Genomic DNA, 56736 nt, shown 5'->3' on the forward strand with positions numbered 1-56736 from the left:
TGACGCCGGTCACGTAGCGCTTGTCGAACAGGTTGTTGACGAAGAATGCCACACCGAAGCGCGAATTGTCGGAGGTCCAGCCGATGCGCGCATCGGTACGCTGCTGCGCGCTGCCGACGCTGAAGTTCGGACTGACCTCGCAGGTACCCTGCAGCACGGAATCGGCGTTGCAACGCGACTTGCCGCGCCACGCGTGCGAGAGGTCGAACTCGACGTTGCCGCCCAGGACCGCGCGCCAGGTGTAGGCGAAGCCCGCCGACATCGACCAGCGCGGCTCGCCGGTCGGTTCGCCGCCGAGATCCACCCCGGACGGCGCGATCGCGTGGCCGTAGGTCGAGTCGATGTACGCACTCGTGAACGTGAGGCGGAGGTCGTCGGTCGGCGCCCACTGTGCCTCGACCTCGAGGCCGTCCGCCTTCTGGTTGCTGCTGCTGACGAGGTAGCGCGGCACGCCTGAGCCGGCCGTGTTCGGATCGAGCGTGAGCGACTGGCGGTTGTCGTAATCGTAATGGTAGATCGACGCGTTGAGCAGCAGGCCGTACTCGGGGAACGTGCTCTTCACGCCCGCTTCGTAGTTCCACACCTTTTCGGGTTCGAAGCGCGAAGCGACCTGCACGCTGTTGTACCCGCCCGCCTTGTAGCCCTTGGTCGCGGACGCGTAGGCCATCACGTCCGGCGTGAAGCGGTAGTCGAGGACGACGCGCGGGCTGGTGTCGTTCCAGCTGTCCTTGAACGTCACCGGCACGCCGACCGCGTCGGTGAAGACGAGGTTCTGCTGGAACGTCTCGATCGGGATGCCGATGAGGTCGAGCACGCCGGCCGCCTGCAACTGCGCGAGCGTCGCGTCCAGGCCGGGCGCCTGGCGCGGCGCGTTGAACCACGAAAACGTCTTCTCGTCGCGCGTGAAGCGCACGCCGGTGGTGAGGTTCCAGTTCGAGCCGAGATGCCAGATCACGTCGCCGTAGGCGGCGAAGGCCTTGAAGCGGCCGTTGTTGGAGATCTGTTCGCGCCACGGTTCGCCGAGCAGCGTGTTCGGGAAACCGTTCAACGCGAGCACCTGGCTCAGGTAGGCGTAGAGGGTGCCGTCCGGCGTCGGCGCCGGCGACAGGTTCAGCGCGAGCGTGTCGATGCCATCGGTGAAGATGTCGGTCCGGCTCGTCTGATGCGCATGCTCGTTGTAGTAGCTCGCGCCGGCGACCCAGTCCATCAGCGACGTGTTGCCGGCGAACTTGAACTCCTGGTACCAGCTGCTGTTCGACTCGATGTTCGACGTCGAGAGATAGCTCACGATGTGGTTGGTGCCGTCGTAGTCGCCGCGGTTGAGCGTGTCGAAGTCGCGCCAGGCGGTGGTCGAGGTGAAGCTCGCCCATCCGAACTCGTGGTCGATCGACAACGTCGCGCCGTCGAAGCGGCGCGACTCGCGCGGATCGACCGTGTCGTTGTAGAGGGGCGCATGCAGCGGATCGAGGAACGTCGACGGGTCGGCGGGGAAGGGCGGGCGCTGGTAGGTGTCGTCGGCGAGCGGGACCAGGCCGATCGCGGGCTTCGGCAACTGGTTCAACTTCTCATGGTCCCACGACAGCAGCACGCGCGTGTCGTCGGTCGCGTTCCAGCGCCAGGCCGCGCGCGTGCCCCAGTCGTCGTCGCCGCCATAGCGCGTCGCATTCGCCGCGTCGCGGATCCAGCCTTCACTCTGGTTGTCGACGACGCTGAAGCGCAGCGCCATGTCGTCGCGCAGCGGCAGGTTGAGCAGGCCGTCGATGTACTGGCGGCCGTAGTTGCCCACGCGCACGCGGGCGCGGTCCTCGAACGTGTTCGACGGCTCGTTCGTGACGATCGAGATCGCGCCGGCGGCGGCGTTGCGTCCGAACAGCGTGCCCTGCGGTCCCTTGAGCACTTCGATGCGCTTGACGTCGTTGAACGCGAGCAGGGCGCCGCCGGAGCGCGCTGCGTAGACGCCGTCGATGTAGACGCCCACCGCCGATTCGGTGCCGACGCCGAAGTCGTCGGTGGCGATGCCGCGGATCTGGTAGTTCGGCTGGGTCGGCTGTTCGCCGTTGACGACGAGGCCTGGTACGAACAGGCTCATGCGGCTGAGGTCGGTCGCCGCGAGCGTGTCGATCTGCTTCGCGGTGACGATCTGCAGCGGGATCGGCACTTCCTGCATTTCCTGCACGCGACTCTGCGCCGTGACCGTGATCACGTCGAGGCGCCGGGTCTCGTCGGACGGCGCGCCGTCCGTCGGGCCCGGCTCCTGCGCGTCGTCGGCGGCGAAGGCCGTTGGCACGGCGACCGCGGCGAGGCCCGACAGCGCACGGGCGAGGCACAGCGCGAGCGCGCGTTTGCGGATGATCATGGATGGGTTCCCCTTGCTGGTTGCGGGCGTGCGCCCGTCGCGTCATTCGTATCAGCCCGTGCCGCTGCACGACCCCTGTCGTGCGGCGATCCACGTACGGATCAGCTCCAGCCCTTCGCGATGGACGGTGCTGCGGCCGAGTTCGGGCATCATCACGCCGGGCTCGACCGACTCCATGCGGAACGGCAGGATCGAGTCGCCCGGCTTGCCGGGCACGATGTCGAAGAAGTGGTCGCCGGTGCCGCGACCGGCCGCGACCGGCGGCTTGCAGATGCCGAGATGGCGATCATCCGGCGTGGCGATGTCGAGGCTCAACGCGGTCGTGTTCGCGGCGCCCCTCGCGTTGTGGCAGTGGCCGCAATTGATGTCGAGGTAGGCGCGTGCACGGGCGTCGAGCGGCTGCGCGGCGTCGCTCCAGACCGCGTTGCGCGGCGCCGCCGCGGGCGCGGGCGCGCCGGCGAGATAGCCGACGCGGGCGAGTTCGGCGAGCTGGTTGCGTACGCCGTCGGCGTAACGGAAATCGCGGTTGAGGTGGCGCGCCTTCGGCCCGATAGGGCCGATCTCGCGCGTGATCCAGTCGCGCGCGTGGCAGCTCGCGCACTGACCCTCGTCGGGTACGACGTAGTTGAACGCCTCGCGCGCGCCGCCGGCGTCGACGAGTTCGAGCGGGATGACGTCGCCCGTGCGCGCGAGGTTCGCGTCGGTCTGCGCCGCGTTCCACACGTAGGGGAATGCGACCCAGCCGTCCTCGCGACGCACGAGCAGGCGCGTCTCGACGAGTCGCACGTGATCGAGGTCGACGCCGGAGGGGCCGTAGTCGTGTGCCGCGTCGTAGGTGCGCGCGACGGCGACCGCCGACCTCGCGGCGCCGTCGGGCAGCGGGTAGTAGAACGTCTTGCTGATGATCGTGCCGACCGGAAAGTCGAATGCGTCGGTGGCCGAGTAGTTCGCCGACGTACCCTTGGGCATCCAGATCGTGCGCAGCTTGTGCGCGTAGTCGGTGAATAGTGGCGTGTTGAGATCGTACGGCACGACGCCGTCGTTCGGTACGAGGCGCTTCCCGGCGACGTCGAGCACATGCCAGTCGCTGAGCCGTTGCGGTCGGCCGTCGGCATGGAAGGCGACCGGTGGCGGCGCGCGGTGGCATGCGCCGAGGGCGAGCAGCGCCGCCGCGACGACGATCGCGCGCGCGAGCGACGAAGCCTTCGCGAAGCCGCGGCCGATCATGCCTTGCCCGGGAGGGCGACCGGCGGCAGCTTCTCGAGCGTGCACCGGTACGGCTTCGTGTCGGTGCTCGGGTTCTTGTAGCTGCCGGGGCCGTCCGCATTGAGCACGCCGACGTCGCCGTTCTGCACGCAGATGCGGTCGGCCGGGGGCGGCAGGCCGTCGACGAGCGCCTTGGTGTCGACGTAGCCGTCCCAGACGATGTCGGGGAAATGACCGGTCACGCCATAGACCGCGCTCTTGAGGATCTTGAGGTCCATGCCGTCGGGCGAGTCGCCACCGCCCTTGAAGCGGTTGTCGTAGATGAAGATGCCCTTCGGGTACGGGTTGTAGTTCGGGTCGACGCCCGTCTTGTTGTAATAGTTGGTCGAGAAGTAGCTCGACACGATCACGTTCGCGGTCCGGTGGTCGGCGATGTCGTTGTCGAAGATCTCGACGCGATCGTTCGAGTTGACGATCACGCCGGACCCGGCGGGCACGCTCGCGACCGCGGCGCCCTTCGCGGCGAAGTTGCCCGTGTTGTTGTCGAACACCCTGTTCTTGAACACGCGCGCGTTGCGCCCGGCCTGCGACAGGTTCGGCATGTTGAACACGAGGATGCCGCCGGTGTTCTGCGTCGCGGTGTTCTCGTAGACGTCCGCGTCGACCGAGTTCTCGATCTCGATGCCGGCGACGTTGCGCTCGGCGCGGTTGCGCCGCACCACGATCGTCTTCGACTGGCCGACGTAGATGCCCGCGTCGGATGCGCCGATGACCACCGAGTCCTCGATGAGCACGTTGCTGGTCTTGACCGGGTAGAGGCCGTAGGCGCCATTGGTCGTCTTCGGGCCGCCGGTCCATTCGACGCGCACCCCGCGGATCGTGATGTTCGAGCCTTCGTTGATCTTCAGCGCATCGCCCTTGGTGTCTTCGAGTGCGAGGTTCTCGATCGTGAAGTCGCTCGCATTGACGAGCAGTCCCTCGGGACCGACCACCTGGCCCCTGAACGAGAGCACGGTCCTGTCCATGCCGGCGCCGCGGATCGTCACGCCGTTGCTGCGCAGGCTTAGACCGCGGGTCATCGCGTAGTGGCCGGCGGGGATCTCGATCACGCTGCCCGGCCTGGCGTCGAGGAGCCTCTGTTGCAGGTCGCTCTGGAAGGCGGCATCAGCGCCGCTCTGCGCGGGCGGCGGCGCGGTTTCGCTGCAGCCGCAGAGGGCGGCCGCGACCATGATCGTGGCAAGGCTGAGGCGCATGACGTCGGCTCCCTTGGAATCCCCGGGGTGCGGCGGCTGGAACGTCCATGCCGCGGCGTATTGCCGCACTCTCGGTGAACTCGTCGCGATCCGCGAGGGGGGGATTTTCCGCCAATGGGGGGTGAATCGGCCAACCCGTGCGTGGCTAGGCGATCGCCTGGCGCGCCGCTTGCGGTGGCATGCCGGTCCAGCGCTTGAACGCGCGACGGAACTCGCGCGGATCGCTGAAGCCGAGCTCGTTGCCGATCTCCGCGACGCTGAGGGGGCCGCGTTGCAGCAGGTCGAGCGCGCGCTCGGCCCGCACGCGGTCGTGGATCTCGCGGAAGACGCAGCCACGGTCGGCGAGGCGTCGGCGTAACGAGCGTTCGCTGAGGTTCAGGGTGCGGGCGACGTCCGGCAGTCGTGGATGCTCGCGCAGGCGGTTGCGCAGCAGGTGCTCGACCGAGGTGACGAGCTCGTCGCCGTGCGTGCCCGCATTGGCGAGCTGCTGGCGGCACAGCAGCAGCGCCTGCGTCGCCGTGAGGGGGTTGTGGCTCGCGAGCGGATGCGAGAGCCAGCGCGTGTCGATGATGGCCCGGTTGCCGTTCGCGCCGAAGCGCAGTTCGCAGCCGAAGAACGACGCATAGTCGCCGCGGTACGCGGGCGCCGGATACGCCAGCTCGAGTCGCTGCACGGCGAACGACGGACCGACCAGGCCGCGCGCGACCGCGAACGAACTCGCGAACAGCTCCTCGCAGAGGAACGGCAGCAGGTCGGGATCGCGGAAGCGCGGCCAGGCCGCGAGCGCGACTTCGCGCTCGTCGATCGCTTCGAACGTGACGTCGAGCAGGCTGCCGCACACGCGATGATGTTCGATGCCCACGCGCATCGCGTCGCCGAACGTCCGTGCGGTCATCATCGCGAGGCCGAGCAGGCCGAAGCTGCCGACGGTTTCGTTGCAGCCGACGCGCAATCCGAGCGCGGGCTCGTCGAGTGCCTTGAGCGCGCGCCGGATGACGATGCTCGCCTGGCGGTACGACACGCGCAGCGCGGGATCGGTCAATTGTGCGACGCCGAGACCGAGACCGGCGAACCAGCGATCGCAGGCGATCCCACGCGCCTTGGCGAGCTCCGTGAGGTGCACGAGCACGTTCGGCGGGATGTCCGCGAGCGTGTAGCGTGCATCCGCGTTGCGTACGGCGTCCGCATTCGCGTCCGCATCGGCGTGCTGCATCATCGGTGGAACCCGCGCCTCGTGGCCAAGCCGCTATCTAGCACGCGCGTCGTCGCCGTGCTTCACGCAGCGCAGCATCCGCTCACGGCAACAGGTCCACCGCCGCGACCACGGCACGCTCGAAGCGCGCATCGAGGCTGGCGTCGCCCGGTGCGCCGCCATCGCTCCAGCGCTGCAGCAGCCGCGCGAGTTCTTCCGCGGGCCCGATCGTGGGGCCCCCGCCCATGCGCGCGGACAGGCGGCCGATCTGCACGGCGCGGCGGCGCTCGAGGTCGTGGGCCGGCGATTCGAGGCCGGCGAGCAGCTCGAGTTCGACCAGCGTGTCGCGAAGCTGTTCATCGAGATCGGCGTCGCCTCGCGGCGGCGCGCCGGACTGCGCCGCATCGAAGCGCGCTTGCAGCGCCTGCGCCGCGACGTCGGCGGGCGGGACGGGCTGCCAGCGATCGCGGGCGGTGTCGGCGGAGATCGTCGCCGTCTCGAGCGCACGGCAGGCGCGATAATTGTCGAGCCATGCACGGAAGCGAGCGTGACGCCGGGCGCGATCCTCGCGCTGCGCCAGCTCGCGTAGCCGCTCGCGTGCCTGGGCATGCCGTTGCGCCAGCGCCTCGTCGCGCGGGCGCAACGCGTCCCATGCCGCCTGCAGGCGACCGATCGCGCCGCGATCGGGTGGCGCGCCGGCGGCAGCGAGCGCTTCCAGCTCGACGCAGATGTCTTCCGCCTGCCGCCGCGCATCGAGGTCGCGGGCGTCGCGCTCGCTGCGCTCGGCGTCGAGCTTGCCGAACACGCGATCGATCGCCGCGCGGAACGCGGTCCACTGGGCCTGGTCGCGTGCGCGACGACCCTGGCCGGCGCGTTGCCAGCGTTGCTGCAGTTCGCGCGCGGCGGCGACCGCGCCGCGCGGCAATGCGTCCGCGAGCGCCTCGGCTTCCGCGACGAGCGCCGCCTTCGTGCGCTCGACGTCGGCATCGCGACGCTCGATGCGAGCGTCGAGTGCGGCCAGCGCCGACTTGAGCGCCTGTGCGAGCGCCTTGCGTTCGCGCGGCTCGACGCGATCGAGCGCACGCAGCGCATCGATCGTCTCGCGCCGCAGAGTCGCGACCGTGGCCGGAGCGTCGCCGTCGTCCGCCAGCGCGGCGACGCGATCGAGCACGCCACGAATGGCGACGGCCTGCGACTCGCGCAATTCGTGGCGCTTCTTGAAGTAGCCTTGCGCGGGCGCGAGCGCGGCGCGACAGCCCGCATGGAAACGGCGTGCGAGGTCGCCTGCGCGCGCGCTGCCGCCTTCGAGCGCATCGAGTCGGCTCCATGCGGCTTGCGCCTCGCGCACCTTGCTGGCGACTGCGTCCGGATGCAGTCCGCTGCCGGGCAACGCCTCGATCGCTTCGCACAGTTGCTGGCGGTGCTGGTTGTCGGCCCACCGCTGCCAGCGGCTCAGTTCGCCGTAGCGCGCCTCGATCGCGGCGAACTGCGTCGCGAGCGCCTTCGGGAGCGGCGCCTCGATGCGCCGGCGGACCTCGTCGGTGCGAGCCTTCGCCGCATGCGCCGACGCGCTTTGGCCGGCGTCGAGCGCCGCCGAGCAGTCGCGCAAGGCTGCTTCGAGTTCGCCGAGCAGCGCGCGCTGCTGTTCGGCCTGCTGCCGGCGCGCGGCTTGCGCTTCATCGAGCGAAGCCGCGAAGCGCGCCTGGGCGATCAGTGGTGCGACCACCGCATCGGCGTCGGTCGCCTCGGCCGCTCCGGCTCCGACCGGCGCCTCCGTCGGCGCGGTCGTCGTCGCGTCCGTCGTTGCCGCGTGCGTCGCTGTGGTGGCCGGTGCGCTTGCCTCGTTCACGGTCGCGGTCGCGCGCTCGCGCGACGTCGCCGGTTCGCGACTCGCCGCGAGCAGCGCACGCGCGGCCTGGAAGCGCTGCCGCAACAGCGGCGTCGCGGCCGGTTCGATCGTAGCCCACTGCTCGACCAGCTCGCGCTCGGCGTCGGCGTGGTCGGGCACGCGCAGCAGCTGTTCGGCGCGCTCGCACAGCTGGCGCACGCGCCGCTCGAGCATGGCTTCGTCGCCGCGCTCCATGCGCAGCGCCTCGATGCGCTCGCGCGCGCGACGGCTCACCTGTTTGTCGGACTTGCGCGCGCGTTCGGCGAGCCGCTCGAGCATGGCTTCGTCGGAGAGGCGATCGACGAGGGAAAGGCGGATCGCGGCATCGCGGTCGGCGAGCGCGCGTTCGAGCAGCAGCGCCGGTCGCGTGACCTGATCGAGGGCCGCGCGCCGCAGTTCGGGTTCGCGCGCGTGCGAGGCGATCCGCTCCGCGAGCTCGGGGTCCTCCTGTGCCTTGAGCAGGCGCAGGCGCTCCGCCAGTGGCGGAGCGGCTGCGTGGCTGCCCGTGAGCAGGTCCAGCCAGAGCGTGCGCGCCTCGCTGCGCACGCCGGCGTCGGCATCGTCGCGCGAGAGCCCCTGCGCGATCCCGGGATCGGCCAGGCGCTTCGCGGCGGCAATGCGCACGCCGGCATCGGCATCCTCGCGCGCGAGGCGACCGAGGCTTGCGACGAGGTCGGCGTCATGGTCGTGCGCGACCGCGCTGCGCCGCTGCGCGGGATCCTTGGACTGCCAGCGCGGCTTGCTGAGGAATGCGGGCAATTTCATCGGGCGTGGATCACAGGAGGTTCGTGATGATGTGGAAGCCGGCGACATACTCGCCGACGATGGTGCCGAGCGTGACGAACATGAAGTTCAGCAGCGTGCGCGCGATGCGATTCTTCCACCAGCCGGTCCAGTGCGCGACATCGTCGCGCAGGCTGTCGAAGTCGGCGACGCGCGGTTTGCGCAGCCACGCCTCGACGCCGGCGCTGAAGGCCGACGCGGGCACGCCGGGCCGGAACGGCTTGAGCGGCGCGGCGATGAATGCCGCGATCACGCTGAGCGGGTGGGCCGCGGCGACGATCGCGCCGAGCGCGGCGGCGCCGCCCGTGAACAGCGTCCAGGCGAGCAGCGCGTCGGTACCCGCGCGCGCGCCGCGCGTGAATGCGAAGCCGATCGCGCCGGCGATCACCACGAACACGCCGAACGCGAGCCACTTAGGCCAGCGCGAGGGCGGCGGCACCTGCGACAGCTTCTCGACCAGCGGGCGCGGCATCTCGGTCTGGTTCGACAGCTCGCGCTGGATGCCGGCGAGGTGGCCGGCGCCGATCACGACGAGCACGCGACGCGCCTCGCCCGAAGCGGCCTGCTCGCGCAAACGTGCGGTCATGTAACGGTCGCGCTCGCCGATCAATGCGTCGTAGAGCGGCGGCGACTCGCGCGCGAACTCGCTGAACATGCTGCCGAGCAGGTCGCCGCGCTTGAGCTTCTCGATCTCGTCCTCGCTGACGTCCTCGCGCGTGAGCACGCTCGCGCCGAGCCCTCCGACGATCGACAGGCGGTCGAGGAAGCCGACGCTGTGGTAGGCGCGCTTGAGCGTGACGCCGATTTCGCGATCGACGAGCCAGATCGGCAGCCCGCGTTCGTCGGCGCCGTCGATCGCGGCCTTCATTTCGGCGCCGGGCTCGATGCCGAACTGCTCGGCAAGCCGGCGCTGGAACGCCGACAAGGCGAGGTTCGCCGCGACGAGCCCGACCTTGCCCTGGCGAATCACCTGGAACAGGTCGAGGCGGCGGAACGCCTCGGGGTCGCGTATCGACTGGTAGCGCGGCTCGCACAGTTCGACCGCGACGGCGTCGAAGGCTTCGCGCTGCAGGATCTCGCGCACCGCGTCGGCGCTCACGCGCGACACGTGCGCGGTGCCGAGCAGCACGTACTCGACGTCGCCACGGCGCACGCGGGCCACGGGTTGCCCGGCGAGGGCGTCGGTGGGGTGGGTGTTCATCGGCTCATGGCCCGCGGCGTCGGCGTTCAATCGCGATACCGTCGCGTCAGATCGGCATAGGCGTCGATGCGGCGGTCGCGCAGGAACGGCCAGATGCGCCGCACGTGCTCGCTGCGCGCGAGATCGATGTCGGCGAACAGCAGCTCGCGACCTTCGCTGCGCGCCCGCGCGAGGAACTCGCCCTGCGGTCCGGCGACGAAGCTCGAACCCCAGAAGTCGATCCCGCGCGCGCCATCCGGCGCGGGCTCGAAGCCCGTGCGATTGCAGGCGAGCAGGGGAAGGCCGTTGGCGACCGCATGGCCGCGCTGCACGGTGATCCACGCATCGCGCTGGCGGTCCTTCTCGTCCTGCGCGTCGGCCGGGTCCCAGCCGATCGCGGTCGGGTAGAGCAGGAGATCGGCGCCCGCGAGCGCCATCAGGCGCGCGCCCTCCGGATACCACTGGTCCCAGCAGACGAGCACGCCGAGCCGCCCGACCGAGGTCGATATCGGCTCGAAGCCGAGGTCGCCCGGCGTGAAGTAGAACTTCTCGTAGAATGCCGGATCGTCCGGAATGTGCATCTTGCGGTACCGGCCGGCGATCGCGCGGGCGCAATCGAACACCACGGCCGTATTGTGGTAGAGGCCGGCGGCACGGCGTTCGAATAGCGACGCGACGACGACGAGACCGAGCTCCTCGGCGAGTCCGCCGATGCGCTCGGTGCTCGGGCCCGGGATCGCTTCGGCGCGATCGAATTCGCCGACGTGCTCGTGCTGGCAGAAGTAGGGCCCGTTGTGCAGCTCCTGCAGCAGGACCAGGCGCGCACCGCCCGCGGCGGCCTCGCGCAGGCCGGCCTCGATCGCGTCGAGGTTCGCCTCGCGGCTGCCGCGATCGGTCTCCTGCAGCAGGGCGACCTTGAGGATTTTCGTGGGCATGATCTCGGGACGGTGATCCAAACCGGGGATGTTAGCGCGGATCGCGGACGGGGGAACGAGCATGGGGGCGGTGCGCCAGTTGTGGAAGAGGTCGCGGCAGTGTAGGAAGGCGGCATGAACGCACAACGCGGGGCGGATGCCGCACTCGAGGTCCTCGTCGTCGTCGGCAGCGCCGACGAAGCGGGCCTGCGCGCGCTGCTCGCCGATGCCGGCGTCGCGATCACGAGCTGCCCCGGGACGCACGAGGCGGTCGCACGCCTCGTGCACAAGTCGTTCGACGCCATCGTTCTCTACGTTGCCGGCGCGCGCCAGCTCGAATCGGTGGCCAAGTTGCGCGCGCGCGCGCCCGATGTCGCGATGGTCGCGCTGGTCGGGCGGCAGGACCGCACGCTGTGCGAGCTCGCGACCGCGCGCGGCGCGAACGACGCGCTCGAGTTGCCCGGGCTGCAGCCGCTCGTGCTGCAGTATGCGCTGCGCCTCGCCGTGCAAGGGGTGCTGCGCGAGCGCGAGCAGCGCACGCAGAGCCTCGGCCTCAGGACCGTGTTCGACCTCGACGCGCATCCGGTCTGGATCTGCGACCCGAACACGCTGCGATTCATCGGCGCGAACCGGGCGGCGGTGGAAACCTACGGCTATTCGGAGGCGGAGTTCGGCGATCTCAGCGTGCCCGATCTGCGTCCTCGCGACGGCAGTACCGGCCCCGACCTGCCGCCCGCGGGGCGCACCGCGTTAGGCCGGCACCGCACGCGCGACGGCCGCGAGCTCGAAGTGGAGTGCTTCGCCGAGCGCACCGTCCTCTCCGGGCGCGAGGTGCTGCTGCTGCGCGCGCGCGATGTGACCGCCGAGCGGCGCGCGATGCGCGCGCTCGAGGCGAGCGAGCGGCGCTTCCGCGACTTCTTCCAGCACAGCACGGGCTTCATCTGGATCCACGAGCTCGACGGCACCCTGTTGTCGGTGAATCCGGCCGCGGCGAGCGCGCTCGGCCGCAGCGTCGCCGAGCTGCTCGGCACGCCGCTGCGCGACCTCGCGCCGCCGCACCTGCGGTTCCTCATCGACCAGTACCAGCAGCGCATCGCCCGCGCAGGCGAGGACGCGGGCTTGCTGCGCGTGCAGAACCGCGACGGCGCCGAACTCGTCTGGCAGTACCGCAACCGCCTTTACACCGACGCCGACGGTTCTGCGTACGTGATGGGCTACGCGCAGGACATCACCGCGATGCGCGCGGTCGAGCAGGCGCTGCAGCTCAGCGAGCAGCGCCTGCGCACGGTCGCCGACACCTTGCCGGTGAAGATCGCCTACGTGGACGCGCAGCTGCGCTTCGTGTTCGCGAACCAGGCGTTCCGTCGCGCGTATGCGGCCGACGCCGACACGATCGTCGGCGAAGACGTGCGCAGCGTGCTCGGGGAGGCGCGTTTCGCGCGACGGGAACCCTATCTCGGCCGCGCGCTCGCCGGCGAGCGCGTCACGTTCGAGGACGAGGAGGGCGACGGCGACGACTACCAGTGCGTCGAGATCACGTTCATCCCGGAGACGGCCGAGAAGGACGGCAGCGTGATCGGCGTGCACGCGATGGTGCAGGACATCACCTCGAAGAAGCGCGAGGAGCGGCGCCTGATCCACCTCGCGCGGATCGATCCGCTGACCGGCCTCATGAACCGCGCCGGGTTCCACGAACGGCTCGAAGCGGCGATCGCGCGCTCGCGCGAGAAGGAATGGCTGTTGTCGGTGTTCTACCTCGACGTCGATCGCTTCAAGCAGGTCAACGACACGCACGGCCACGCGGTCGGCGACGCGCTGATCCGTGCGTTCGCGACCCGGCTCGGCGAGAACGTGCGTGCCTCGGACGCGGTGGCGCGCCTCGGCGGCGACGAGTTCATCGTCGTGATGGAAGGCATCCCCGACGTCAAGCGCGTGCGCACGATCGCGACCAAGCTCGTGATGGCAATGTCGCGTCCGTTCGAACTGCGCAGCGAGGGCCTGACCCTCGCGATCGGCACGAGCATCGGCGTGGCCGCGTGCCAGGCGTGCCCGCTGCCGCCTTCGCAGCTCGTCGCGCGCGCCGATGCGATGCTCTACGAGGCCAAACAGGCCGGTCGAGGCACTTACCGGCTCGAACTCGTCGCGCCGATCTCGCCGGACCAGGCCAACGCCTGAGGCGCCCTCAGGCCACGAGCACGCCTGCGGGCAGTTGCATCGTGAGGCAATGCACGCTGCCGTTCTGCCAGATCAGCTCGCGCGCGTCGATCGCGACGACGTCGCGACCGGGGTGGGCGGCGGCGATCACGCGCGCAGCCGCCGCATCGGACGGATCGCCGTACGCGGGCACGACGACGCCGCCGTCGACGACGAGGTAATTCGCGTACGACGCCGCGAGGCGCCGGCCTTCGTCGACGATCGCGCGCGCCCACGGCAGCGCGTGCAGGCGATACGGCGCGCCGTCGGGCGTTCGCAGCGCGGCGATCTCCTCGTGCATGCGCGCGAGTTCGGCATGATGCGGATCGGCCGGGTCGTCGCAGGCCTGCAGCACGATCGCGTCGCCGGGCGCGAAGCGCGCGAGCGTGTCGACGTGCGCGTCGGTGTCGTCTCCCTCGAGGTAGCCGTGTTCGAGCCATAGCACGCGCTCGACCGCGAATGCGTCGCGCAGGCGCGCGTCCATCTCGTCGCGGCTCATGTGCGGGTGACGCTGGTGCAGGCAGCGCCAGGTCGTCAGCAGGCTGCCCTTGCCGTCGACTTCGATCGCGCCGCCTTCGAGCGCCCAGTCGATGCGTCGATGGCGGGCCGCACCGAACAGCCCGCGTTCGCGCAAGGTTTCGACGAGGCGGTCGTCGCGACCACCTTCGTACTTGCCGCCCCAGCCCGTGAAGCGGAAGTCGAGCAGCTGGAAGCCGTCGGCGCCCGCCAGCGTGAGCGGGCCCGAGTCGCGCAGCCAGGTATCGTCGTACTCGACGTCGACGAACCGCAGCCGGTCGCGCGCGACGCCGGCTTCGACGAGCAACGCGCGCGCGCGCTCGCGCACCTTCGCGTCGGCGACGCAGACGACGAGCGGCTCGAAACGTGCGATCGCTGCGGCGAGACCGACGTAGGCGCGTTCAACACGCGCGAGGCGCGGGCCCCAGTCGGTGTCCGCGTGCGGCCACGCGATGATCACGCCGGCCTGCGGTTCCCACTCGGCAGGCAGGCGCCAACGCGAATCCATCGATCAGGACTTCGGCGCCGGCGGCGCCTCGTCGACGACGCTGTGGAGCACGCGGTTACGCTCGAAGTAGACGGTGTAGCCGTCGTAGCGCCAGCGGTTGATCGTCGGGTGGCGCGGCGTATCGCCGCCCGCCGGGGCGAGCTTCTCCACCGGTGCCCCGAAACGCTTCTCGACCTGGCCCATCGTCATCCCGCGCGCGGGAACGTTGCCGCCCGCGTGGGTCATCGCACGGTCGTGGCGCTTCGCGGCCTTGGTGTCGAGGGTGTCGGCGTGCGCGGCCGGGGTGACCAGGGCTGCCGCTGCCAGGCCGGTCGCCGTTGCGAGAACAAGCTTTACAAACATGGCTCAAATCCTTGTCGGAAAAGGAGGAACTGCCTCAGGTCCACACCCGCAGCCGCCTTTTTAGCAGAACCCTGCCGGCGGTTCCATGACCGCCCCGGCAGATGCGTGCGCGGCACGTGTCGCGCAATGAAAAAGGGCCGCAGAGCGGCCCTTTTCCTCGAATCCGGGAGCGACGCTCCGCTCAGCGCTGACGCGCCTTGAAACGCGGGTTGCTCTTGCAGATCACGAACACCTTGCCACGACGACGCACGACCTTGCAGTCGCGATGGCGCGCCTTGGCGGACTTGAGGGACGACAGCACTTTCATGGGAACGCCTCGCAACGGTTTCTGAACGCGGAAAGCGCGGAATTGTAAAGGGATTTTCGCGGGATTGGAAGCGGGTCCGCGGCGCGGACGGCGCAGGCCACGAAACCGCGCGTGATCGCCCTCCCTCGTGCGCCCGATCGCGCCCGCCGCTCGCGTCGCGGCGCCCCGCTCAGTCGATCGAGAACGACTGCAGGTCGACCGGGTTCGTGACGCTGATCGAGCCGACCATGCCCGACGCTTCGTGGGCTTCGCAATGGAACCCGATCGAGCCGTGCGCGGCGGCAGCGGTAATCGTGATCGTCGCATTCCACGAGGCGTTGCTGACATTGCCGTTGCCGCCGCTGCCGTCGCATCCGTTCGCGCAGCGGAACGAAAGCGGCGAGCCCGCGTCGGACGCGACGTTGTGGAAGCCACCGTCGTTGACGAACGTGACCGTATCGCCGACCAGCGCTTCGATGTTCGACGGCGTGAACACGAGGCCGGCGCCACCGACGTGGATCGTATGGTCCATCGCGCATGCCGGACCTGCGGCGGTGGCGAGGACGGCCAGGACGAGCGACGAGAATGCGGTGCGCATGGGGGCAACTCCTTCAGTGAGTGGACGATGGACGGGTGTCGCGGTGCTGCGCGCGGGACCGCCGTGGCGCCGGCCCGCGGTCGCGCTCACGGCGCGCCGGCTTCGAGCCAGCGGCCGATCGCGTCGGCGGACGCGGCATCGAGGGTGCGCGCGATCGGAGCCATCACGTGCTGCGTGCTCGTGCGTGGCGCGGCGTCGCGGGCGAGGTCGGCCAGTCGGTTCGCGACGTACGGCGCGTGCTGGCCACGCAGCGCGGGATAGAGGCGCGCGTGCCCGTTGCGATCGACGTCGGTGCGGCCGCGCGCATCGGAGCCGTGACAACCCTGGCACGGAGGTATGCCACGCGCGGGATCGCCGTCGCGGTAGATCGTCGCGCCCGCCATCGTGGCGTCGTCCGTCGCATGCCCGGCCGCGGGCGGCAGGCTCGCGAAATAGGCCGCGAGGTCGCGCATCGCGACGTCGTCGAGGCTCGCCGCCTGCGCGGTCATCGGCGAATCGGGATCGACCCCGCGCTTGAACGCGACCAGGCGCCAATAGACGTACTGGGCGTTCTGGCCGGCGAGGTTCGGGAACGTCGGCACGAGCGCGACGCCCGCCGGGCCGTGGCAGGCGCTGCAGACGGTCGCCTTCGCCTTGCCCGCGGTCGCATCGCCGTGCACGCGCCCGACCGAACGCAGGTCGATGACGTCTCCGCTCGCGCAGGCGAGCGGGCAGCCGGCCAGCATGGCCGCGAACAGGATCCGGCGCAGGGTTTCGATCGCGGTCATGTCCGTCTCCGTCACAGGCGGATGTCGAGCAGGATGCCGACGAGATGGGCGTCGTAGCCCTCGGGTCCGCCGTCGGTGTACACGCGGTGATCGAATGTGCGGGTCGCGCCGAAACCCAGGTAATGCCAGTCGCTGATGCGGCCGCGCTCGTACCTGTCGAATACGCGCAGCGCGATCCGCTCATGCAGCGGTACGCGCACGCCGATGCCGAGCGAATGGACCCGCCAGGTCATCGGCGGGAACGCCCCCGAGCCTGGGCCGTCGCCGCTCACGGTGTCTGCCCAGGCGAGCGCGAGCGGCGATGCGAAGCGGTAGGCGGTCATGCCGCGCGCGTACAGGTAGTTCCAGCTCGCGTCGACTCGCACGCGGCCGAACGCATGCCCGATCATGGCGCCCGCGGTGTGGTTGCGTTGCGTGTCGTCGGCCCACCAGCGGCCGATGTCGGGGTAGGTGCCGCCGCCGAGGCGCGGGTCCGAGCCGCTGTCGAGGATCTCATTGATGTTGGCCAGGCGGAGCCGGGAGCGGTCGTAGGCGTAGTAGATGCTCGCATTGCTGCCGGGCGCGGGCTGCCATTCCCATTGCACGGTCGCCCCGAGCGTGTCGTAGCCGCGACGGCCGAGCACGGCGTCGTAGTCGTTGTCGTCGCCACGGAGCGAAGCCGTGATCGTCATGTCCTCGCGAGGCATGAAGGTCGCCATGAGGTCGAGCTTGTTCTCGCTGCGGCTCGCGACGTCGTACTTGCGCAGCGCATCGACGGTGTGGGCAGGCACGCCGTTCGGCGGAGCGATGAAGCCGGGCAGGTCGATCGAGTAGGTGAAATCGTACGGATCGTAGTCGTAGCGGTCGCCATCCTGGCGCAGCCAGGTGTAGTTCGCGCGCAAGGTCAGCCAGTCGAGCGCGCGGTTCGTCCAGGTCAGTTTCACGCTGCGGTCGTCGACGCTGCGGCGTTCGCGGTGCGTCGGTTCGTAGCGGCTGAACGCGAGCGTGGCGCCGAGCGTGTCGTGCGCGCCGGCCCTCCAGTCGGCACCGACGTTCGCCTCGGTCGTCTGCATGTCGAGCGGCAGGCTGCGCACGCGCGTGATCGCGGACGGGTCGGACGCGTCCCAGATGCCCGACTCGCCGGGCACGACGCTGCCTTGCGCACCGTTCTCGCTGACGTAGCCGTACTGGCCGGTGAGCGGGTTGTAGGCGAGATAGACGCTGCGATAGTCCTCGCGCTCGTGGCGCACGCCGCCACGCACGGTGAGATCGGCGCCCGGCTGCAGCACCATGCGCGCGTCGAGCAGGCTCGTGTCGATGCGCATGTCGGCGGTGCGCCGCGACAGCGCCGCCGGCGTGTTCCAGTTCGCACAGTCGTACAGGAACGGGTTCTGCGGACCGGTCTGCAGGCTGCCGCCGAGGCCGATGCCGAACACGCCCTCGCATGCGATCGGGGCGATCAGCGTGTCGTCCTGCGTCATGCGGCCGCCGGAGGCGGTGAGCGAGAGTTCGCCGTTGAGCGGCAGCTTGCGCGTGAACGCGGCCTTGAGGTTGTGGTAGTCGTTGTCGGGCTCGGTCGCGAACTGGCCGGTCGTCAGCGGCGCCGATACCGCACCGGCGACGAGCGGACTCAGCGCGAACGGCATCGCGTAGGTGTAATGCGTGTAGCGGTCGCGGTAGAACGAGCCGCTGTAGCCGAAATCCATGCGCCAGACGTTGCCCGCATAACGGAAGCCGCCGTCGAGGTTGATCGTCGAATCGTCGATCGGCTTGACCGTCTCGAGCACGCCGCCGTCGTCGGGGAACGGGAAGTTGAAGAAGAACGGGCCGCCGAACGGCCGGGCGCCGTGGCGCCGTTCGTCGGTCGCGTTCGCGTAGGCGGTCCATTGCGGCGTGAGGAAGACGCTGAAGCCGAGTCCCTGCTTCTCGCGCGTGACCCCGAGCGTGCGCGCGGGGGTCGCGGCCGACAGCGCCGAGATCGCGGCGGGCGAACTCGCGCCGGCGACGTAACCCGCGGGCAGCGTCAGGCGATCGGTACCGACGCCGTTCCAGATCGGCTTCGCCGTATTCGTGACGAGGTTCGGCATGGTGCGCAGGAATGCCTGCACCTTGTAGCTGCCGGCGCGCCCGAACACGGCCTGGTAGTACTCGTCGTCGTCGCTGACGCGGCTCGCGCGCACGCTCGCGTAGCTGCCGTCGACGGGGCGTTCGGCATCGAACGCGAGCAGCGCGAGGACGATGCCGCTGTCCCAGTCGGCGTAGCGGTTCCACAGCGCGTTGTCGTCGTCGCCGCCCGTCGCGACGGCGCCGATGCTGAGCACGCCGGACGTTTGCCAGTTCCCGTGCGGGGTGACTGCAGGCGACGGCGGCGGGCACGCGTAAAGGTGGCCGGTCGGGCTGCGGTGTACGCCGGCTTCCAGCCAGCTCGTGCCGCGATCGTCGCACCCGCCGATGGTCGCCCCCGCATTCGGGTCGAGTTCGTTCGCGCGCCAGGTATCGACGCCGACGCCGCTGTCGGCGTGTGCGTTGGCCGCGACGGCCGCGATCGCGACGGCGAGCGGCAGCCGGCGGAACAGGCGAGACGTGGACATCGTTCCTCCGGCCTATTCGTGGAACTTCGGACCCGACGGCGCGTTCGAGCCGTGGATGTTCGCGTGGCATGTCACGCATGCGCGCCCCATCGCGCGTTCGTCCGGATGCGCACCGTTGCCGAGCGAACCGGGCGTGTGCAGGTCGTTCGGATGGCGCAGGCCCGAATGGCATTGCTGGCACAGGAACGGCAGCGGCGTCACCAGCAACGTCTGCTGGTTGGACCCGTGCGGCGTATGGCAGTTGAGGCAGCTTTCGCGAACGGGCGCGTGCTCGAACAGGAACGGGCCGCGCTTGTCGGCGTGGCACTGGTAGCACGTCTCGTTGACGGTGTTCGTCTTGAGCAGCGGAGAGGTGATCGAGCCGTGCGGGTTGTGGCAGTCGTCGCAGCTCATCTGGCCTTCGGGCAACGGCATGTGCGAGCGCCGGTCGAACTGCAGTCGCACGTCGCGATGGCATTGGGCGCAGGTATCGTTGATCGACGCCTTCGCCATCAGGCCTTCGGCCGAGAACTTCGCCATCGGGTTGTGGCAGTCGCTGCAGGAGAGCCCGTTGCGCTGATGGACGGACCCGAGCCAGTGGTCGCGTGCGCCGCCCTCGTGGCAGGCGAGGCACGTCTTCGCCTGCGTCTCGATCGACGTGCCCGAATCCTTCGTGTAGCCGATGATGAGGCCCTTCGCGCCCGGATCCTTCGCGTGCGCCGATCCCGGGCCATGGCAGGTCTCGCAGACGGGGATCGACGCATCGGCCTTGTTCGCGGCGTGCAGGCCGAGTGCGTGGAAGGTGTGCGTGAAGTGCTCGCTCTCGAGCTGATGGCAGGCGATGCAGGTACGTTCGCCGACCGCAGTCGCCTCGTGGGCAGCGGGATTGTCCGCGACGCGTGCCTTCGCGAACCCCGGTGCGACGCCCGTCATGGCCGTGCCGGGCTGCACGTCGCTGCCGGCCAGGCCCGTCGACGGCAGCGATCTGGACAGTTCCTCGCGGGTCTGCTGCGCCAGCACCGGTGCGAGCATCGCGCACCCGAGCAGGAACGCGAGCACGGGTCGAAGCGCGTCAGTGCCTCGCATGGGCAGGCCTCGTCGCCACGATGGTGGGGTCGCAGACTTCGTTCGTGCGCGCGAGCGTGCGTGCCGCCGCGCACGCGTCGATCGACGCGTCCGGACGGTGGCTCGTGCGGTCGAGCAAGGCGAACAGCGCCTTCGCGTCGAGTCGCGGGTCCAGTTCGAGCAGCAACGCGATCGCGCCGGTCACGTGCGCGGTCGCGAGCGAGCTGCCGGATGCGTAGTCGTAGTGCCCGCCGGGCTCGAGCGTGAGGATGTCGCGCCCGGGCGCGGCGAGCGTCGGCCGCGTCGTCGCGGGCGCATCACTGCTGCGCACGCCGATCACCCCCGCGACGTCGACCGGGAAGCCGTCCGTGTTCCCGTCCGGAGGGACCGCGCCCACGACGATGACGCCGCGCTCCACCGCATTCGCGAGCAGCTGTTCGAGCAGCGGGTCGGACGGGCCGCCGAGGCTGAGGTTGATCACGCGGGCGCCGGAGGCGATCGCGTCGGCGAGTGCCTGCGCGAGCGTGAACGTATCGCAGCGCGCGGCGCCGCCGTCCGCTTGCACGGGCCAGCATGCGCGCAGCGCGCGGATACGCGTGGCCGGCGCGACCCCGACGATGCCGACCCCGTTGTTCGCGACCGCGGCGATCACGCCGGCGACTTCGGTGCCATGGCGGTCGCGCGCGGCGGGCGCGGTCGCTGCGGTCGTGAAGTCGCGCTGCGCGACGATGCGGCCGGCGAGGTCCGGGTGCGACGCGTCGATGCCGGCGTCGACGACCGCGACCTCGACCCGCGCGCCGCTCGCCCAACGCTGTGCGGCGGCGGCGCCGATACGGGAGAATCCCTGCTGCAAGCCGACATACGGATCGTTGTAACCGGACGCGTCGTGGCCCTCGGGGGCTGTGGCCGGCCCCATCGGGGCCGCTGCGTCGCCCGACTGCGCGTAGGTGCGGAATTCCTGCAGCGGCTGCGCCAGGCTCACGCGCCGGTCGCGGTGCAGGCGCGCGAGCGTGTCGTCGCGATCGATGCCTGCCGGGAGTTCGTAGAGCATGCAGCGCAGGCGAAGCGCCTGGATCGTCCACGCGGACACTTCGCGCAGCGAGTAGTCGCTCGCGATGCGACGCGCGAGCGCGCGCGTCCGTTCGCTGCCGCCCGCGTAATCGGGCAGGCCCGCGTAACCGCGCGGGGTCCCGGCGGCCTGTGCCGCGGGGTCGGCCCTGTCGGCGATCGCGACGACGATCATGCGCGGCGCGGCGGCGACGTCCGCGTCCGGCTGTTCGATCGCGCGCACCGGCGCCGGCGCGAGCGCACTCCCGCACGCGAACGCGACGACCGCGCATCGCAGCGCATGGATCGAACCGCGGGTGCGCGCGCGCATCGTGCGGTCACCTGTCCGAGGCATTCGCGATCGGTTCGACGAGCAGCACTCCCGGCGCCGCGCGCAACCGTGCGACGACGTCCGGATCGGCGCGCCCCGGCGCGACCGGCGCGAGCGTGTAGATGGTGCCGCCGTCGTTCGTGCCGACGATGCGCAGGCCCCGCTCACCGAGCAGACGCTGCAGTTGGCCGACGCTGAGTTCGGGCGACGGAACGAAGCGAAGGCTCGCGCGCGCGGGCAGCGTTTCGGGAGCGCTCAGCGTACGGTAGGCGGGTGCATCGTCGGCGCGATGGCGCTCGATCGCCCACGTCGCGAGCGCGACGAGTCCGATCGCCTGGATCGCGACCGTGGCGGCGAGTGCGCGCAGCAGGTGCCGCGGTCGCGCGGGGCCGGCGTCGATCGCCTGTTCGGCGTCGATGCGTGCGAGAAGCCGATCGAACGCGGGCCGCACCTCGCCGACGACGCGGGTGTCGACGTCGAGTCCCGCATGCACGCGCGACTGGAACGCGTATTCGTCGCGGCAGTCCGTGCACGCGGCAAGGTGTGCTTCCGCGAGCGAGCGGTCGGCAGCGGAGGCGGTGCCGTTGATGAGCCACGGGATGAGGTCCCAGGTCCGGCGATGCTGTGGAGACGGCATGGTCAAGCCCGTGCGATATGGGAGGGGAGTGGAGCGTCGCCGCCGAGTGCGGGCAGGGTGTTGCGCAGGCGCAGGCGCGCATGGAACATGCGCGCCTTCACCGTGCCGACCGCGCAGTTCATGATCGCGGCGATTTCCTCGCACGACTGGCCGAGGAAGTACGCGAGCTCGATCGTCATGCGTTGCTCGTCGGGGAGCAGCGCGAGGCCGTGCCGCAACCAGTCGCGCAATTCGGCCTGGCGCGCGTCGGACTCGTCGGGCGCCGGATCGTGCAGCGCCTCCTGGTCGCGCTCGCCGGCGCCGTACGTCGGCTCGAGCGGGTGATCGCGCAGATGCTTCATGAGACAGCGGTAGGCGATGCCGATGATCCACGTCCGCACCTTCGACTCGCCGCGGAAGCTGCCCGCGGTGCGCCAGACGACCCAGAGCGTCTCGTTGACCATCTCCTCGATGACGTCGCGGCGGGCGGTGAAGCGCGAGAGGAAACGCGAAAGCAGGCCGTGGTAGCGCCGATACAGCTGCTCGAACGCGGCGCGATCCTGGCGCGCGATCGCGCGCAGCCAATCGAGCTCCGTCGCGGAACCCGAGGCAGGGTCGTCGTCTGTCCTTGTCTGTTCCACGCGATCCAGGCTCCGCCGGTGGCCGTACTCGATCGTGGGTACCCGCTGCGTGCCAAAAGGTTGCGCCACGAGCCGTCCAGGTGCAATGGTGGCGGCCGCCGATGGACCACGGACGCGATCGGAGGGTTGGATCGCAGGCCGCCACTGCCCGGGAGTGACAGCGCTTGCGGCACTTTCGCCGAAAATCGAATGCGTTCGTGGCCCGCGCGTGCCTGGTCGCGGTGGGCGCGGTCCTGCTCGACGCGCATGCCGGCGCGCACGCGTCACCTGCGTGCGGCGGCGCCGTGGGCTTCTCCTCCGACAACGTCTATCGCGGCATCAGCCTGACCGATGGTCGCCCGTCCGCGCTCGCGGACGCCCACTGCTCCTTCGGCGACGGCTGGGTCGCCGGCGCCGGGTTCGCCTCGGTCCATCTTGCAGGCCGTTCGCGCAATGCGCAGCTCGGCGCCTACCTCGATCGACGCTGGCAGATCGACGACGACTGGAGCGCGAAGCTCGGCATCGTCCACTACGACGCCTTCCGCCACGGCCGCGAGGACGGGCTGCGCTACGACGAGGTCAACGCCGTGCTCGGCTACCGCGGCTCGTGGCGCGCGACGATCGCCTGGTCGCCCAACGCGACCGACATGTACTTCGGCGGCTCCGGGAAGACGCATCGAACCGCGTGGGCCGAGACCACGTTCCACCGCGCGCTCGTCGACCGGCTGTCGCTCGACGTCGGCCTCGGCATCGCACGGCCGGGAGGCCGCGGCGAGCGCAGCTATCGCTACGGCAGCATCGGCGCAAGTTACGGCATCGGCGATGTCTATCTCTACGCGAGTCGCATCTGGACCGACTCGGTGGCCTGGTCGTACGCCTACCTCGGCCAGGAGTTCATCGCGACGTTGCCGTCGCAGGCGCGTTGGGTCGGCTCCGTCGTCTGGACCTTCTGATCCGCCGGCGGCGTGCCCGCCGGCGGAAGTCGATCGCATCGACGCGGCGCAACCGCCGGGCGGGGCCAGCGGTCCACGGCGCCGACGCGGGAGCGACGCTTGCGGCCGGCGACGGTCAAGCATCCGGGCCCACGGGCCCGGCATCCACCAGGGTGGATGCTCCGGAACACGGGAACGCGCCGCGCGGTCGCCGGGAGGGCGGCCGCGCGGCGGACCGGCATGGTCTTCAGGACGTCGCGAAGGCGAGCAGGTCCGGGTTGACCACCTGTGGATGCGTCGTGCACATGCCGTGCGGCAGGCCCTTGTACGTTTTCAGCGTGCCGGCCCGGAGCAGCTTGGCCGAGAGCAGGGCGGAGTCCGCGATCGGCACGATCTGGTCGTCCTCGCCGTGCATGACGAGCGTCGGTACGGCGATCTTCTTGAGGTCCTCGGTGAAGTCGGTTTCGCTGAAGGCCTTGATGCAGTCGTAATGGGCCTTCGCACCGCCCATCATCCCCTGGCGCCACCAGTTCCAGATCACGCCCTGGTCGGCCTTCGCGCCAGCGCGGTTGTAGCCGTAGAAGGGGCCGCTCGGCACGTCGAGGTAGAACTGCGCGCGATTGGCGACGAGCGCATTGCGGAATCCGTCGAAGACCTCGAGCGGCAAGCCGCCCGGATTGGCGGCCGTCTTCAGCATGATCGGCGGCACCGCACCGATCAGGACCGCCTTGGCGACGCGACCCGGCTTCGCGCGCGCGACGTAGCGCGCGACTTCGCCACCACCGGTCGAATGGCCGACATGGATCGCACGCTTGAGATCGAGATGATCGGCGAGCTCCTGCACGTCGGCCGCGTAGGTGTCCATTTCATTGCCGTCGTCCGTCTGCGTCGAACGGCCGTGCCCGCGACGGTCGTGCGCGATGACGCGGAAACCCTTCGACAGGAAGAACAGCATCTGGTTGTCCCAGTCGTCTGCGCTCAGCGGCCAGCCGTGGTGGAACACGATCGGCGTGGCGTCCTTCGGGCCCCAGTCCTTGTAGAAGATCTGCACGCCGCCCTTGGTCGTGATGGTCGAGTTCATCGGGAATGCTCCTGCGGGAGGGGAAGGTGAGTGCGTTCGCGGCGACGCGCTGCCGAGCAGAGGCGTCAGCGCGATGCCTGCGCCGATCGCGGCGCCGGCCGCGAGCATGCGTCGCCGCGAGGCGTCGGGCGTGCCAACATCATCGACGGGATCTTTCATGCGAGGGCCTCCTCTCGACCCAGGGTGGCGGGGAATGGCGACATCGTCTTCGCACGACAGGGTGACGCGACCGATCGACACCTCGGATCTTGCCGCACGTCCCCGATGCCTGCCGTGAGCCGCGATCGTGCCGCATGCATGACCGCGCGCCAATCCCGATCGGGGGGTCGCCGACTTGCCCGATCGGGTAATGGTCGCGCGCACATCGCCGGCGCGGCCGCGCGACCACTGCGCGGACGCGAATCGAGGTGCTGCCCGGCGCAAGGCGTCGACATCGGCCGCGGTCACCTCCCCGTGCGCGATGCGGGCCCAGGCCGACGGCGGCTAGAGCCCGACCAGCGGCTGCACCGCGCGCGCGAACCAGCCCGGGAAGCGCAGCGGCGCGTCGAGGGCGGCGACGCAGATGCACGGGCCACCCGGCGACGTGACGGGGCGATGGGTCACGTCCGGCCCGAGGTCGGCGACATCGCCTGCACTGAAGTGCCCGAGCTCGTCCTCGTACGCGCCGCGCAGGATGTGGGTGAGTTCCGTGCTTCCGTGGCCGTGCACCGGCATGCCTTTGCCGGGACCGATCCTGAGCAGGATCAGCGTATCGCCGCTGGTCCTGGCAGCGCGAATCATCTCCACGCCCGGACCCATCCAGCGCCATTTCAGCGCGCGCCATGAGCGACCGAAGTACGCATGCAGCGGCTTTGGAAGGCCGTCGGGATCGGCGGGGAGATCGGGAGCGTCGCGCACGAATCCGCCGCGTGCCGGCGTGGCGTCGAGGCGCTCGGCCATCGCATCGCGCAGCCGCCGCTCGCGATCCACGTCCACCGGTCGCGGCTTCTGCTGCCCCAGCAGCGCGCCGCCGACGCGCTCGGCGGATGCGAGCACGGCGCGGCAATGGTGGCACAGCTCCAGGTGGGTGGCGGCTACCGCGGCCATTTCCGGAGAGAGTGCGCCCGTCGCATAGCTCACGACGGTGGCTTCATCGAGGTGGTGGCGTGGTGTCATACCGAGTCCTGCATTCGCGACTGCAGCTTCAGGAACGCACGCCGCAGGTAGGATTTGACCGTGCCGAGCGGCATGCCGAGTTCGTCGGCGATCTCCTGATGGGATTTCGCCTCGAAGTACGACATGCGGATGAGGCGGCCCTGAACCGCCGGCAGGCTTTCGATGCGCGCACCGAGGTCGACGCAATCGGCATGGCTTTCGGCGGACGTACCATAACCTTCGCGCTCCTCCGGCTGGTCTTCCGGCATGAGGTACCACTCCGGTTCGCGACGGATGCGATCGATGTGAAGGTTGCGCGCGATCCGGAACAGCCAGGTCGAGACGCTGCCGCGTGCCGCGTCGAAGCCGGCGGCGTTCTGCCACAGGCGAAGGAACGCTTCCTGGGTCAGCTCCTCCGCGACCGCCTCGGGCGACCCCAGCCCCTTGAGGTAGAGCCGCACCCGGGGCGCGAAGTGGTCGTAGATGCGCAGGAAGCCCTCGCGGTCGCCCGTACGCGCGACCGCCGTCATCTGCCAGGACCAATAGCGAGCATCCTCGCTCATGGCGGGCTCCGGTTTCGATCGGGTCTGCGTCGGCCGAATCGGCGTCACGCGCGGCGTCATCGTCATGCTAGTGCAAAGGCGGGCCGAAGTGGGCCTCATGAGCAGCCTTTACGGGACGCGGTGCCGATCGGATGCATCTGCGCGCCGGAAGGCGCCTGCGCATGTCGCGCCGGTCCGCGCGGCGTGCCTACAGATCCTCGAGTCGCGCGACGAGGTCGGCCGCGCGCGCGCGGATCGCAGCCATGTCGGGCTGCTTGTGGTCGAGCTGGCGGTACGTCGGCTGCAGGCGCGGATTGCCCTCGAGTGCGTCGCGATGGCGCGCGAAGAAATCCCAGTACAGCGCGTTGAAGGGGCACGCATCGACCGAGGAGTGGCTGCGCCGGTCATAGGGACACCGGCTGCAGTAGTTGCTCATCCGGTGCATGTAACCGGACGTGCTCACGTACGGCTTGGAGGCGAGCCGTCCGCCGTCCGCGTACTGGCTCAAGCCGAGCGTGTTGGGAAGTTCCACCCATTCGAACGCATCGATATAGACGCCGAGGTACCACCGGTGCAGCGCGTGCGGATCGATCCCGGCAAGCAAGGCGAAGTTGCCGATGACCATGAGTCGCTGGATGTGATGAGCATGTGCGTGGTCGAGCGACTGCCGCAGCGACGAGCGCAGGCACTCCATGCGCGTGGCGCCGGTCCAGAACCAGGCCGGCAACGCGGCGGCGTGCCCGAACGCGTTGCGGTCCTCGTAACCGGGCATGACGCTCCAGTAGTAGCCGCGCACGTACTCGCGCCAGCCGAGGATCTGCCGCACGAAGCCTTCGCAGGCGGCGATGTCGACGCGACCCGCGGCGAAGGCCTGCACGGCCGCATCGACGACTTCGCGTGGCGACAGCAGCTTCACGTTGAGCGCGAACGAAAGCAGGGAATGGAACAGCCGCGTCGCATCGGCGTGCATCGCGTCCTGGTACCTGCCGAAGTTCGCGAGGCGGTGGCTCACGAAATCGCGCAGGTCCGCGAGCGCCTCCTCGCGATCGAGCGGCCACGGGAACCGTGCGGCGCACGGCTCGCCGAACGTGCGCACGCCGGCCGCCTGGATCTCCTGCCACAACGCCGAGTGGTCATGGCGGGTGCGTGCGTCGGCAGGCTCGGGCGGGCTGCCCTTCCACGCCGAGCGGTTCTCGCTGTCGTAGTTCCAGCGCCCGCCGACGGGTCGCCCGTTCGCGTCGACGAGGACGCGATGGCGCACGCGCATCCAGCGGTAGAAGCGTTCGAGCAGCCAGCGTCCTTCGCCGAAGAACGTCGTCGCGTCGTCGCGGCCGCCGAGGAAATGCTCGGTATCGGCGCGATGGACCGGGATCCGCAGCGTGCCCGCGAATCGCGCGAGCTGGTCGTCGAGGCGCCATTCGTCGGGCGCCTGGTATTCGAACGCGAACGCGACGTGGAACGCGAGCAGCGCCTCGAGGTTGCCCGCCAGATCCTGCGTGTTGCGAGGATCGCCGATGCGCAGGTAGTGGACGCGATGTCCGCGCCCGCGCAAGCGGTCGGCAAACGCGCGCATCGCGGCGAACACCGCGATCACCTTCTGTGCGTGGTGCAGGACGTAGTCCGTCTCCTGCCTCATCTCGATCATCACGTAGACGACGCGATCGTCGACCGTGGAGAACCACGAGTGCCCGTCGTTGAGCTGGTCGCCGAGCAGCAGCCTGAGCGTCGTCATCCGCGAAGATCCTCCCGATCCGGGGCCAACCCGAGCCGGGGCTTTACGCGCGAGCGAGGCGACCGGATGCAGGCGAATGCGCGATCGCGTACGTCGATGGCGGCAACGCACGCATCTGCATCCGGACGCGTCCTTCGCGCGTAGAGCGTGGGCAGCCCATCGTCAAGGCAGGGTTGCTCCTGTCCCCTCGACTCCGGAGGTTTCAATGAAGACCGTTCTTTCGACGGCGCTCGCCGTGGCCCTGCTCGCGGCGACGTCCGCAAGCCACGCCGATACCCGCGTACTCGCGGCACATTTCGCGCCGTTCGCGCCGACGCTGCCCGGCACGGCCGTCTCGATCAACGTCAACGGCGGCGAAGTGCTGACTGGCGTGCAGTACAATCAGGTATCGGGATATCTCACGCTGAGCGGGCCCGGTGTCGCGCCTGGCAGCACGCAGGTCGACGTCTACGCGCCGCCTGCGACACCGCCGCCCGCGATCTCGCTCACCGCCGACCTCGCGGCCGATACCGACTACACCCTCGCGGCGATCGGCGACGTCGTCAACCAACCGCTCGCGTTGCTGCCGCTCGTCGACGACAACAGTGCGCCGGCCGCGGGCAACGTCAAGCTTCGCGTCGTTCATGCGGCGCCGTTCGCGGCGAGCCTCGCCGCGACCGCGGTCTCGATCCGCACCCAGGACGGCACCGTGGTGGCGGGCCTCTCGAACGTGCAGTTCGGGCAGGCGTCGAGCTACTTCGAAATTCCGGCCGGCACCGTCGATCTCGAGATCGACACGCCCGACGGCACGACGCGGCTGATCGATCCCGCGCCGGTGGCGCTTGCAGCCGGCACGGTGGCGACGTTGTTCGCCGTCGGCGATGGTTCGCAGCAGCCGCTCGGCGTCACCGCGGTGTTCGCCGACGGAACTGCCAGCTCGCTTCCGCTCCAGCCTACGGGTGGCGCGGCGCCGCATCCGGCACCGACGCTGTCGACGTGGGCAATCCTGTTGCTCGGCGCGGCGCTCGCGATGGTCGTCGCTTCGCGCATGCGTCGTATCCAGCGCGTCCGCTCGTAAGTTCATCGTTCGGTCGAGGTCCGCGCATCGCGGACCTCGACCGTTGTCGCATCAGGCCGGGCGCACGTCGCCGGCGACGCCACTGGGATACATCAGTCGCCCGCCGCCGGGGCCGACGACGTCGAGACGGCCTCGGGCCACTGCTGCGGTACCCGGCGCAGTGCATCGGTCGCGTATCCGAGCGACTGCAGCTGCGAAACGAGCCGACGATAATCGGACTCCGGAATGGTCGGCGTTCGGGCCATGATCCATGCGTAGTCGCGCGCGCTGCGCGCGATGATCGTTTCGCGGTAGTCCGCATCGAGGTAGGCGACCACGTATTCCGCGCGGATCGGCCAGATGAACTGCATACCCCATACGGCGTTACCCGTGCCGGGCCGCACGTAGCCGCGCGCATGCATCGTTTCCAGCGGCGCGTCCGCGCGGCCGCTGCGATAGCGGAACGTCGTCCCGACCGTGCCGTCGTCCGCGAGGCGATAGCTCTCCACCGCATTCCACGCATTGCGCTCCGGTCGGCTCGGGATGTGCGCGATCACGTACCAGTCGCCCATGAAGCGCGACAGGTCCACGTGGCCCACTGAAGGCATCGGCGTGCCGCGACTGCAACTGGCGGCCGTGAGCGTGAACACGCTGGCGCCGGCGATGGCCGCGACGAGCAACGGGCGCATGCTCATGCGGGCCTCCGCATGCGGTAGTGGGCGACCATCCATTCTCTGCCGCCCGCATGGCCGAACAGCTCCGCGCACGCCATCCAGAACATGCGCCAGCGCTGGGTCCAGAGCCTGGCCGCCGGACCGTAGGTCGCCTGCATCAGTGGCTCGATCTCGTCCCGGTGGTGGTCCTGGTTGGCGAGCCAGTGTTCGGCCGTGCGCTGGTAATGCCGCCCGTCGACGAGCCAGCGGCGCTCGAGCCGGAGCGCATCCTGGAACCACAGCAAGGTGTCCGCCGCCGGCATGAGGCCGCCCGTGAAGAAGTGACGGCCCATCCAGTTGTCCTCGCCCTCCGTCTCGAACGGATACATCGCCGTGCGGTGACAGAAGATGTGCACGAACAGCGCACCGCCGGGGCGCAGCCACGAAGCGATGCGCGCGAGCAGGACTTCGTAGTTGCGCATGTGTTCGAACATTTCGATCGATACGCAACGATCGTAGGCCGACGGAGCGAGCTCGAGGCGGTTGACGTCGCAGGTGATCACGTTCACGTGGCCGAAGCCGCGTTCGCGGCACCGCTCCTCGATCCAGGCGCGCTGGGTGCGCGAGTTGGACACCGCGGTGATGCGCGCATGCGGATAGCGCTCGGCCATCCAGAGCGTGAGCGAGCCCCAGCCGCAACCGAGTTCGAGGATGTCCTGGCCGTCCGCGAGTTCGGCGCGTTCGCCGTACAGCTCGAGCATCGCCGATTCCGCCTGGGCGAGCGTCTCGTCCCCGCGCGCGTACCAGCAGGCCGAGTACTTGAGGCGCGGGCCGAGGCAGCGCTGGAAGAACTCGGCAGGCAACTCGTAGTGTTGCCGATTGGCCGCGTCGGTATGGATCGCGAGCGGGCTGGCGCGCAGTTGCGCGATGCCCTGCTGGAACGCGTAGGCCGTCGCTTCGACACCCCGATCGCGTTCTTCCTTCAAGCGCGTCGCACACAACCGTCGGATGCCTGCGCGGATGACCGCGTCGGGCAGCAGCCCGCGCTCGGCCAGGCCGAGCAGGCCCGGTGCCGGTCGATCGGCGGGCAGTTCGAAGCCGCCGGATAGCGCTGGTGCATTCATCGTTCTCTCCTCGGAAACCACGGGAACAGCATCGGCGTGCTGCGTTGATAGGCTCGGTAGTCCTCGCCGCGCGTGCGCAGCGCCTGCGCTTCGGTAAACGGAATGCCGCTCAGCCAGCGCAGGAACACGTACATGAGCAGCGGACCCGACCACGCCATCCACGCGAGCGGGGAACCGACGGCGAGGAAGACGTACGCGAACCACTGCAGCCACTCGAAGAAGTAGTTCGGATGGCGCGAGTAGCGCCACAGGCCCACGCGGCATGTCCTGCCGCGGTTCGCAGGGTCGGCGCGAAAGCGCGCGAGCTGCGCGTCGGCGATCCACTCGCCGAGCGTCGCGACGAGCCACGTGCCGACGCCGGCGGCGATCCAGCCGGGGACCGTGCGCGCGTTGGCTGCGACCGCCGCGAACGGCAGCGCGAACAACGCGACGAGGAACGCCTGGAACTGGAAGAACGCGAACCACCGTCGCTGGTCGTCGCCCCAGCGGCCCCTGAGGTACGCGTAACGACCGTCTTCGCCCTCGTGCCGCACGCGCGACCACAGGTGCAGCGCGAGGCGCGCTCCCCATGCCGCGCCGAGCACGGCGAGCGCGATGCGCGGCGCGATCGCCCCGGGGCCGAGGGCCGCGATCACGACGCTTGCGGCACCAAGGCCTGCAGCCCAGGTCACGTCGACGATGCCTGCGTTGCGATGGCTGCGCTGCCACCACCACGCCGCGGTCTGCGCGATCGCCGCCAACGACCACACGATCGCGAGCGAAGCGAGCGCGCTCATGCCGCGCGCTCCCGTACGGCGCGGCGATCGCGCGCGCACGTCGCGAGCAGGGGCATCGCGAGCGTCCACGCGAACGCGACCGCGATGAGCCCCGGGCGCTCGAATGCGACGGCGCCGAGACGCGCGGCCCCGAGGTAGGCGAGCGGACCGCCCGCGGCGCCGGCGACCGCCGCGAGCCACGGCCGCCGCTGGAGGAACGCGAGCGAATGCGCGAGCGTGAGTCCGAAGGCGACCCAGATCGAGAGGATCCACACCGGCGCCGCGAGCGCCGGGCCGGGCGAGGCGTATCGCACGATGCCGCCGAGCGCCATCGTCCCGTCGACGACGACGCCGACCGCGAGGCACGTCGCGATCAGCTTGGCGTCGAGACGCAGGTGCGGCGATCGCCGCAGCTCGATCGCCGCGAACACCGCGGCTGCCGCAGGGCCGGCCCAGGCGAGGCCGCATGAGGCGCCGAGCACGGCGGCGAACCATACGCACTGGTAACCGATGATGTTGGCGAGGTTGCCCATTCACGCCTCGACGCGATCGAGGCCCGCGAAGTAGCCGACGTCGCGGCACCCCGGCTTGGCGAGCAGCAGTTGGGAGACGCCGATCGAACGTTCGCGGAAGCCGCCTTCGCAGTAGGCGAGGTAGAACTCCCACAGGCGAATGAAGCGCTCGTCATAGCCGAGCGCTCGCACGTCGCCGAGGCGCGCGAGGAAGCGGCGTCGCCAGGCCTCGAGCGTGGCCGCGTACGAGGCACCGAAATCCTCGAGGTGGGTCAGCGCGAGGTCGCACGCGCGCGCCTTGGCGGCGACGAGCGCCGCGATCGAGGGAATGAACGAGCCCGGAAACACGTGCCGCTTGATGAAATCGACCGAGTGCAGCGCCTGTTCGTAGCGATGGTCTTCGATCGTGATCGCCTGGACGACGCCGAGCCCGTGCGCGGCGAGCAGGTTGCCGAGGGTGCGGAAATAGGTGTCGAGCCAGCGGGCGCCGATCGCCTCGACCATCTCGATCGAGACGAGCTTGTCGTAGCGCCCGCGCAGGTCGCGATAATCCTCGAACAGGACGGTCACGCGGTCGCCGAGGCCCGCGCGCGCGACGCGCTCGCGCGCGAGATCGTACTGCTCGCGCGATATCGTCGTCGTCGTCACATGGCAACCGTGGCGCGCGGCCGCGTGCAGCGCGAAGCCGCCCCAGCCGGAGCCGATCTCCACGACGCGGTCGCCCGGGGCAAGGCGCAGCTTGTCGCAGATGCGGTCGAGCTTGCGTCTCGAGGCGAGTTCCAGGGCTTCGTCGGCGCGCGCGAACAAGGCCGACGAGTACATGAGGTCGTCGGACAGGAACAGGCTGAAGAACGGATTACCGAGGTCGTAATGCGCCGCGATGTTGCGCCGCGCGCCGCGACGCGTGTTGTCGCGCAGCCGGTGCATCGCGCGCATGGCCCATCCGCCGATACGCGCGGCGCCGCCGTCGACGCCGTCGAGCAGCGCGCGATTGCGCAGCAGCAGCCGCACGAGCCCGACGAGATCACTGCAGCGCCAATGGCCGTCCATGTACGCTTCGGCCGCGCCGACCGTGCCGTTCGCGGCAACGGCGCGATAGAACGCGGGGTCGTCGACGTGCACCTCGACGACGCCGAAACCGCCGTCGGCGCTGCCGAGGTCGACGTCGCCGCAGGCATCGCGGATCGCGAGCACGCCGTGGCGGAGCGCTGCCAGGCGCGCGAGCAGCCGCTCGCGCAGGAAGCGATCGAATGCGCCCCAGTCGGCGCGCGTGACGGGGTGGGTCGCTTCGCTCATGATGCTCCTCGAGACTGCGTCGGATGGTCGTAGACCGGATTGCGCTTGAGCCAGAGGCGCAACGCGTGCCAGTGGATCGCGCCGAGCACCTGGACCGTCATCGCCGGGTAGCGCACGAGCACGCGCGCGAGCGAGCGCCCGTCGAGCGACCTGCGTCGAAGCGCCAGATCGGCGTCGAACTCGCGCTGGCCGTCGCGCACGACGTCCATGCGCACGCGCAGGTCCGCGTCCGGCGGCGTGAACGTCCAGTGATAGCGGCGGTCGAGCGGCAGGAACGGCGAAACGTGGAAGCGCTTGTCGAACTCCCAGCGCAGCGCGCGGCCGCGGCGCTCGGCGTCGGCGACGGGGAGCACGTAGGCGTGCCGCTCGCGCCACGGCGTGTTGGTGATCTCCGCGAGCACGACCTCGAGCGCACCGGCGTCGTCGTGGCAGTAGTAGAGGCTCACGGGGTTGAAGACGTGGCCGAAGTAGCGCAGGTGGGTGAGCACGCGGATTGCACCCTGCGGCGGCGCGAAGCCGTGCGCCGCGATGCGCCGGCGCACCGCTTCCGCGAGCGGGATGTCCGTCGGCGCGAGGTAGTCGCTGCGTCGGAACTGCGCCAGATTGGCGTGCCGCGTGGACCAGAACCAGCGATCGTCGAATACGCGGTCGAGCTCGTCGAGGTCGAGGAAGAGCTGGGCCATTCGATGGCGGAACGCGTACGGCGAGGGCGCGTGCCGGCGATGGCGCACGACGCCTTCGTAGACGCAGCTCGCGAGCGCCGCGCTCACGTCGGCACGCTGCCCGCGTGCGCGAACGCCGCCGGCGCATTCGCGGCCGCGCGCGAACCGACTCCCCAGCGCACGCCGAGTGCGTCGGCGACCTCGACCGCGCTGCGCATGCCGTCTTCGTGGAAGCCCCAGCCCCAGTACGCGCCCGCGAACCAGGTGCGCCGCTGGCCCTGGATCTCCGCCTTGCGCCTCTGCGCCGCGACCGCGGCATGCGTGAACACCGGATGGTGGTAGCGCATGCGCCTGAGCACCCGCGCCGGATCGATCTCGGCGGCACGGTTGAGGCTCACGACCAGCGGCATCGGCGCATCGATCCGCTGCAGCAGGTTCATGCAGTAGCTCACCGTGCACGGCGCGCGTTCCTCGGGCCGCACCTGCGCGTTCCAAGCCGCCCAGGCCTTGCGGTTGCGCGGCAGCAGGCGCGCGTCGGTGTGCAGCACGACGTCGTTGGGCTGGTAGCGGATCGAATCGAGGATGTCGCGCTCGCGTTCGCTGGCGTCGTCGAGCAGGCCGAGCGCCTGGTCGCTGTGGCACGCGAGGACGAGCGCGTCGTGATGCTGCCGCTCCCCGTGCAGGCGCAGTTCGACGCCGGCGTCGTGGCGGCGGACGCCTTGCACGGGCGCACCGGTGCGCACGCTCACGCGCCAGCGCGCGGACATCGCGTCGATGTAGCTGCGCGATCCGCCGCACACGACCCGCCATTCGGGCCTGTTGGACAGTTCGAACATCGCGTGATTGGCCATGAACTCGGCCAGGTGGCGGGCCGGGAACGCGAGTGCGTGAGCCGCCGGGGCCGACCAGAGCGCCGACGTCATCGGCAGGATGTGGTCGTCGCGGAACGCGCTGCCGAAGCGGTGCCGGCGCAGGAATTCCTCGAGCGTCGGACCCTCGGCCTCGTCGGCGAGCAGCTGCGGCGCGAGGCGATAGAAGCGGACGAGGTCGCGCAGCATGCCGAGGAAGCGCGGCGAAACGAGGTTGCGCCGCTGGCAGAACAACGTGTCGAAGCTCGCCGGGTTGTACTCGAGTCCGCTGCGCTCGTTGCGAACCGAGAAGCTCATCGTCGTCGGCTGGGTGGCCACGCCGAGCTCGGCGAACAACTGCGTGAGCAGCGGGTAGTTGGCGCGGTTGTGCACGATGAAGCCGGTATCGACGCGGTAGTGGCGCCCGCCGACGCCGACGTCGTGCGTGTGCGTATGGCCGCCGAGGCGCGTGTCCGCTTCGTACAGAACGACGTCGTGCTCGCGCGAGAGCAGCCATGCCGACGCGAGGCCCGAGATGCCCGATCCGACGACGGCGATGCGCACGTCAGCGCTCCGCCCGCGCGAGCACCCATGCGGGCACGGGCTTGAGGTCGTGCACGAGGCCGAGTGCGGCGAGGAGGCGCAGGCCGTACCACGTCAGGTCGATCTCCCACCAGCGGAAACCCTGGCGCGCCGAGCCGGGGAAGAAATGATGGTTGTTGTGCCAGCCCTCGCCGAAGGTGAGCAGCGCGAGCCACGCGTTGTTGCGCGAATCGTCGCGGGTCGCGTACCGGCGCGTGCCGAAGCGGTGCGCGAGCGAGTTGATCGTCACGGTCGCATGGAACAGCACGGTGGTCGAGACGAAGAAGCCCCAGACGAGCATCTGCGCACCGCTGGTGCCCGAAGCCGGCGCGAATGCGTGCAGCAGGGCACCGGCGACGTACAGGCACAGCGCGAGCAGCGCCGGCGCCACGACGTCGTAGCGGTCGAGCCAGCGCAGTTCGGGAAAGCGGCCGAAGTCGCCGATGCGCGCGAAGTCGGTGCGGAACGCCTTCGGCGTGAGGAACCAGCCCATGTGGCTCCAGAGGAAGCCACGCAGGCCGGGGGAGTGCGGATCGAGCGCCGTATCGGCGTGCCGATGATGGTCGCGGTGGTGCGCGGCCCACCACAGCGGACCGCGCTGCGCGCTCGACGCGCCGAGCAGCGCGAATCCGAACTGGACCGCGCGCGACGCCCGGAACGTCCGATGCGCGAAGTAGCGGTGATAGAACGCGGTGATCGCGAACATGCGCACCACGTACAGCGCGAGCGCAGTCCACAGCGCGACCGGGGAGACGCCGACGAAGAGGACGCCGATGCATGCGGCGTGCATGGCAAGGAAGGGAACGGCGCGGACCCAGTCGACCCGGCCCTCGTCCGCGCCCGGCTCGAGCGGCCGGCTGCCGGAATCCACCCACGCGCGCACGGAGCGAATCTTAGGAGTATTCGGGATGCGCGCTTCGGTGTCGCTCATGGATCGACGATCTTGCATTGGATGCCTTCAGTACGCGCGATGGCGTCCGCTGGATGCAACGCGACCGAACCGTGTCACAGCCGGCAGGTGCCGTCGAGCGGCGCGCGTTCGGCGGCTTCGACCTCGTCGCGGCTCGCCGGCTGCAACAGGGGATCGGCGGGGAACCGTATGACGACGCCGAGGTTGCGCCCGTGGCGGTCGCGGACAGGGCCGATGCCGCGGAACTCGCGCAGCGTCCGCTGGGCGTCGTAGACGAGCGACAGCGCGGGCAGCGCGAAGGCGTACCACGCATCGAGCTGGACGCTCATGCGGCGCAGGTCCATGCGCCGATCGGACGGGCTCGTGACGTCCGAGATGCGCACGCCGATTGTCCCCAGGCGGCTCGGCAGCAGCAGTCGGGCCGACAGCGGCGCGCCGGCCGCAAGGGCGTCCCAGTGCGCGCGGACATAGGCGTCGAAACCCGCGTCGATCACGGTATCCGGCGCGACGGACAGCGGCCGTTCGGCGCGGTCGGTGCCCTCCCGGTCCTGCCAGTAGACGTCGCGCCGCCCGGCCATCGACCGAACACCCTCGCGGTGTCCGTCGCGTGCGTCCGTGAACTCGAAATCGGGCGCGTGCGCGACACCGATTTCGGTGACCCGCTTGCGCGCGAACGGCGTTCCGTCAGGGCATCGATAAAGGACCAGCCGTTCAGGCTCCTCGTCCGCGTAGATCCAGTGCGTCTCGCGGTAGAGCAGGCGGGTGCCGTCGGGCGTGTACGCGTACCCTTCATAGCGTTCGACGGCGAACGCGGGGTTCGCAACGGCCAAGGCGACCAGCAGTACGCATCGACGGACGTTCAATGGCAGGGGCTCCGGGCATCCACGACGATGCTTACGCGGGTCGGCGCCGGACGGATGCGGTCGGTTGTGCGGGCATCGCGCGCGTCGCGCCGCGAGCGAAGGAATGGCGCCGAACCGTCGGCCGACAAGCCGTGCAGGTAGAGGGTCGCCTGCGCGATGCCGGATCAGCGATACACGAGCACCGGCACGGTACCGTGCGCGAGAACCTTCTGCGTCTCGCTGCCCAGCAGCAGTCCGCGCAACCCGCGGCGACCGTGCGACGCCATCAACACGAGATCGCAATGCTTGCGCTTGGCCGTGCGCAGGATGGCGAGGTAGGGATGGTCGCTCGACACGTAGACTTCGTCGCAGTCGACGCCGGCGAGTCGCGCGTCGGCGGCCACGTCGCCGAGCAGCTTGCGCGCTCGCACGATGCACGCGGCGCGATAGCTTCTCGCCGTGTCCGCAAGCATCGGCGCCTCGAACGCGAACGTGCGGAATGTCGGCGCGGCATGGAAGGCGACGAGGCGGGCACCGGTTTCGGCCGCCAGTCCGATCGCCGCCCGCGCCGCTTTCGTCGACAGCGGCGAACCGTCTACGGGCACAAGGATGCGCTTGAACACGGGGATGTCTCCATATCGCGGCCTGCGGCGGGGCGCCTGTCGCCGGATGGGCGCCCCGTCGTGCGTGGCGTCAGCTGATCGCGATCTTGCGGCTCTGGCCGTTCGCCTTCTTCGGCAGCGTGATCGACAGCACGCCCTTGTCGTAGCGCGCTTCGGCCTTCGATCCGTCCACCTCGCCTGGCAGCGAGAACATGCGGCGCGCCTTGCCGTAGTAGCGCTCCGCGTACAGTTCCGTCTCGCCGTCCTTGCGTTCCACGTCGCGCTTGATCTCGGCGCCGATCGTCACCTGGTTGCCGTCGATCGACAGCTCGATGTCGTTCTTGTCGACGCCGGGCATCTCCGCTTTCACGCGATAGCTGCCCGTATCCTCGCTGACGTCGATGCGGATGTCGGGCTGCAGCTCGAAGTCGCGCCACGCGGACCGAAGCGGAAAGGCACGGAACAGGTCGTCGAACTCGCTCGGCGCGTCGAAGCGCGCCAGCGGCTTGAAGGGATTCCAGCGTGTCAGTGAACTCATGATGGGTCTCCTCGCATCCGGGATGATCAACCCCCACGGGGGCAATTCACGATACGCGCGAAGGCCCATGATGCATTGATGCAGATCAATCCTCGCGCGAACGCGTCTGCGCCCGCGTCGGAGCGCGCGCCCCTCAGGCCGGCATCGGATCCGGGAAATGCGCGAGGAGCCGCTTGGCCCCCTCGACCAGTCCGAGGTAGGTCGCGGTGGCGCCGGCGAGGAACGCGTAGTACGCCGCCGGCAGGGGCACGAAGCCGAGGTCGTCGGCGAGCGGGGAGAGCGGCAACAGCAGCGCGACGGCGACGACCGCGAACGCGGCGGCGGCGAGCGGCAGGCTCGGGAGGCTGCGCAGCGGATTGCGCTGGGTGCGGATCACGAACAGCACGAAGGTCTGCGTCGCCAGCGATTCGACGAACCAGCCGGTATGGAACAGGGCCTCGCCCGCGTGGAGCCAGTGCAGGAGCGCGAAGAAGGTCAGGAAGTCGTACAGCGTGCTCACCGGGCCGATGACGAACATGAACCGGCGTATCGCGGCGACGTTCCAGCGTCGCGGTCTGCGGATCTGGTCCGCATCGACGTGGTCGCTCGGGATCATCGTCTGCGACAGGTCGTAGAGCAGGTTGTTGAGCAGGATCTGCGTCGGCAGCATCGGCAGGAACGGCAGGAACGCCGCGGCCGCCGCCATGCTGAGCATGTTGCCGAAGTTCGAGCTCGTTTCCATCATGAGGTACTTCATGACGTTGGCGAATGCTTGCCGCCCCTGCAGGACGCCCTCGTGCAGCAGCGCGAGGTCGCGGCTGCCGAGCACGATGTCGGCCGCATCGCGTGCGACGTCGACGGCGTTCATGACCGAGATGCCGACGTCGGCCGCGTGCAGCGAAGGCGCGTCGTTGACGCCGTCGCCGAGGAATCCGACGACGTGCCCGCGGGCCTTCAATGCGAGCACGATGCGCAGCTTCTGCGCCGGCGACACGCGCGTGAACAGGTTGGCATGCTCCGCGAGGGGGCCGAGTGCGACGTCGCTGGTATCGTCGAGGGCGTCGCCGCTGGCTGCGCTGGCGACGTCGATGCCCGCCTGCGTGCAGACGCTGCGGGCGACGCTCGCGTTGTCGCCGGTGAGGATCTTCACCACGACGCCGTCCGCGGCGAGCGAACGCAGCGATTCCGCCACGCCTTCGACGAGCGGGTCGGCGAACGCGACGAATCCGACGAGGACGAGCCCGGTTTCATCGGCGGGCGAATAGCGCTCCTGCACCTCCACCCGTCGACGCGCGACGGCCAGCACGCGCTCGCCGCGCTCGCCGAAGGATTCGTAGGCGCGCGTGCAGCGCGCGCGCGATTCGTCGTCGAGCGCGCGATCGCGCGCATCGTCGTCGATGCGGCTGCATTGGAGCACGACCGCCTCCGGCGCGCCCTTGACGACGATGACGCGTTCGCCGGCCGATTCGACGATGACGCTCGAGCGGCGGCGCTCGAAGTCGAACGGAACTTCGTCGACCTTGCGATGCCCGGCTGGCGCACAGCGCGGATCGCGCAAGAGCGCCGCATCGAGCGCGCTGCGGATCCCGGTTTCGAACAGGCTGTTGACCGCGGCGAGGCGTATCGTCGCGTCCGAAGCCCGCCCGAACGGATCGGTGCTCGCCACCACCGACATCTCGCCGGTCGTGAGCGTGCCGGTCTTGTCGCTGAGCAGCACCGTCATGCTGCCGAAGTCCTCGATCGCAGCGAGGTGCTTGACGATCACGTTGCGCGAGGCCATGCGTACGGCGCCCCGCGCGAGCGTCACGGTCGTGATCACGGGCATGAACTCCGGCGTGAGGCCGACCGCGAGCGCGAGCGCGAACATCAGCGACTGCAGCGGCGGCCGCCCCAGCGCGAGCGTGACGAGCAGCACGAACAGCAGCAGGAACAACACGGTCTGCATGATCATGCGCGCAAAGGCCGCCAGCCCGAGTTCGAACTCGGTCGGTGGCGGCCGTTGCGTGAGCGCGTCGGCGACGTCGCCGAATGCGGTGGCGCGACCGGTGGCGAAGACGAGCGCCTCCGCCGAGCCGGCGACGACCGACGTGCCGAGGAACACGAGTTGCGGCGCGTTCGCGTCGTGCGTGCAGCCGGATGCTCCATCGACGGCGCGTTTTTCCGCCGGCATCGACTCGCCGGTGAGCGCGGCCTGCTGGACGTGCACGCGGCCCGACACGATGCGGGCGTCAGCCGGCACGCGGTCGCCGGCGCACAGGCGGATCGTGTCGCCGGGTACGAGCGAGGAGCGCGGCACGTCGATCCAGGCGCCGTCGCGCAACGCGGTGGCCGACGGCGTCACCCGTTCGCGCAGTCGCGCGGCGGCGCGCTGCGAGCGGGCGCCGATCGCCGTGTTGAGCAGGATGCCGAGCGCGACCATCAGTGCGATCAAGGATGCCCCGACGAGGTCGCGCAGGTAACCGGAGACGGCCGCGGCAGCGAGCAGGATGAGCACGAGCGGGTTGCTCGCCTGCGCGATCAGCGACGACCACACGCCGTCGCGCGAGGTCGACACCGGCTCGTTCGGGCCGTAGCGTCCGCCGCGCCTCGCGGCTTCCGCGGCGGACAGTCCGCCCGCATCCGCTTCGAGGCGGCGACGCAGTTCGTCCGCCGTCGACTGCGCGGCCCGCCGCGCCGCGATTTGCGGCGCCCGCTGCGCCGTGCGGGCGCGATCCAGCCAGCCCAGTGGACTGCGCGCGTTCCGCGCCGCCGTCGTGCTCGTGCGACCGCCGGGCCGCGTTCCGCGAAACGCCATGGCCGATCCCTTGCATCGCCGGTGCCGCCACGCTAGCGCCGGCATCGGCAAGGCGATTGACCCACGTCAACCGGGCCTCGCTTCACGACGGAAGCGAATTGACATCGATCAATGCGTGTTGCCGGACCCGCGACTAGCCTCGTGCACGCATTCCATCGGGCCCGAGCGCCATGACAGACCCATCCGACGCCGCGGCGGCGGCGATGCAGACGCCCTTCGACCTCTGGTCGGCGTGGTACGTCAACGCGACCGGCATGCAGGCCGAGTGGCTGCGTTTCGCCACTTCGGTCTGGCTCAAGGACGCGCGCGCGGTCGCGCGCCTGGCGACGTGCGCGACGCCGATCGAACTCGCGTCCGCGCAGGCCGCGCTCGCGCAGGAGGCGCTCGCCGACTGGTTCGAACTCCAGCGCAAGGTGTTCGGCGAGTTCGACCCGGACATCGCGGGGAGCGCGCTCGCGGTCGCCTGATCGCCGCCCACCAGCAGGAGGATGCCATGAGCAACGTGGCGAAGGTCATCGAGATCAACGCGGGTTCGAAGAAGAGCTTCGACGACGCGGTGCGCACCGGTCTGTCGAAGGTCGCCGAAACGATCGGCAATGTCCGTGGCGCCTGGATCAGCGACACCAAGGTGGTCACGACGCCCGACGGCGACATCGAGGAATGGCGCGTCTGCATGCGCGTGACGTTCGTGGTCGAGTAGCGGCCGTGCCGTCGCGCGTACTGTTCCACCTCGCCGCACGCGAGAAGATCCTGCGCGGGACCAGCCAGCTCGCCGACGCGGTTCGGGTCACCCTCGGGCCGAAGTCGAAGTCGGTGCTGATCCAGCAGAAATGGGGCGCGCCGATCGTCTGCAACGACGGCGTCACGATCGCGCGCGAACTCGACCTTGCCGATGCCGAGGAGCGCCTCGGCGCGCAGATGCTCAGGCAGGCGGCGGAGAAGACCGGCGAATCGGTCGGCGACGGTACCAGCACGTCCACCTTGCTCGCCCATGCGATCTTCGCGGACGGCCTGCGCAACGTGGTCGCCGGCGCGGCCGCAGTCGACATCAAGCGTGGCCTCGACCGGGCGACCGCCGCAGCGGTGGTCGCACTGAAGGCGATGGCGCGACCGGTGGGGACGCGCAAGGCGAGGGCGCAGGTCGCGTCGATGTCCGCGCACAACGACGCGGCCATCGGCGAACTCGTCGCCGCCGCGATGGAGCGGATCGGCGACTCCGGCGTCATCACGGTCGAGGAATCGAAGACGACCGATACCGTGCTGGACGTCGTGGAGGGGTTGCAGTTCGACCGCGGCTACACGTCGCCGTACTTCGTGACCCATCCGGACAAGATGGAGGCCGTGCTCGAGGACGCGCTCGTGCTCCTGTGCGACCAGCGCATCGGCGCGCTCCACGACATCGTGCCGATCCTCGAGCAGGCGGCGAAGTCGGGCCATCCGATCCTCATCGTGGCCGAGGACGTCGAAGGCGAGGCGCTCGCGACCCTGATCGTCAACCACCTGCGCGGCGTGCTCAAGAGCATCGCGGTGAAGTCGCCCGCATTCGGCGATCGGCGCAAGGCGATGCTCGAGGACCGTTCGTGCGCTCCATCACCACGAGCATGCCGACGTGGCGGCGACGCATCTCGCGTGCGGCTTCGCGCACCGAGACGTCCTCGAACACGCAGATCGCGTCGCTCGTGCACAGGTCCCGAACTCGCATGTCGCCTCCGGAGGGCTCAGGTTTCGACGGGCAAGGCCGCCGCCGGCTGCGCCCGCGCGGCGAGCATGTCGACGAGCTCGTCGCCCGATAGGGTTTCGCGTTCGAGCAGGGCCGCGGCCGCGCGGTCGAGTACCGCCCGCTCGGCGGCCAGGATCGCTCGCGCGCGCTCGAACGCAGCGTCGAGCAGCTCGCGCACCGCGTCGTCGACGGTCGTCGCCGTCGCTTCGCCGTACAGGCGCGGTCGCCATGCGTCGGCCGGCTGGTCGAGCAGCGGGCTCGCGGTCGGCTCGTAGCTCACGTGGCCGATCTGCGGCACCATGCCGTAGCGCAGGACCATGCTGCGGGCGATGCCGGTTGCCTTCGCGAGGTCGTCGGCGGCGCCGGTCGAGGTGTCGCCGAAGACGAGCGATTCCGCCGCGCGCCCCCCGAACAGGACGGCGAGGCGGTCGCCGAGTTCGCGGCACGACATCAGGAAGCGGTCTTCGGTCGGGCGCTGGATCGTGTAACCGAGCGCCGCGATGCCGCGCGGGATGATCGAGACTTTTTGCACGCGGTCGGAGCCGGGCAGCGCGAGGGCCACGAGCGCATGGCCGATCTCGTGATACGCGATCGTGCGCCGCTCGCTCGCGGACAGGATGCGCGTCTTCTTCTCGAGCCCGGCGACGATGCGTTCGATCGCCTCGGCCAGGTCCCTCTGCTCCACTGCGACCGCATGGCGGCGCGTCGCGAGCAGCGCCGCCTCGTTGACGAGATTGGCGAGGTCGGCGCCGGTGAAGCCGGTCGTGAGCGCGGCGACGTCTTCCAGCGAGACGTCGCCGCCGAGCACGACCTTGCGTGCGTGCACGTGCAGGATCGCGAGGCGGCCCGTCTTGTCCGGTCGGTCGACGAGGATCTGGCGATCGAAGCGGCCGGCCCGCAGCAGCGCCGGATCGAGGATCTCCGGACGGTTCGTCGCCGCGAGGAGCACGACACCGCTGCGCGTGTCGAACCCGTCGAGCTCGGAAAGCAACTGGTTGAGCGTCTGCTCCTTCTCGTCCTGGCCGCCACTGATCGGCATGGCGCCGCGGGCGCGGCCGAGCGCGTCGAGTTCGTCGATGAAGATGATGCACGGGGCCTGCTCCCTCGCGCGCTCGAACAGGTCGCGTACGCGCGAGGCGCCGACGCCGACGAACAGTTCGACGAACTCCGAACCGTTGATCGAGAGGAACGGCACGCCGGCTTCGCCCGCGACCGCGCGCGCGAGCAGCGTCTTGCCCGTACCCGGAGGCCCGACGAGCAACACGCCCTTGGGCACGTGCGCGCCGAGGCGCCCGTGGCCCTCGGGGTCGCGCAGGAACGCGATGACTTCCTGCAGTTCGACCTTCGCCTCGTCGACGCCGGCGACGTCGGCGAACGTCGTCGGGATCGACTTCTCGACGTAGACCTTCGCGTTGCTCTTGCCGATCGTCATGAGTCCGGAACCGCGCCCGCTTCCGAGCCGACTCGCGAGCAGCAGCCAGATGCCGACGAACACCAGCGGTGGCAGCAGCCAGCCGACGATGCCTTCGAGCCAGCCGGAGGACGCCTGTCCGCCGTAGCTGACGCCGGCCGCGGCGAGCTGCGCGGCGACGGCCGGGTCGACGCGGACGGTTTCGAAGCGACGCGGCCGCGCCGAGGCATCCTTCGCCTTGAAGGTGCCGTGGATCGCGTCGTCGCCGACGACGACGTCTTCGATCTCGCCGGCCTTCAGCGCGGTTTCGAAGCGGCTGTAGGGAATCGTCTCGACGTCGACGAGCGATACCGCGTAACGCTCCACCGCGACGAGCACGGCCAATGCGAAGACGCCATACCAGATCGAGAATCGGAGCGGTCGCTTCATGCGCATCCGGGACGCGTACGGTGGCCTCGACGGAGCATCCCGCAATCCCGTTCGCGCCGGATTGATCTGCGTCATCCGCACGATCGATTCGAAGCCGGCATGCATCACGCCACGTGCGACGCACGTGCTGCGCGCGGTCGGGTCAATTGACGTGCATCAAGGCGCGGTCGAGCGTCGCGCGTAGAGTCGACTTGCCGGCCCGGAGACGTGCATGAAGGCGACAGGTTCGATGCAGCTCGCATTCGCGCTCGCGTCCTGCGCGCCGATGACGGCGCATTGCGCCGATCTCGGTTGCCACCTCAGCTTCACGACCACGGCATGGTCCGCGCTGTACTCGAGCGCGCAGGGCGAAGGCATCGTGTTCTGCGACGACGGCTCGGCGATGCGCGTGGACATCGTCGAGGGCGGGCTCGGCCTCGCGGCCGGACGGTGGGCGATCACGGATGGGAGGGGTGCCTTCTCCGGCGTCCAAGGCATCGACGAAGTCGTCGGCGAATACGTCGCGGTGAGTGCGAACGTCGGCCTGATCAAGGCCGCCACCGTGCATGTTTTGGCCAAGGGCGGGATCTCGCTCGCGCTTGCCGGGCAGGGCGCGGGCTTCGACATCGGCCTGTGCATCGGCCGCTTCGAAGTCCGCAAGTCGGCCCAAGGGCGGAGGTAGCACATGCCGCCCGATCTCACCGCGCCCGAGCACGAACGAGCGTGCGCCGCTGTCGCGGTTGCGTCAGGTGCAATCGCGCCCACCGCCGCAGTAGATGTCGTGCAGCACGCGCACGATGCGTTTCGCCGGGCCGGGCGCGAGAGCGTAGTAGATCGTCTGCGCATCGCGCCGCGTGACGACGAGTTCCTCCTCGCGCAGCACCGCGAGATGTTGCGACAGCGCGGGCTGGCTGAGGTCGAGGTTCGCATTGATCTGCGACACGGAACGTTCCCCGCCGGCGAGCAGGCAAAGGATCATCAGGCGGCTCTCGTTGCCGAGCGCCCTGAGCAGCCGGCTGGCGTCACCGGCGTGGGCGCGCATGCGTTCAGGGTCGAGCACGGATCTCGGCGTTCGTGGGCGGCTCATCGAAATCTCCTTGCACCAAAGCGTGGGTACCGATGCGGCAGGCCGGCGGCGTGCGTCCGCCGATGCGCACCCGCGCTACAATATAAGTTGACGTGCATATAAAGAACACCTAATATATTGCCACGAAAGCGGGTGAGGTGGAACATGGCCAGGATCATCGTCGTCGGCGCGGGTTTGGCGGGCATGAGCGCCGCCTACGAACTGCGCGAGGTGCTCGGGTCCTCGCACGAGGTCACGCTCGTCGGGCAAGGAGACACCTTCGCGTTCACGCCGTCCAACCCGTGGCTGGCGATCGGCTGGCGCAGGCCGGAGGACATCACGCTCCCGGTCGCACCGCACGTCGCGCGGCGCGGCATCGCGTTCCGCGGCGACGGCGTCGCACGGATCCTCGCGCAGGAGCACGTCGTCGTGACCGGCGACGGGACGCGCCTTCCGTACGACTACCTCGTCCTGTGCACCGGGCCTCAGCTCGCGTTCGACGAGATACCGGGCCTCGGCCCCGACGGGCGGACGCAGTCGGTCTGCACGGCCGCGCACGCGCAAGGGGCCTGGCAAGCCTATGAGGCCTTCCTCGCCGATCCCGGGCCGGTGGTCGTCGGCGCCGCGCAGGGCGCGAGCTGCTTCGGCCCCGCCTACGAGTTCGCGATGATCCTCGATGCGGACCTGCGCAAGCGCCGCCTGCGCGACCGCGTCCCGATGACGTTCGTGACCTCCGAGCCCTACCTCGGCCATCTCGGCCTCGGCGGCGTCGGCGACTCCAAGTCGCTGATGGAATCGGAGTTCCGCAAGCGCCACATCAAATGGATCGAGAACGCGCGCATCACGGGCGCCCGCGAAGCAGGGCTCGACGTCGAGCAGCTCGACGCGCACGGGCGCGTCGCGGCGACGACCGTGCTGCCGTTCCGCTATGCGATGGTGCTGCCGTCGTTCCGCGGCGTACCCGCGGTCGCGGCCGTGGAATCGCTGTGCAACCCGCGCGGCTTCGTCATCGTCGATGCACACCAGCGCAGCCCGGCCTATCCGCGCATCTTCGCCGCGGGCGTCTGCGTCGCCATACCGCCCGTGGAGGCGACCGCGGTGCCGACCGGCGCGCCGAAGACGGGCTTCATGATCGAATCGATGGTCAGCACGATCGTGCGCAACATCGATGCCGAGCTCAAGGGCGAGGCGCCCGAATACGAGGGCACGTGGAACGCCGTCTGCCTCGCCGACATGGGCGACACCGGCGTCGCGTTCGTCGCGCTGCCGCAGATCCCGCCGCGCAACGTGACCTGGACGGCGAGCGGCAAGTGGGTGCACCTGGCCAAGGTCGGCTTCGAGAAGTACTTCCTGCACAAGATGCGCAGCGGCGTCTCCGAGCCGATCTACGAGAAGTACATCCTCTCCGCGCTCGGCATCGAGCGCCTGAAGGAGCGCCGCGCTCACGAGTAGGCGTCGAACGTCCCGCGCCGGCGGCGCGGGGCGCGGATTTTCCCCTCTTTCGAAGGAGTCTTCACCATGAACCTCGACCGTGCGGTGATGGCATTCGCGGGCGTGATGGTCCTCGTCAGCGTGCTGCTTGCGTATTACGTCTCCCCCTGGTGGCTGCTGCTGACGGTGTTCGTCGGGCTCAACCTCATCCAGGCGAGCATCACGGGCTTCTGCCCGGCCGCGATCGTGTTCCGGAAATTCGGCGTGCGCGGAGGCGGTTGTGCGTTCAAGTAGTCGATGGCTGCCGCTCGCGGCCGCGGCGGCACTCGCCGCGTGCAGCGGCGAGCGGGCGACCAGTCAGCTGCCGCCGTTGCCCGATCTGCCGATCCTCGAAGTGACGCCTGCGGGCGCTTCGCGGGGGCAGGGCTGGGATGGCGTCGTCGAAGCGATGCGGCGCGCCGACCTCAGCGCGCAGACCGCCGGCACCGTCGACGCGGTCGAGGTCGACGTGAACGATCGCGTCGACGCCGCAGCGGTGCTGGTGCGCATCAGCGCAGTCGAGCAGGATGCCGTCGCGAACACGGCGCGCGCGCAGCTGCGCGCGGCCGAAGCGTCGGCCGTCGTGGCCGAGCAGAACTTTCGCCGCTTCTCGACGCTGTCCGATGCCCGGTACGGGTCGCGCGCGCAACTCGACCAGGCCCGCGCCGAGCGCGACGCCGCGGTCGCCGCGCGCGACGCGGCACGCGCACGCCTGGCGCAGGCGGCGCAGCAGGCCGGGTACACCGTCGTGCGCGCGCCGTTCGCGGGCGTGGTCGCGCGCCGCGACGTCGAGCCCGGTGAAACGGTGGCGCCCGGTCAGCCGCTGCTCTCGGTCTACGCACCGCACGATCTCCGCATCGAGGTGTCGGTGCCGCAGACGCGCGCGGAGGCGATCCGGCGCGATCCGCGCGCGCGCGTTCGATTGCCCGACGGGCGCGAACTGGCGCCGACGCAGGTCGTCGTGTTCCCGGCCGCCGACGACCTCAGCCATAGCGTGGTCGTGCGACTCGCGTTGCCCGCGACGGCGGCGCCGCCTGCACCCGGCACGACCGCCAAGGTCGTGTTCGATGCCGCGGCCCCGGAAGGTGAAGCGGAGGCGCAGCCGGTGAGCATTCCGCGTGCGTCCGTCGCCCAGCGCGGAGAGCTCAGCGCTGTCTACGTCAGGCAGGGCGATCGGATCCTGCTTCGCCAGGTGCGCCTCGGAGCGCACCACGGCGACGACGTCGACGTGATCAGCGGGTTGCGCGCGGGCGACGCGATCGTGCGCGATCCCGTCGCTGCCGTGCAGGCCCTCGCTGCCCAGCGACGCGCGGTGGGTGCGGCGCATGAGTGAGGTCGTGCATACGCGCTTCGGCCTCGCGGGCCGGCTCGCCGCGGCATTCCAGTCCAATCCGCTCACGCCGATCCTCGCGATCACGGGGCTCCTGCTCGGCCTGCTCGCGGTCGCGATCACGCCGCGGGAGGAAGAGCCGCAGATCGACGTGACGATGGCGAACGTGATCGTGCCGTTCGAGGGCGCGGCGTCGCGCGACGTCGAACAACTGGTGTCGACGCCGCTGGAGCAGAAGCTGTCGGAGATCGAGGGCGTCAAGCACGTCTACTCGATCAGCCGCCCGGGCGCGGCGGTGGTGACGGTCGAGTTCGAAGTCGGCGTGGATCGCCAGGCGGCGCTCGTGCGCCTGTACAACCAGGTGTTCTCGAACCAGGACGGGTTGCCGCGCGATGCCGGCGTCGGCACGCCGCTGGTCAAGCCGAAAGGCATCGACGACGTGCCGATCATGGCGCTCACGCTGTGGAGCGACGATGCGTCGACGGACGCGGGCCGGCTCGCGGACGTCGCGCATACGCTCGAAGCGGAACTCAAGCGCGTCCCGGGCACGCGCGACGTGTACACGATCGGCGCGCCGGACCGCACCGTGCTCGTGACCCTCGACGTCGCGAAGCTCGCCGCGTATCGCCTCGCGCCGGGCGACCTGGTGGCGGCTCTGCAAGCCGCGAATGTCGTGCACCAGCCCGGCGAACGCGTCGACGCGGCGGGCGCGGTGCCGGTGACGGCCGGCCGTTTCCTCGCCTCGTACGACGACGTCGCATCGCTCGTGATCGGTAGCGCGGGCGGCAAGCCGCTGCTGCTTTCGGACGTCGCGACCGTGGAAGCGAAGGGCGACCTGCCCACGCGTTACGCGTGGTACGGCGCGCCGCCCGGGCGAGCCGGTCCGGCGGCGGGCATCGCGCCGGCCGTGACCATCGCCGTGGCGAAGAAGCCCGGCAGCAACGCGTCCGACATCACGACCGCGATCGCCGCGCGCATCGGTGAACTCCGCGGCGAGATGATCCCGGACGGCGTCCATGTCGCGGTGACGCGCGACTACGGGCGCACCGCCGCGGACAAGGCGCGGAAGCTGATCCAGAAGCTGCTCTTCGCGACCGCGTCGGTGGTCGCGCTGATCCTGTTCTCCCTCGGCTGGCGCGAAGCGATCGTCGTCGGCAGCGCCGTGGTGCTGACGCTCGCAGTCACGTTGTTCGCCTCGCATGCGATGGGCTTCACGCTCAACCGCGTGTCGCTGTTCGCGCTGATCTTTTCGATCGGCATCCTCGTCGACGACGCCGTCGTCGTCGTCGAGAACATCCATCGGCATCTCGCCATGCCGGGTGACGACGGGCGACCTCGCCGGCTCCTCGACGTGATTCCGCGGGCCGTCGACGAGGTCGGCGGACCGACCATCCTGGCGACGTTCACCGTGATCGCGGCGTTGATGCCGATGGCGTTCGTCTCCGGGCTGATGGGGCCGTACATGCGGCCGATCCCGGTCAATGCATCCGCGGGCATGCTGCTGTCGCTCGCGATCGCATTGACGGTCACGCCGTGGCTGTCGCTGAAGCTGCTGCGGCGCCACGGCGATGCCGACACGGAGTGGCCCGACGATGCGCCGCGGCGGGGGAGGCTGCATCGGGTGTTCTCGCGCGTGATGCTGCCGTTCCTCGCCGGAGAGCATGCCGGTCGCAAGCGCGTCGCGCTGCTCGGCTCGATGGTCGCTCTCGTGGTGCTGGCGGCATCGCTCGTCGCGGTCGAGTGGGTCGTGCTGAAGATGCTTCCGTTCGACAACAAGTCGGAAGTGCAGGTCGTCGTCGACATGCCCGAGGGGAGCTCGCTCGAACGAACCGATGCGCTGCTGAAGGAACTCGCCGCCGAGGTCGACACGATCCCGGAAGTGCTCGACTACCAGGGCTACGCGGGCACCGCGGCGCCGATCAACTTCAACGGACTCGTGCGGCAGTATTACCTGCGCAGCGGCAGCAACGTCGGGGACCTGCAGGTCGACCTCGTCGACAAGCACCTTCGGTCGCGCCAGAGCCACGCGATCGCGCGCGCAATGCGTCCCGCGCTCGCCGCGATCGGCGAGCGCTACGGCGCGTCGGTGAAGGTGGTCGAGGTGCCGCCGGGCCCGCCGGTGCTCGCGCCGCTGGTCGCCGAAGTGTACGGGCCGGACTACGCCGGCCAGCGGCGCATCGCGCGCGCGCTCGCGTCGGAACGGTTCGCACGCACCGAAGGCCTCGTCGACATCGACACGAGCGTCGAGAGCGACGCGCCGCGCGAGGTCTACGTGCTCGACCGCGAACGGGCCGCGCGCCTCGGCGTGACGCAAGCGGCCGCGTCGGACGCGCTCGCGCTCGCGGTCGCGGGCAAGGATGCGACGTTCATCCAGGACGGCCGGTCGAAGTACCCGCGCCCTGTCCGCCTGCGTCTGCCGGCCAGCGAACAATCCGCTTCATCGTCGCTGCTCGCGACGCGCGTCCGCGGCGAGGACGGTCGGCTCGTGCCTCTGTCGGAACTCGTGACCGTGCATCGCGACGCGTGGGATGGCGCGATCCACCACAAGGACGGCCTTGCGGTCGCGTACGTCACCGGCGACGAGGCCGGCAGACTCGACAGCCCGCTGTACGGGATGTTCGCCGTGGTCGGCGATCTGCGCCGTGCGCCGGTCGACGGCCAGCTGCTCGAGCAGACCTTCATCACCCAGCCCGACGACGCGAGCCGGTACGCGATCAAATGGGACGGCGAATGGCAGATCACGTACGAAACGTTCCGCGACATGGGCATCGCCTATGCCGCGGGCATGGTGCTCATCTACCTGCTCGTGGTCGCGCAGTTCCGCAGCTACGTCGTGCCGCTCGTGATCATGGCACCGATCCCGCTCACGGTCGTGGGCGTCCTGCCGGGGCACGCGTTGCTCGGTGCGCAGTTCACCGCGACGAGCATGATCGGCATGATCGCGCTCGCGGGCATCATCGTGCGCAACTCGATCCTGCTGGTGGATTTCATCGACCACGAAGTCGGCCGCGGAGTGGCGCTGCAGGACGCGGTGATCGACGCCTGCGCGGTGCGCGCCAAGCCGATCGTGCTCACCGGCGTCGCGGCGATGCTGGGCGCGTTCTTCATCCTCGACGACCCGATATTCAACGGCCTCGCGATCTCGCTCGTGTTCGGCATTCTCGTCAGCACGATCCTGACGCTGGTCGTGATTCCGGTGCTGTACTACGCGATCAGGCGCCGCAGAGCGCACGGTGGCGCGCTGCAGGCGGGCGCATAGGCGCACGCGCTTCGAGGAGCAGCGACATGACCAACCCCAGGACGAACGCGAGGATCACCGTGGTCGGCGCCGGCTTCGCCGGCCTCACCGCGCTGCGCACCGTGCGGGCGTCGGCGCCCGAGGCCGAGCTCACGCTGGTCGCGCCCGCGGCGGAGCTGCATTACCTGCCCGGGACGATCTGGCTCCCGTCGGGCAAGCGCACGCGCGAACAACTCGTCGTCCCGCTCGGCAATTTCCTGCGGCGCCAGCGCGTGCGATTCCACGGCGCGCGGGCGATCGGCCTTTCGCCGGACGCACGCACGCTGCACACGAGTGCGGGCGACGTCGCGAACGACGGCCTCGTCATCGCGACCGGTGCGCGTTTCGGCCGCGGCGTAGCCGGTCTCGAGCATGTGATCGTACCGTGCGAGGGGATCGCGGCCGCCGAGGCGATCCGTGAGCGGCTCGCGGCGATCGCGCAGGGAACGATCTGCTTCGGCTTCGGATCCAATCCCGCCGAACCGGTCGCGATGCGCGGGGGGCCGATCTTCGAGTTCGCGCTCGGCATCGACGCGCTCCTGCGCAGGCAACGCCGTCGCGATCGCTTCCGCCTCGTGTTCTTCAGCGCGTCGGAGCGGCCGGGGCAGCGCCTCGGGCAACATGCCGTGGACCGTCTCTTGCGCGAGATGCGCGCGCGCGGCATCGAGGCCATCCTCGGCGAGAAGCCGTTGCGCTTCGAGGCGGACGCGGTGCAGCTCGAACGCACGCGCATCGCCAGCGACATGACCCTCTTCATGCCGGGCCTGACCGGGGCGGCGTGGCTCGACGGGGCGTCGCTGCCGCGCTCCCCCGGCGGCTTCGTCGAGGGCGACGCCGGCTGCCGCGTCGCTGGCGTGTCGCGCACCTACGTCGCCGGCGACGGCGGCAGCTATCCGGGACCGGAGTGGTTGCCGAAACAGGCGCACCAGGCCGACCTGCAGGCGACTGTCGCCGCGCGCAACCTCGTGCGCGAGCTCCGCGGCGATGCGCCCGACGAAACGTTCCGCAGCGAACTCGTCTGCATCATCGACGCGCTCGATCGCGGACTGCTCGTCACGCGCGGCGAGCGCGGCGGATTCTCGCTGCCGCCGCTGCGTGCGATGCACTGGGCCAAGGCCGCGTTCGAGCGCGCCTACCTGCGGCGGTACCGCTGATCGCGACGCTTCGTCGGCCCGCTAGGCGAGGACCGAGCGCGGTACGCTCGGCTCGAGCAGGTGCACGACGCGTTCGTGGATGCCGGTCGCCGTCAGTGCGGTGAGGTCGCGATGGATCTCCGCCACGATGCTGTCGCTCAGCGGCTTGCCGCATTGACCGTGCAGGAGCCCGACGAACCTGGCCGGCGCGCACACGACGAGCCGTTCGAAACGCTGCTGGGTGCGGCCGTGCTCGAGCGCGGCGGCCAGCGTCTTCGCGAAGCGCGTGGCCTGCTTGGTCCGTAGCGTCGTGTGCGGCTCGATCGAATGGCGGGCGAAGCCCATGCTTTCGTTCACGGTCGGCGCATGGTCGGTGGTGAAGGCCTGCCCGCTCTCGCGCGCGTCGGGATTGGCGAAGCTCTCGATCTGCCGCAACGGCTCGTCGCGGCGAGTGCTCTCGAACACGCGCGCGCGTGCGCTGTCGGCTACGAGGATCCAGGTGACCGCCATGGCATGCTCCTTCGGGGATCGGTGAAGCCATGGTCCCGCGCGCCCCGGGCGGCGGCATTGACGTGGATCAAATGCGTTGGGGGCGAACGGAGCATTGACCTGCATCAACTCGCCGGCCCGCGTGCGCGCCTATGTTCGCCTTGCGTGACCAACCCGGAGGCAAGCATGAAAACCGATCGGCAATTGCAGCAGGACGTGATCGAGGAATTGCGCTGGGACGCGTCGATACAGTCGGCGCACATCGGCGTCGAGGTTCGCGACGGCGTAGTCACGCTGTCCGGCCAGGTCGACAGCTACGCGGAGAAGTTCGCCGCGGCCGACGCGGCGAAGCGGGTCGCCGGCGTCAAGGGCGTCGCGATGGACCTCGAAGTAAGGCTGCCGGGCAGCAGCAAGCGCACGGACTCGGACATCGCGAAAGCCGCCGTCACCGCGCTCGAGTGGAACGTGTCGGTACCGATGGGCGCGGTGCAAGTGAAGGTGGACGACGGCTTCGTGACGTTGACCGGCGAAGTCGACTGGGAATACCAGCGCGATGCAGCGGCGTCGTCGGTGCGCCCGCTGCTCGGCGTCAAGGGCGTGAACAACGCGTTGACATTGCGTCCGCACGCCGCGGTCAAGGACGTCAAGGGCAAGATCGAGGCGGCGCTGCAGCGACTCGCGCACGAGGACACGAAGGACGTGACGGTCGCCGTCAAGGACGGCACCGTCACGCTGAGCGGAACGGCCCATTCCTACCTCGAACGCGACACGATCGAGGCGGCGGCATGGAACGCGCCGGGCGTGCACCAAGTGGTCGACCGCATCATCGTCGCGCCGTGAGGAACGCGCCGCCGCGCGTGCGCAGGAGCGAGCCCGCCGGCACGCCCGGCGGGCCCGGGAACGCGTGATGGCCGGCAGCTGGGCTGCGGCCGCGTTCGCCGCCGTTGTCGCCGTGCGGGTCGCGACGGGCGTCGACGACGCGACGTCGCACCCGAATGCCTCGTGGCACCCGCAGGCGGCGCCGGACGGCCCGGTCGTGATCGTCGTGAGCCTCGTCGAACAACGCGCCTACGTCTACCGCAACGGCATCGCGATCGGCACCAGCGCGATCAGCTCGGGCAAGCGCGGGCATTCGACGCCGGCCGGCGTGTTCACGATCCTGCAGAAGGAGCGCGAACACCGTTCCAATCTCTACGACGACGCGCCGATGCCGTTCATGGAACGGCTGACGTGGGACGGGATCGCGATCCACGCGGGTTCCCTGCCGGGATATCCCGCGTCGCACGGATGCATCCGTCTGCCGCATGCGTTCGCCGAGCGCCTGTTCGAGGTGACGCATGGCGGCGACACCGTCGTCGTGTCCGACCAGGATGCGGTCGATCCGCGGATCGTCCATCCGTCCGTGCTCGCACCCGTGACACCGGGCGGGGTCGCGAGCGGGACGACGACGCTCGAAGGCGCCTCGTCGTCCTGGTGGGACGACGAAGCTACCGCGGACGGACCCGTGAGCATCCTCGTGAGCCTCGCCGATCGCCGCGCCTACGTGATGCGCAATGGAGTGCGCATCGGTGCAGGCGCGATCGACGTCGCCGAAGGGTTCGATGGTCGCGGTGCCGTCGTCTACGTCGCGCAGGAGGAGGAAGGGAGGGGCGCCGGTCGCCCGCGACGATGGCTCGCTTATCCGCTCGGCGGCGAGCTCGGACGCCTGTCGATGGATGAACTCGCGCGCAACCTGCACGTGTCCGACGACTTCGCGGCCCGCGTGCGCGCCGTGGTCGCCGCGGGCACGAGCGTGCTCGTGACCGATCAACCCGCGCAGGGCGGCGAAGCCCGAGAATCGATCCTGCGCTCGGATCCGGGGCGCGGGCCGTGAACCCGGATCGCCGCGTGCAGGGCGCGGTGCGCTGCGGACGGCGGCGGCGCGCATGAAGTTGGCCCGCCTGCACGTGAGTGGACGCGTCGTCGCGATGTTGTACCTGTGCGTCGCCGTGATCGCGCCGTCGCTGGTCGGCGTCGCCGTCATGCGCGATGCAGCGGTGCGCGACGAGGCGGAAGGCGATACCTCGCGCATGCTCTTCGCGCAGGCGGTCGCGAGCGGCATGGCCCGCTCGGCCGCCTCGACCGAGGCCGTTCTCGCGATGCTCGCGGTGGACGACGCGACGATCGAAGCGCTCGGCGGCGGCGACTACGCCGGCCTGCACGCGCGCTTCGAGGGCGCAATGGAGGCGGCCGGCATCCAGCGGCTCGCGTTGCACGACGTCGCGGGCCACGAGGTCCTCGGCATCGCGAAGGACGGCGCGGCGTCGAAGCCGGGCGGCGGGGCGACCGTGCGCTTCCACCGCGCCGTGATGCGCGGAGGCGTCGCGATCGGCGAGCTCGAGGCGTCGATGCCGATCTCCGCGCTCGCCGACGCGACGTCCTACCCGGGAGCGGGACGCGTGGTGCTGAGCTCGCTCTCGGGCCGTCTGCTCGCCGACGCGGAAGCGGGCGAGGGCGGCGAGATCGTCGACGTTCCGCAAGGCGTGGCGGGCGCCGCGCGTGTCCCCGTCGAGGCTGGCGTGAGCGGGTCGAACGCGGGCCACCCGATCGCGTTCGCAGTGCCCGCCGGCCTGCCGATCATCGTCACGGTGACCGCGTACGAGGCGGCGGCCACGGCCTGGCCTTGGTGGGACCTCGTCGTGCTCGACGTACTCCTGCTCGCAGTCGGTTGGCTCGTGGTCGCGCATGCGGCGCGCGACGACGTCCGCTGACGAGCCGGATCAGTGCCGCAGGAACACCGGGATGCGCGCTTCGGCGAGCACGTGCCGCGTCGCGCCACCGAAGATCCACTCGCTGAAGCGCGTGCGGCCGTACGCACCCATCACGAGCAGGTCGGCGCGACACTCCGCGGCGGCTTCGAGCAGCGAGGCGCCGGCCTGTTCGTCGCTCGCGTCGAGTTCGCGATCCTCGACGGTGAGCCCGTGCCCGCGCAGGTAGGTGCCGAGATCGAACTCGGGCTTCCAGCCGGTCGTGAGGGGTTGCTCGCGACGCTTGCCCGAGAGGACGACGATGCGTCCGGCCGCGGCGAGGATCGGAAGCGCCGCATGGACCGCACGGATCGCCTCCGGCGAATGGTTCCAGCCGATCGCCACGCACTGCGCGCGTGCGGTCGAGCATGCAGGCGGAGTCACGATGCAGGGCAGGTGGCTGCGCAGCACGAGGCCGCCCAGCGCTTGCGGTGCGCCCCAGTTGCTCCGGGCGTCGCGACCGAGCACGACGACGTCGTGCCAGTTGCCCATCTGCGCGAGCACCTCGGGGACTTCGCCTTCGGCGACCTGCCAAAGCGCGGAATGCGTGCCGAGTTCGCGCGCGCGCGTCTCGAACGCGCTGCGCCGGGCGCAGGCTTCATCCTTGATCTGGCGCAGGTCTTCGACGATCCGCGACAGCAGCAGCGGCGCATCGTAGGGCGACACCATCATGTACGGCGAGGCGACCACGTGCACGCCCGTGAGGTGTCCGGAGAAAGCGGCCGCCATGCTCGCGGCGTACTCCATGCTCGGGGTCCAGGACGAGTAGTTGTCGGCGTAGGCCAGGATGTCTTTCACGACGATGCTCCGCGGATGTCGGGGTGCACACTACCGCCGGGAATGCTTGCGGGTGCTGATCTGGATCAAGCGCGAGCCGGCGCC

At 70.1% G+C, this 56736-nt stretch carries 52 protein-coding genes and 1 pseudogene; 15 read left to right on the plus strand and 38 right to left on the minus strand.

Going from position 1 to position 56736, the window contains the following annotated elements; all coding sequences use genetic code 11:
- The 7 genes from VI238_RS00045 to VI238_RS00075 form a co-directional block, all read right to left on the minus strand.
- Positions 1 to 2356: TonB-dependent receptor (locus tag VI238_RS00045; RefSeq protein ID WP_331647205.1), on the minus strand; the 2356-nt coding region annotated here is incomplete at its 3' end.
- A 51-nt stretch (positions 2357 to 2407) separates the two neighbouring features.
- Positions 2408 to 3583, minus strand: a complete 1176-nt coding sequence (locus VI238_RS00050; RefSeq protein WP_331647207.1) for an SO2930 family diheme c-type cytochrome — start codon at positions 3581 to 3583, stop codon at positions 2408 to 2410.
- A complete protein-coding gene (locus VI238_RS00055) occupies positions 3580 to 4815 on the minus strand; it encodes a parallel beta-helix domain-containing protein (RefSeq protein ID WP_331647209.1) in 1236 nt (411 codons plus the stop codon). The genes VI238_RS00050 and VI238_RS00055 overlap by 4 nt, the downstream gene beginning before the upstream one ends.
- A gap of 145 nt (positions 4816 to 4960) precedes the next feature.
- Positions 4961 to 6031, minus strand: coding sequence for an AraC family transcriptional regulator (locus tag VI238_RS00060; protein ID WP_331647211.1), 1071 nt, complete (start codon positions 6029 to 6031; stop codon positions 4961 to 4963).
- A gap of 79 nt (positions 6032 to 6110) precedes the next feature.
- On the minus strand, positions 6111 to 8660 hold the full coding sequence (locus VI238_RS00065) for a DUF349 domain-containing protein (RefSeq protein WP_331647213.1): 2550 nt from the start codon (positions 8658 to 8660) through the stop codon (positions 6111 to 6113).
- Between the two features lie 10 nt (positions 8661 to 8670).
- Complete coding sequence (locus tag VI238_RS00070) at positions 8671 to 9879, minus strand: TraB/GumN family protein (protein WP_331647215.1); 1209 nt, start codon at positions 9877 to 9879, stop codon at positions 8671 to 8673.
- Between the two features lie 26 nt (positions 9880 to 9905).
- On the minus strand, positions 9906 to 10793 hold the full coding sequence (locus VI238_RS00075) for a carbon-nitrogen hydrolase (RefSeq protein ID WP_331647217.1): 888 nt from the start codon (positions 10791 to 10793) through the stop codon (positions 9906 to 9908).
- 114 nt (positions 10794 to 10907) lie between these two features.
- On the opposite strand from VI238_RS00075, the gene VI238_RS00080 reads away from it, so the two are divergent.
- Positions 10908 to 12947 (plus strand): sensor domain-containing protein, encoded by a 2040-nt coding sequence (locus VI238_RS00080; protein WP_331647219.1) that lies wholly within the window; start codon positions 10908 to 10910, stop codon positions 12945 to 12947.
- A 7-nt stretch (positions 12948 to 12954) separates the two neighbouring features.
- Here the strand turns inward: VI238_RS00080 and VI238_RS00085 are convergent, their stop codons facing one another.
- From VI238_RS00085 to VI238_RS00130, 10 genes are all read right to left on the minus strand, one after another.
- On the minus strand, positions 12955 to 13989 hold the full coding sequence (locus VI238_RS00085; RefSeq protein WP_331647221.1) for an agmatine deiminase family protein: 1035 nt from the start codon (positions 13987 to 13989) through the stop codon (positions 12955 to 12957).
- Between the two features lie 3 nt (positions 13990 to 13992).
- The gene (locus tag VI238_RS00090; protein ID WP_331647223.1) at positions 13993 to 14331 is read right to left on the minus strand and encodes a hypothetical protein; all 339 of its coding nucleotides are present in this window, start codon (positions 14329 to 14331) and stop codon (positions 13993 to 13995) included.
- Positions 14332 to 14512: 181 nt separating this feature from the next.
- Positions 14513 to 14638, minus strand: a complete 126-nt coding sequence (gene ykgO, locus VI238_RS00095) for a type B 50S ribosomal protein L36 (RefSeq protein ID WP_010342887.1) — start codon at positions 14636 to 14638, stop codon at positions 14513 to 14515.
- A gap of 169 nt (positions 14639 to 14807) precedes the next feature.
- A complete protein-coding gene (locus VI238_RS00100) occupies positions 14808 to 15215 on the minus strand; it encodes a cupredoxin domain-containing protein (protein ID WP_331647226.1) in 408 nt (135 codons plus the stop codon).
- A gap of 86 nt (positions 15216 to 15301) precedes the next feature.
- Positions 15302 to 15982, minus strand: a complete 681-nt coding sequence (locus VI238_RS00105; RefSeq protein ID WP_331647228.1) for a c-type cytochrome — start codon at positions 15980 to 15982, stop codon at positions 15302 to 15304.
- 11 nt (positions 15983 to 15993) lie between these two features.
- Complete coding sequence (locus VI238_RS00110; RefSeq protein WP_331647230.1) at positions 15994 to 18552, minus strand: MtrB/PioB family outer membrane beta-barrel protein; 2559 nt, start codon at positions 18550 to 18552, stop codon at positions 15994 to 15996.
- Positions 18553 to 18564: 12 nt separating this feature from the next.
- Positions 18565 to 19617 (minus strand): DmsE family decaheme c-type cytochrome, encoded by a 1053-nt coding sequence (locus tag VI238_RS00115; RefSeq protein WP_331647232.1) that lies wholly within the window; start codon positions 19615 to 19617, stop codon positions 18565 to 18567.
- Positions 19604 to 20974 carry a S8 family peptidase gene (locus tag VI238_RS00120; RefSeq protein ID WP_331647234.1) on the minus strand — a complete coding sequence of 457 codons (1371 nt, stop codon included), beginning with the start codon at positions 20972 to 20974 and terminating at the stop codon, positions 19604 to 19606. Before VI238_RS00120 ends, VI238_RS00115 begins: the two co-directional genes overlap by 14 nt.
- Before the next feature lie 7 nt (positions 20975 to 20981).
- Positions 20982 to 21611: a zf-HC2 domain-containing protein gene (locus tag VI238_RS00125; protein WP_331647236.1), complete on the minus strand. Its 630-nt coding sequence runs from the start codon at positions 21609 to 21611 to the stop codon at positions 20982 to 20984.
- Positions 21612 to 21613: 2 nt separating this feature from the next.
- A complete protein-coding gene (locus VI238_RS00130) occupies positions 21614 to 22231 on the minus strand; it encodes an RNA polymerase sigma factor (RefSeq protein WP_331647238.1) in 618 nt (205 codons plus the stop codon).
- Positions 22232 to 22428: 197 nt separating this feature from the next.
- Here VI238_RS00130 and VI238_RS00135 point away from each other — a divergent pair, with 197 nt between their 5' ends.
- Positions 22429 to 23163, plus strand: a complete 735-nt coding sequence (locus VI238_RS00135; RefSeq protein WP_331647240.1) for a hypothetical protein — start codon at positions 22429 to 22431, stop codon at positions 23161 to 23163.
- 226 nt (positions 23164 to 23389) lie between these two features.
- On the opposite strand, the gene VI238_RS00140 is transcribed toward VI238_RS00135, so the two are convergent.
- The 4 genes from VI238_RS00140 to VI238_RS00155 all read right to left on the minus strand — a co-directional run bounded on the left by VI238_RS00140 (position 23390) and on the right by VI238_RS00155 (position 27631).
- On the minus strand, positions 23390 to 24223 hold the full coding sequence (locus VI238_RS00140; protein ID WP_331647242.1) for an alpha/beta hydrolase: 834 nt from the start codon (positions 24221 to 24223) through the stop codon (positions 23390 to 23392).
- 483 nt (positions 24224 to 24706) lie between these two features.
- Positions 24707 to 25378 (minus strand): ChrR family anti-sigma-E factor, encoded by a 672-nt coding sequence (locus VI238_RS00145; RefSeq protein ID WP_331647245.1) that lies wholly within the window; start codon positions 25376 to 25378, stop codon positions 24707 to 24709.
- Entirely contained in the window at positions 25375 to 25920 is a 546-nt protein-coding gene (locus VI238_RS00150) for a sigma-70 family RNA polymerase sigma factor (RefSeq protein WP_331647247.1), read from the minus strand. Before VI238_RS00150 ends, VI238_RS00145 begins: the two co-directional genes overlap by 4 nt.
- Before the next feature lie 187 nt (positions 25921 to 26107).
- The gene (locus VI238_RS00155) at positions 26108 to 27631 is read right to left on the minus strand and encodes a cryptochrome/photolyase family protein (RefSeq protein WP_331647249.1); all 1524 of its coding nucleotides are present in this window, start codon (positions 27629 to 27631) and stop codon (positions 26108 to 26110) included.
- A gap of 205 nt (positions 27632 to 27836) precedes the next feature.
- Here VI238_RS00155 and VI238_RS00160 point away from each other — a divergent pair, with 205 nt between their 5' ends.
- Positions 27837 to 28688 (plus strand): DUF4397 domain-containing protein, encoded by an 852-nt coding sequence (locus tag VI238_RS00160; protein ID WP_331647251.1) that lies wholly within the window; start codon positions 27837 to 27839, stop codon positions 28686 to 28688.
- Positions 28689 to 28780: 92 nt separating this feature from the next.
- On the opposite strand, the gene VI238_RS00165 is transcribed toward VI238_RS00160, so the two are convergent.
- The 12 genes from VI238_RS00165 to mgtA form a co-directional block, all read right to left on the minus strand.
- Positions 28781 to 29362: a lipocalin family protein gene (locus tag VI238_RS00165; RefSeq protein ID WP_331647253.1), complete on the minus strand. Its 582-nt coding sequence runs from the start codon at positions 29360 to 29362 to the stop codon at positions 28781 to 28783.
- On the minus strand, positions 29359 to 30444 hold the full coding sequence (locus VI238_RS00170) for a cyclopropane-fatty-acyl-phospholipid synthase family protein (RefSeq protein ID WP_331647255.1): 1086 nt from the start codon (positions 30442 to 30444) through the stop codon (positions 29359 to 29361). The genes VI238_RS00165 and VI238_RS00170 overlap by 4 nt, the downstream gene beginning before the upstream one ends.
- Positions 30441 to 31220, minus strand: coding sequence for a DUF1295 domain-containing protein (locus VI238_RS00175; RefSeq protein ID WP_331647257.1), 780 nt, complete (start codon positions 31218 to 31220; stop codon positions 30441 to 30443). The genes VI238_RS00170 and VI238_RS00175 overlap by 4 nt, the downstream gene beginning before the upstream one ends.
- Complete coding sequence (locus tag VI238_RS00180; RefSeq protein ID WP_331647259.1) at positions 31217 to 31732, minus strand: DUF2878 domain-containing protein; 516 nt, start codon at positions 31730 to 31732, stop codon at positions 31217 to 31219. The genes VI238_RS00175 and VI238_RS00180 overlap by 4 nt, the downstream gene beginning before the upstream one ends.
- Positions 31733 to 33007, minus strand: a complete 1275-nt coding sequence (locus VI238_RS00185) for a cyclopropane-fatty-acyl-phospholipid synthase family protein (protein WP_331647261.1) — start codon at positions 33005 to 33007, stop codon at positions 31733 to 31735.
- The gene (locus VI238_RS00190; protein WP_331647263.1) at positions 33004 to 33777 is read right to left on the minus strand and encodes a DUF1365 domain-containing protein; all 774 of its coding nucleotides are present in this window, start codon (positions 33775 to 33777) and stop codon (positions 33004 to 33006) included. Before VI238_RS00190 ends, VI238_RS00185 begins: the two co-directional genes overlap by 4 nt.
- The gene (locus VI238_RS00195) at positions 33774 to 35081 is read right to left on the minus strand and encodes an NAD(P)/FAD-dependent oxidoreductase (protein ID WP_331647265.1); all 1308 of its coding nucleotides are present in this window, start codon (positions 35079 to 35081) and stop codon (positions 33774 to 33776) included. Before VI238_RS00195 ends, VI238_RS00190 begins: the two co-directional genes overlap by 4 nt.
- Before the next feature lies 1 nt (position 35082).
- Positions 35083 to 36030, minus strand: coding sequence for an acyl-CoA desaturase (locus VI238_RS00200; protein WP_331647267.1), 948 nt, complete (start codon positions 36028 to 36030; stop codon positions 35083 to 35085).
- A 74-nt stretch (positions 36031 to 36104) separates the two neighbouring features.
- Positions 36105 to 36872 (minus strand): hypothetical protein, encoded by a 768-nt coding sequence (locus tag VI238_RS00205; protein WP_331647269.1) that lies wholly within the window; start codon positions 36870 to 36872, stop codon positions 36105 to 36107.
- Positions 36873 to 37036: 164 nt separating this feature from the next.
- Entirely contained in the window at positions 37037 to 37474 is a 438-nt protein-coding gene (locus VI238_RS00210) for a universal stress protein (RefSeq protein ID WP_331647271.1), read from the minus strand.
- 70 nt (positions 37475 to 37544) lie between these two features.
- Positions 37545 to 37991, minus strand: a complete 447-nt coding sequence (locus VI238_RS00215) for an Hsp20/alpha crystallin family protein (protein WP_331647273.1) — start codon at positions 37989 to 37991, stop codon at positions 37545 to 37547.
- A gap of 133 nt (positions 37992 to 38124) precedes the next feature.
- The gene (gene mgtA / locus VI238_RS00220; protein WP_331647275.1) at positions 38125 to 40764 is read right to left on the minus strand and encodes a magnesium-translocating P-type ATPase; all 2640 of its coding nucleotides are present in this window, start codon (positions 40762 to 40764) and stop codon (positions 38125 to 38127) included.
- A gap of 170 nt (positions 40765 to 40934) precedes the next feature.
- Here mgtA and VI238_RS00225 point away from each other — a divergent pair, with 170 nt between their 5' ends.
- From VI238_RS00225 to groEL, 3 genes and pseudogenes are all read left to right on the plus strand, one after another.
- Complete coding sequence (locus VI238_RS00225; RefSeq protein ID WP_331647277.1) at positions 40935 to 41231, plus strand: hypothetical protein; 297 nt, start codon at positions 40935 to 40937, stop codon at positions 41229 to 41231.
- A 26-nt stretch (positions 41232 to 41257) separates the two neighbouring features.
- A complete protein-coding gene (locus tag VI238_RS00230) occupies positions 41258 to 41464 on the plus strand; it encodes a dodecin family protein (RefSeq protein ID WP_331647279.1) in 207 nt (68 codons plus the stop codon).
- Positions 41425 to 42327: pseudogene (gene groEL, locus VI238_RS00235) on the plus strand (chaperonin GroEL); the annotation flags it as partial. The gene VI238_RS00230 and the pseudogene groEL, both read left to right, overlap by 40 nt.
- Here groEL and VI238_RS18725 read toward each other — a convergent pair.
- Positions 42278 to 42466: a CBS domain-containing protein gene (locus VI238_RS18725; RefSeq protein ID WP_414650007.1), complete on the minus strand. Its 189-nt coding sequence runs from the start codon at positions 42464 to 42466 to the stop codon at positions 42278 to 42280. The pseudogene groEL and the gene VI238_RS18725 sit on opposite strands and share 50 nt — an antisense overlap.
- Positions 42467 to 42482: 16 nt before the next feature.
- The gene (gene ftsH, locus VI238_RS00240; protein WP_331647281.1) at positions 42483 to 44324 is read right to left on the minus strand and encodes an ATP-dependent zinc metalloprotease FtsH; all 1842 of its coding nucleotides are present in this window, start codon (positions 44322 to 44324) and stop codon (positions 42483 to 42485) included.
- Between the two features lie 211 nt (positions 44325 to 44535).
- Between ftsH and VI238_RS00245 the strand changes: the two genes are divergently transcribed.
- Positions 44536 to 44985 (plus strand): hypothetical protein, encoded by a 450-nt coding sequence (locus VI238_RS00245; RefSeq protein ID WP_331647283.1) that lies wholly within the window; start codon positions 44536 to 44538, stop codon positions 44983 to 44985.
- A gap of 63 nt (positions 44986 to 45048) precedes the next feature.
- On the opposite strand, the gene VI238_RS00250 is transcribed toward VI238_RS00245, so the two are convergent.
- Entirely contained in the window at positions 45049 to 45390 is a 342-nt protein-coding gene (locus VI238_RS00250; RefSeq protein WP_331647285.1) for a metalloregulator ArsR/SmtB family transcription factor, read from the minus strand.
- Positions 45391 to 45534: 144 nt separating this feature from the next.
- On the opposite strand from VI238_RS00250, the gene VI238_RS00255 reads away from it, so the two are divergent.
- The 5 genes from VI238_RS00255 to VI238_RS00275 all read left to right on the plus strand — a co-directional run bounded on the left by VI238_RS00255 (position 45535) and on the right by VI238_RS00275 (position 52600).
- Positions 45535 to 46821: an FAD/NAD(P)-binding oxidoreductase gene (locus VI238_RS00255; protein ID WP_331647287.1), complete on the plus strand. Its 1287-nt coding sequence runs from the start codon at positions 45535 to 45537 to the stop codon at positions 46819 to 46821.
- A 66-nt stretch (positions 46822 to 46887) separates the two neighbouring features.
- Positions 46888 to 47094 carry a DUF2892 domain-containing protein gene (locus VI238_RS00260; protein ID WP_331647289.1) on the plus strand — a complete coding sequence of 69 codons (207 nt, stop codon included), beginning with the start codon at positions 46888 to 46890 and terminating at the stop codon, positions 47092 to 47094.
- Positions 47081 to 48172, plus strand: a complete 1092-nt coding sequence (locus tag VI238_RS00265) for an efflux RND transporter periplasmic adaptor subunit (protein WP_331647291.1) — start codon at positions 47081 to 47083, stop codon at positions 48170 to 48172. The genes VI238_RS00260 and VI238_RS00265 overlap by 14 nt, the downstream gene beginning before the upstream one ends.
- Complete coding sequence (locus VI238_RS00270; protein ID WP_331647293.1) at positions 48165 to 51428, plus strand: efflux RND transporter permease subunit; 3264 nt, start codon at positions 48165 to 48167, stop codon at positions 51426 to 51428. The genes VI238_RS00265 and VI238_RS00270 overlap by 8 nt, the downstream gene beginning before the upstream one ends.
- Positions 51429 to 51454: 26 nt before the next feature.
- Positions 51455 to 52600: an NAD(P)/FAD-dependent oxidoreductase gene (locus tag VI238_RS00275; protein ID WP_331647295.1), complete on the plus strand. Its 1146-nt coding sequence runs from the start codon at positions 51455 to 51457 to the stop codon at positions 52598 to 52600.
- 21 nt (positions 52601 to 52621) lie between these two features.
- Here the strand turns inward: VI238_RS00275 and VI238_RS00280 are convergent, their stop codons facing one another.
- Positions 52622 to 53089, minus strand: coding sequence for a host attachment protein (locus tag VI238_RS00280; protein ID WP_331647297.1), 468 nt, complete (start codon positions 53087 to 53089; stop codon positions 52622 to 52624).
- Positions 53090 to 53254: 165 nt separating this feature from the next.
- Here VI238_RS00280 and VI238_RS00285 point away from each other — a divergent pair, with 165 nt between their 5' ends.
- From VI238_RS00285 to VI238_RS00295, 3 genes are all read left to right on the plus strand, one after another.
- On the plus strand, positions 53255 to 53908 hold the full coding sequence (locus tag VI238_RS00285; RefSeq protein ID WP_331647299.1) for a BON domain-containing protein: 654 nt from the start codon (positions 53255 to 53257) through the stop codon (positions 53906 to 53908).
- A gap of 67 nt (positions 53909 to 53975) precedes the next feature.
- Complete coding sequence (locus VI238_RS00290) at positions 53976 to 54941, plus strand: L,D-transpeptidase (protein ID WP_331647301.1); 966 nt, start codon at positions 53976 to 53978, stop codon at positions 54939 to 54941.
- A gap of 52 nt (positions 54942 to 54993) precedes the next feature.
- Positions 54994 to 55818 (plus strand): hypothetical protein, encoded by an 825-nt coding sequence (locus VI238_RS00295; protein ID WP_331647303.1) that lies wholly within the window; start codon positions 54994 to 54996, stop codon positions 55816 to 55818.
- Positions 55819 to 55827: 9 nt separating this feature from the next.
- On the opposite strand, the gene VI238_RS00300 is transcribed toward VI238_RS00295, so the two are convergent.
- Complete coding sequence (locus tag VI238_RS00300; protein WP_331647305.1) at positions 55828 to 56652, minus strand: universal stress protein; 825 nt, start codon at positions 56650 to 56652, stop codon at positions 55828 to 55830.
- Positions 56653 to 56736 lie beyond the last annotated feature (84 nt).

The sequence above is a fragment of the Dokdonella sp. genome (genome assembly GCF_036518555.1).
In the GTDB taxonomy this organism is placed as follows: Bacteria; Pseudomonadota; Gammaproteobacteria; order Xanthomonadales; family Rhodanobacteraceae; genus Dokdonella_A.

Coding starts and splice junctions, on each gene's coding strand:
- VI238_RS00050 (WP_331647207.1), bottom strand. CDS start 3,583: ATGATCGGCCGCGGCTTCGCGAAGGCTTCGTCGCTCGCGCGCGCGATC.
- VI238_RS00055 (WP_331647209.1), bottom strand. CDS start 4,815: ATGCGCCTCAGCCTTGCCACGATCATGGTCGCGGCCGCCCTCTGCGGC.
- VI238_RS00060 (WP_331647211.1), bottom strand. CDS start 6,031: ATGATGCAGCACGCCGATGCGGACGCGAATGCGGACGCCGTACGCAAC.
- VI238_RS00065 (WP_331647213.1), bottom strand. CDS start 8,660: ATGAAATTGCCCGCATTCCTCAGCAAGCCGCGCTGGCAGTCCAAGGAT.
- VI238_RS00070 (WP_331647215.1), bottom strand. CDS start 9,879: ATGAACACCCACCCCACCGACGCCCTCGCCGGGCAACCCGTGGCCCGC.
- VI238_RS00075 (WP_331647217.1), bottom strand. CDS start 10,793: ATGCCCACGAAAATCCTCAAGGTCGCCCTGCTGCAGGAGACCGATCGC.
- VI238_RS00080 (WP_331647219.1), top strand. CDS start 10,908: ATGAACGCACAACGCGGGGCGGATGCCGCACTCGAGGTCCTCGTCGTC.
- VI238_RS00085 (WP_331647221.1), bottom strand. CDS start 13,989: ATGGATTCGCGTTGGCGCCTGCCTGCCGAGTGGGAACCGCAGGCCGGC.
- VI238_RS00090 (WP_331647223.1), bottom strand. CDS start 14,331: ATGTTTGTAAAGCTTGTTCTCGCAACGGCGACCGGCCTGGCAGCGGCA.
- ykgO (WP_010342887.1), bottom strand. CDS start 14,638: ATGAAAGTGCTGTCGTCCCTCAAGTCCGCCAAGGCGCGCCATCGCGAC.
- VI238_RS00100 (WP_331647226.1), bottom strand. CDS start 15,215: ATGCGCACCGCATTCTCGTCGCTCGTCCTGGCCGTCCTCGCCACCGCC.
- VI238_RS00105 (WP_331647228.1), bottom strand. CDS start 15,982: ATGACCGCGATCGAAACCCTGCGCCGGATCCTGTTCGCGGCCATGCTG.
- VI238_RS00110 (WP_331647230.1), bottom strand. CDS start 18,552: ATGTCCACGTCTCGCCTGTTCCGCCGGCTGCCGCTCGCCGTCGCGATC.
- VI238_RS00115 (WP_331647232.1), bottom strand. CDS start 19,617: ATGCGAGGCACTGACGCGCTTCGACCCGTGCTCGCGTTCCTGCTCGGG.
- VI238_RS00120 (WP_331647234.1), bottom strand. CDS start 20,974: ATGCGCGCGCGCACCCGCGGTTCGATCCATGCGCTGCGATGCGCGGTC.
- VI238_RS00125 (WP_331647236.1), bottom strand. CDS start 21,611: ATGCCGTCTCCACAGCATCGCCGGACCTGGGACCTCATCCCGTGGCTC.
- VI238_RS00140 (WP_331647242.1), bottom strand. CDS start 24,223: ATGAACTCGACCATCACGACCAAGGGCGGCGTGCAGATCTTCTACAAG.
- VI238_RS00145 (WP_331647245.1), bottom strand. CDS start 25,378: ATGACACCACGCCACCACCTCGATGAAGCCACCGTCGTGAGCTATGCG.
- VI238_RS00150 (WP_331647247.1), bottom strand. CDS start 25,920: ATGAGCGAGGATGCTCGCTATTGGTCCTGGCAGATGACGGCGGTCGCG.
- VI238_RS00155 (WP_331647249.1), bottom strand. CDS start 27,631: ATGACGACGCTCAGGCTGCTGCTCGGCGACCAGCTCAACGACGGGCAC.
- VI238_RS00160 (WP_331647251.1), top strand. CDS start 27,837: ATGAAGACCGTTCTTTCGACGGCGCTCGCCGTGGCCCTGCTCGCGGCG.
- VI238_RS00165 (WP_331647253.1), bottom strand. CDS start 29,362: ATGAGCATGCGCCCGTTGCTCGTCGCGGCCATCGCCGGCGCCAGCGTG.
- VI238_RS00170 (WP_331647255.1), bottom strand. CDS start 30,444: ATGAATGCACCAGCGCTATCCGGCGGCTTCGAACTGCCCGCCGATCGA.
- VI238_RS00175 (WP_331647257.1), bottom strand. CDS start 31,220: ATGAGCGCGCTCGCTTCGCTCGCGATCGTGTGGTCGTTGGCGGCGATC.
- VI238_RS00180 (WP_331647259.1), bottom strand. CDS start 31,732: ATGGGCAACCTCGCCAACATCATCGGTTACCAGTGCGTATGGTTCGCC.
- VI238_RS00185 (WP_331647261.1), bottom strand. CDS start 33,007: ATGAGCGAAGCGACCCACCCCGTCACGCGCGCCGACTGGGGCGCATTC.
- VI238_RS00200 (WP_331647267.1), bottom strand. CDS start 36,030: ATGAGCGACACCGAAGCGCGCATCCCGAATACTCCTAAGATTCGCTCC.
- VI238_RS00215 (WP_331647273.1), bottom strand. CDS start 37,991: ATGAGTTCACTGACACGCTGGAATCCCTTCAAGCCGCTGGCGCGCTTC.
- mgtA (WP_331647275.1), bottom strand. CDS start 40,764: ATGGCGTTTCGCGGAACGCGGCCCGGCGGTCGCACGAGCACGACGGCG.
- VI238_RS00225 (WP_331647277.1), top strand. CDS start 40,935: ATGACAGACCCATCCGACGCCGCGGCGGCGGCGATGCAGACGCCCTTC.
- VI238_RS00230 (WP_331647279.1), top strand. CDS start 41,258: ATGAGCAACGTGGCGAAGGTCATCGAGATCAACGCGGGTTCGAAGAAG.
- VI238_RS18725 (WP_414650007.1), bottom strand. CDS start 42,466: ATGCGAGTTCGGGACCTGTGCACGAGCGACGCGATCTGCGTGTTCGAG.
- ftsH (WP_331647281.1), bottom strand. CDS start 44,324: ATGAAGCGACCGCTCCGATTCTCGATCTGGTATGGCGTCTTCGCATTG.
- VI238_RS00245 (WP_331647283.1), top strand. CDS start 44,536: ATGAAGGCGACAGGTTCGATGCAGCTCGCATTCGCGCTCGCGTCCTGC.
- VI238_RS00250 (WP_331647285.1), bottom strand. CDS start 45,390: ATGAGCCGCCCACGAACGCCGAGATCCGTGCTCGACCCTGAACGCATG.
- VI238_RS00255 (WP_331647287.1), top strand. CDS start 45,535: ATGGCCAGGATCATCGTCGTCGGCGCGGGTTTGGCGGGCATGAGCGCC.
- VI238_RS00260 (WP_331647289.1), top strand. CDS start 46,888: ATGAACCTCGACCGTGCGGTGATGGCATTCGCGGGCGTGATGGTCCTC.
- VI238_RS00270 (WP_331647293.1), top strand. CDS start 48,165: ATGAGTGAGGTCGTGCATACGCGCTTCGGCCTCGCGGGCCGGCTCGCC.
- VI238_RS00275 (WP_331647295.1), top strand. CDS start 51,455: ATGACCAACCCCAGGACGAACGCGAGGATCACCGTGGTCGGCGCCGGC.
- VI238_RS00280 (WP_331647297.1), bottom strand. CDS start 53,089: ATGGCGGTCACCTGGATCCTCGTAGCCGACAGCGCACGCGCGCGCGTG.
- VI238_RS00285 (WP_331647299.1), top strand. CDS start 53,255: ATGAAAACCGATCGGCAATTGCAGCAGGACGTGATCGAGGAATTGCGC.
- VI238_RS00290 (WP_331647301.1), top strand. CDS start 53,976: ATGGCCGGCAGCTGGGCTGCGGCCGCGTTCGCCGCCGTTGTCGCCGTG.
- VI238_RS00295 (WP_331647303.1), top strand. CDS start 54,994: ATGAAGTTGGCCCGCCTGCACGTGAGTGGACGCGTCGTCGCGATGTTG.